Source organism: Tahibacter sp., assembly GCF_032229445.1.
Lineage (GTDB): Bacteria > Pseudomonadota > Gammaproteobacteria > Xanthomonadales > Rhodanobacteraceae > Tahibacter.
In genome coordinates this window covers 1-57,671 of sequence record NZ_JAVTWC010000051.1, presented here as the reverse complement: position 1 = coordinate 57,671, position 57,671 = coordinate 1, and the positions used below count along the sequence as shown (strand labels likewise).

The window sequence follows — 57,671 nt, the reverse complement described above, 5'->3', positions numbered from 1 at the left end:
TCCCTTGAGTACGTGCGGCAGTCCCGCGATGGTGAAGACGACGCGCTCGCAGCGTGCCGCCAGATCCTGATGCAACCGGCCGGCTTCGTCGACGAAGCGGCGCGTGAGTTCGCCCAGCGGCACCACGCCCTGGCCCACTTCATTGCTGACGAGGATGATCTCGCCCGGCAGTTCGCCGATGAGGTTGAGCAGCGCCGCGCGTTCGCGCGCGAACAGCGTCGTGTCGTGGCTGCACAGCAGGTTGCTGAGCCATAGGGTCAGGCAGTCGACCAGCACACAGCGTGCCGCATGGGTTTCGCGCTGCAGCGTTGCGGCGAGCAGCAGCGGTGTTTCACACACTGCCCAATGTGCCGGGCGGCGCCCGCGGTGATGCAGGATGCGTTGCGCCATCTCGTTGTCGCCGGCCGCGGCGGTGGCGATGTAGAGCACGGCGTCGTGGCGCGCGGCCAGGCGTTCGGCCAGCGCGCTTTTGCCCGAACGCGCGCCGCCGAGGATCAGGGTACGCACGAGGCCTCCGCGGCGGGGGCGCCGATGCCGAGCAGGCGTTCGAGTGCGGCGAGGTCCAGATGCTGCTCGATCGCATCGGCCAGCACGTCTAGGGCCTGTTCGCGCAACGCGTTGCGGTCGACCGACCGGGCGCCCGCGAGTCCGGCCCAGCGCAGCAGCGTCGCGCCGCTGTCGGGCGCGTCGAACAGGCCGTGCAGATAGCACGCAGCGATCTGGCCGTCGGCCGACTGCGCACCATCGCTGCGGCCGTCGTCCAGCTGCAGCACAGGGTGTTCCAGTGCCGCGCCGCGGCTGACGCCGCAGTGGATTTCATAACCGACGACGGCACTCGCGCGGTCGCCGAGCCGCAGCGTGCCGCTGACGTTGCGCAGCTGTTTGTGTGCTTCCAGCGTCGTTTCCAGCTCGAGCAGTCCGAAGCCGGCGCTGCTGCCGGGTGGGCCTTCGATGCCGAGCGGATCGTCGATGCGCGTGCCGAGCATCTGCAGTCCGCCGCAGATGCCGATGAGCTTGCCGCCGTAGCGCAGGTGTCTGTGCAGCGCCGCTTCCCAGCCCTGCGCGCGCAGCCAGGCCAGGTCGGCGCGCACGGACTTGGAGCCGGGCAGCACGATGAGGTCGGCCGCAGGAACCGGCTCGCCCGGGCCGACGTAGGAGAGCGCCACGTCCGGATGCAGCCGCAGCGCGTCGAAATCGGTGTGGTTGCTGATGCGCGGCAGGGCCGGCACCACGACACGCAGCGTTTCGTCGCCACCGCCGCCGTGCTCGCGCGGCAATGCATCCTCGGCGTCGAGATGCAGTCCCTGCAGGTAGGGCAGTACGCCGAGCACGGGCTTGCCGGTCTCGCGTTCGAGCCAGTCGAGGCCTGGCTGGAGCAGGGCGATGTCGCCGCGGAAGCGATTGATGACGAACCCTTTCACGCGCGCCTGTTCGCTGGCCGAGAGCAGCGCGAGCGTGCCGACGAGATGAGCGAACACGCCGCCGCGATCGATGTCGGCGATCAGGATCACCGGGCAGTCGACCGCTTCCGCATAGCCCATGTTGGCGATGTCGTTCGCGCGCAGGTTGATTTCCGCCGGACTGCCGGCTCCCTCGACGATGACGGCGCGGTACTGCGCGCACAGGCGGCGATGCGAGGCCAGCACCGCGTCCATCGCGACACGCTTGTAGTCGTGATAGGCGGCCGCCTGCAGGTTGCCGACGGCGCGGCCGTGGACGATGACCTGCGCCCCCGTGTCGCTGCAGGGCTTGAGCAGGATGGGATTGAAATCGCTATGCGGCGCGATCCCGGCCGCTTGCGCCTGCAGCGCCTGGGCGCGGCCGATCTCGCCGCCGTCGACGGTCACGGCGGAATTCAACGCCATGTTCTGCGGTTTGAACGGCGCGACCGCGATACCGCGCCGGTGTAGCCAGCGGCACAAGCCGGCGACCAGTGTGCTCTTGCCCGCATCGGAGGTCGTGCCCTGGACCATGAGCACGCCGGCGGTCGCGGCGGATCCGGCGGCTCGTGCGGGGTTCGGCGGGCTTTCGGTCGTCTGCGACGGCACCGACCGCGTCGGCGGCACGGCGTCCGGCATGGCTCGCGCGTCGGCGCGGAACGGATCGGCGTCGTCCTCGGCGCGCTCCGGCGCGGGCGCGGTGGGCACGGGTGGCGGTTCTTCCTCCCGGACCCGCCGTGCCGCGTTGCGCAGCGCCATGTCGAGCTGCTGCCAGCCGCCTTCGTCGCCCGGCAGGCCGACGCGCAGGCTGGGCGGCGACGCGAACAGGCGTGTCAATACCGCCTCGCGCGCGAGCGCCAGATGCCATTCCCTTGCATTGGGAATTTCTATCCATTGGAACAGATCGGTGCCGCCAACCGCCGTCAGCCCATGCAGCTGCAGCACCGTGCGCAGCCGTGCGGAGCGGGCGGCCAGCTGCGTGCGCGCTTGTGCCGGCCAGCCCGCATCGGCGAAGGCCTGAAGCAGCAGCCAGCGCGTGGGGGCAGCGACACACCACGGCCCCTGGCGCCGGCGCAGTTCGTCCAGCAGCGGCGGCGCGGCCAGCACGAAGCCCGCGCGCGCGCCGCCGAGACCGAAAAACTTGCCCGGGGAACGCAGCACGATCAGACCGTCGCGGTCGGTGAACGCGGCCAGGCTCTGCGCGGGCGTCAGGTCCATGAAGGCTTCGTCGACGACGAGCCAGCCGCCGCGCGCAGCGAGGCGCGCGTGCAGGGCGAGCAGCGCGGCGGCGGGCAGGCATTCGCCGGTCGGGTTGTTCGGGTTGACGAACACGACCACGTCGAATTCATCGGCGGTATCGAACAGCGCTGACGCCTCGAGTGTACGCACGTCATGGCCTGCCGCGGTCCAGGCGTGCGCATGCTCCGCATAGGACGGTGCGAGCACACCGACCCGGCCGGTTGTGCGCAAGGTCGGCAGTATCCGTATCGCTGCCTGCGTGCCCGCCACCGGCAGCGCGGCGTTGCAGCCGTAGTAGTCGCAGGCGGCCGCGTCGAGGCCGTCTTCGTCTTCGGGCAGCCGCGTCCAGGCCTCACGCGGAATGGCCGGCAGCGGCCAGCCCTCGGGGTTGATGCCGGTTGAAACATCCAGCCAGTGTTCCAGCGCGATGCCGTAGTCCTGCGCTGCGCGCCGCAGCCGGCCGCCGTGTTCGAGCATGTCAGAGCATTCCGATCAGGAGCAGCGCGACGAGCCAGATCGCGACGGCTCGGTAGAGCAAGTGTAGTGCGCGGCGGATCGCCTGCGCATCGGGCGCATCGCCCCAGCCCAGCGCGGGGCGCTCGTGCCAGTGCCCGTCATACGGCGCGCGACCGCCGAGCCGAACGCCGAGCGCACCCGCCCCGGCGGCCATGACCGGCCCGGCATTGGGACTGTCCCATGCGGCTGCCTGCTGGCGCCAGCAGGCGATAGCGCGCCGGCAGTGGCCGGCCAGCGCATAGCTCAGCGCGGTCAGGCGCGCGGGTATCCCGTTCAGCGCGTCGTCCAGGCGCGCGGCGAACCAGCCGAAGCGGCGGTAGCGCGCGTTGCGGTAGCCCCACATGGCGTCCAGCGTATTGGCGAGGCGGTACAGCACCACGCCGGCCGCACCGGCGACGACAAACCAGAACAACGCCGCAAATACCGCGTCGTTGCCATTTTCCAGCACGGATTCCGTGGCTGCCGCGGCGACCTGACTGGCATCGAGGTCGGCCGTATCGCGGCTGACGATGCGGGCAACCAGCCTGCGCGCATCGTCCATGTGCTCCTGTTCGAGTGCGGCTGCCACCGGCAGGGCGTGCTCGCGCAGGCTGCGCAGTCCGATCGCGAGGTACAGCACGACGATGCCGACCAGCGTCTGGAGAAGTTCCATGCGACTCAGCGCCCAGGCCAGCAGCAGCCACGGCGCGATCGCCGCGAACACGGCGAACGGCGCGCGCCCGAACCGGTCGGCGTACAGGTGCGTTTCGATCCACCGTGCATAGCGGCCGAACGCGACCAGCGGATGTGCGCGGCGCGGCTCGCCGAACAGATGGTCCAGCAGCAGCGCGCAGACGATGGATTCCCACACGGTCAAGGTTCCAGGGCTGGGGTTTGCTAAAGCTCTATGCCTTTCTGCGCCTTGATGCCAGCCTGATAGGCGTGCTTGACTACATTCATTTCCGTCACTGTATCCGCCACCTCGATCAATGCGGGCGGCGCGGCGCGTCCGGTGATGACGACATGCTGTAGCGGCGGCCGCGTGGTCAGCGCGGCGACGACCGCGTCCACGTCGATGTACTGGTATTTCAGCGCGATGTTGAGTTCGTCGAGCAGCACCAGGTCGAAGGCGGGATCGGCGAGCATGCTACGGGCGATGGCCCAGGCAGCACTCGCAGCGCGGATGTCGCGTTCGCGGTCCTGGGTTTCCCAGGTGAAGCCTTCGCCCATGACGTGATAGCTGACTTCGTCGGGGAAGCGCCGGAAGAAGGCTTCCTCGCCGGTGGCGAAGCTGCCTTTGATGAACTGCACGACGCCGACGCGCAGGCCGTGGCCCAGCGCGCGCGCAACCATGCCGAAGCCGGATGAGCTCTTGCCCTTGCCGTTGCCGGTCGTGACCACGATGACGCCGCGCTCGATCGTCGCGCGGGCGATGCCCGCGTCGACGACGGTCTTCTTGCGCTGCATGCGTTCGCGATGGCGCTGGGCCCGCGCATCGGCGTCATCGGCGCGGGCATCGCTCGCGCCGATGACGGTGTTTTCGCTCGGCGTGCTTTCGCGCGGGCCTTGTACCGGCGCGTCGACCTCACCGGTGCTCATCGGGCCTTGTTCATCGAACCGGCGCTCTTGTCGCCGAGGGCGATCACGCCGATCGCGTGGGCCACGCCGAATGCTGCTATGTAGGCCATGGCCACGCTGACGAAGCTCGGCATGTACTGCATGAAGCGCTGCACGAACTCGGCGAAATGCGGATCGGCGTAGCGGCCGCCCATCCAGTAGAACGAGCCGTTGGAGACGAGGAACGAGAGCAGGCAGCTCGCCAGCGCGATCAGGCCAGCTGGCAGCAGGGTGGAAAGAGTGGGCGTGTAGAACTTGTTCGCGTACAACGCGCCGCCGTACCAGAGCACGCCATAGGCGACGACGAGCATGGAATAGGCCGGCGTGACGCAGAAATCGCTGACGCCGGCCATGCTGATCGCGATGTAGTCGATGAGGCCGGCCTCGAGCATCAGGATCGGCAGCGCGACGGTGCCGGCCAGGTAGAAGCCCGCAACGAAGAAGATCGCCATCGACGCATCCGGCAGGTGCAGCGCGGCGCCGAAATGGTGGTAGCGCGTCGCCAGCATGAGCCCCATGAGGGCCAGCAGGATCAGCGATTGCTTTGCGGTGGGTAGAAACTTCATGGGCAGGAACTTCATGGACTACTCCTGGCGATCAAGGGTGAGCGATGTGTCCGGCGGGTGCCGCGGCGCCGAAGACCGGCTTCGACGCCGCGCATCGGTCTACTGCGCCGGGCGGTAGCGCAAGGTGAGGAAATAGCTGCGGCCGGCCTGGTTGTAGAACGCGGCGGTCTCGTAGTCGTGGTCGGCCACGTTGGAGACACGGCCCTGCAGCAGCCAGTCGGGCGAGAACGCGTATTCGGCACGCAGGTCGAGCGTGGCGTAGCCGCCGAGACGACGCGTGTTGCCGAGATCGTCGTAGCGTTTGCCCTGAGCATCGACGGTCGCGCCGATGCCGAAGGCGCCGAAACGGCGGTCGATGTCGATGCGGCCGGACTGGCGCGCGCGGCGCGGCAGCACATTGCCGTCGTTGCTGCCGCCGGAGGCGTTTTCCGGATCGAGCAGGGTCAGGCTGGCATTGAGCGCCCAACCGGCCAGGTCGACCGCCAAGCTGGCTTCCAGGCCCTGGATGCGCGCCTCGTCGACGTTGCCCGGGGCGAAGATCGCGGCGTCGTAGGCAATCAGGTCGTCGACACGCGTATCGAAGGCCTGCACTTCCCAGCGTCCGAGGTCGCCATGGCCGCGCAGGCCGATCTCGACGCTGCGCGATTCTTCCGGCTTGAGGCTGGCGTTGCCGAAGCCCGGGAAATACAACTCGTTGAAGGCCGGTGCCTTGAACGCGGTGCCGTAGTTGGCGATGAAGCGCAGCGTGTCGCTGAACGCATAGCCCCAGGCCAGGCCGCCGGTCGTGTGCGCGCCGAACTGTTCGTTGTCGTCGTTGCGCAGGCTGGCCTCGACGTCGTGTGCACCGGCCTTGCCCTGGTACTGGGCAAACACGCCGGTGACGCTGCGCGCGTCTTCGTCGTACGCCGTCGTGCCGTCGACTGCGTCGTTGACGTAGTCGGCACCGACGCTGAGCAGATGCTGCTCGGCGAAACCGATGTCGCCTTGCACCGAGTAGTTGTCGCGGCGTGTATTGAATTGACTCTGGAAGACGCCGCTGCCGAAGTTGTCGGAATCGTCGCGGCTCTGGCCGGCGCCGACACTCAGCACGAGGCGCTCATGCGCCTGCAGGCGCAGTCGCGTGCCGACGATCTGCTGGCGGTAGATCGATTCGTTGACGAAGCTGCCGTCATAGGCGTTGCGGCCTTCGGCGCGCAGCACGTTGGCCTGCAGGTCGCCGGCTTCGCCGAAGCGCCAGCCGCCGTTGAGTGTGACCGAGGAATTGCGGTACGGATCGTCGTCTGGCTCGTCGGTGAAGCAGCCCGCGCCCGGCGAGGCGCGGCCGCGGCAGGAGTTGAAGCCGTCGGTGTCGGCATGGGCGAGATGGGCAGCGAGCCAGCCCTGCTCGCTGTTGAGGCTCACGCCGGCAGTCGCTTCGCGTGTGTTGTCGCTGCCAACGGTGGCGCTGAAGTTCGGGCTGACGCCCTGGCCGCGGCCGCGGCGCGTGAAGATCTGGATCACGCCCCCGATTGCTTCGGAACCGTACAGGCTCGAGCGCGGGCCGCGGACCACTTCGATGCGTTCGATCTGCTCGACGGGCAGATCCTGGAAGGCGACGCTACCAGCCGTGGCCGAGCCCACGCGCACGCCGTCGACGAGCACGAGCAGGTGGTCGGATTCGGCGCCGCGCAGGAACAGCGAGGCCTGCTTGCCGGCGCCACCGTTGCTCGAGATCGATACGCCGGGCAGTCCGCGCAGAAGATCGATCAGCGAGCGCGCCTGCAGGCGCTCGATGTCCTCGCGTGTGATCACGCTGACGGGTGCGAGGCTGTCGTCGACGGTCACGGCGGTGCGCGTCGCGGTGACGATCACATCGTCGAGTGCGGGGATATGCGGGTCGGGTTCGGCGCGCAGGGGCGCGCAGGGCAGGGTCAGGAGCGCGGCAATGGCCGCGCAAAGCGTCGTACGGTGCATGAAGATTCCTCCGCGCTCACCCGCGCGGTCGAACAGCGAAAAAATTCGATGCGCGGAAGGAATGAGCAGCGGAGACTGAGCCGGGGGCACGTTCACCGCGGCGCCGCCCTCCGCAGCACCACCAGGACCGGCGCGCGAATGCGCGTCTGGACCGCTGCAGGCCGGTCTCCGGACTCACGAGTTGGAGCAAGGGCTCCGGACGCGGCGCCTTCCCGGATCGCTCCAGTGGCGTAGTGCCGCGCTTGACTCGTTTACCGTTGCGGGGGCAGTGCCGGGATACACACCGGCTTCCCGTTTAAGCGTCTGGACGGCCAACCGTCTTCGCGCCACCTGAAGCGGCGCGGATGGTAGCAGGCTGCAACGGTGGGCGCCATTTGCGCCCCAGGGGAAGCTCAGAACTAGTCCTGATACTACCGCTCCTGCACTCAGCGCCCGATCTCCACAGCGCCGCCAAACGCCTGCCGTGCAGGCATCTGGTCGCCGGAGACTCATGCGTCGGCACGCTACCGCGTTCGCGCCCGCTCCAGCATCTGCCGGGCGTGCGCCAGCGTTTCCTTCGTGATCTCGATGCCACCGAGCATGCGGGCGATTTCGTCGCGGCGGGACTTTTCGTCCAGCGCCTCGATGCGCGTGAAGGTCTGCCCGTCGGCGGTCTGCTTGCTGACGCGAAAGTGCTGGTGGCCCTGCGCGGCGACCTGTGCAAGATGTGTGACGCACAGTGCCTGGCGCGAGCCGCCGAGGCGGCGCAATTTCTGTCCGACGACTTCAGCGACGGCGCCGCCGATGCCCGAGTCGACTTCGTCGAAGACCATGGTGCCGACATCGTCGAGGCCCAGCGCGGCGACCTCGATGGCAAGTGATATGCGCGACAGTTCGCCGCCCGAGGCAACCTTGCGCAGTGCACGCGCCGGCTGGCCCGGATTCGCACTGACGAGGAATTCGCAGCGCTCGGCGCCGAGCGCATCCGGATCGTCCTTCGCCGCGGGCTCGAGCGCGATTTCGAAGCGGCCGTCGCTCATGCCGAGCTCGCCCATGAGTGCGCTGACTTCCGCGGCCAGGCGCTGCGCGGCGGCGGCGCGCGAAGCGCTCAACTGCGCGGCGGCCTTGCGGTAGTCGGCGGCCGCGGCGCCGCGTTCGCGCTCCAGGTCCTGGCGCAGCGAACCGGCATTGCGCAGTTCGTCGACCTCCAGACGCAGCTCTTCGGCGCGCGCCTTGAGCTCATCCATCGGCAGGCGGTGGCGGCGCGCGAGTTCGTGCAGCTTGGACAACTGGTTTTCGGTCTCGAGCAGGCGCTCCGGATCCAGTTCCAGCCCGTCCTGGTAGCGCGACAGTGCATCGCCGGCTTCGCCGAGCTGGATCTCGATGCTTTCGACGAGTTCGACCGTCACGGCCAGCGACGGGTCCAGCTCGGCCAGGCGGGCCAATTCCTGGCGCGCGCGCGCGAGCGAGCGGCGCACGGCGAATTCGCTGTCGCCGTCGATGAGCTCGGCGACGCTGGCACTGCCGTTGACGAGCTGGCCTGCGTTGGCCAGGCGCCTGTGCAGGTCGTTGAGTTCGGCGAGCTGCGCTTCGGTCAGGGCATGGCGGTCGAGATCCTCGAGCTGGCGCTCGAGTCGGGCGAGGTCTTCGCCGCTGTCGCCGGCGTTGCCCAGCGACGCCATGCGCTGGCCGAGCTCGCGCCAGCGCCGGGCCGGCTGGCGCACCGCCGCGAGCGCATCGGCGTGGCCGCCGAAGGCGTCGAGCAGCTGCAGCTGATGGGTGCGGTCCAGCAGGGCCTGGTGCTCGTGCTGGCCGTGGATCTCGATCAGGTGTCCGGTCAGCGCCGAGAGCTGGGACAGGGTGACAGGGCGGCCGTTGATCCAGGCGCGCGAACTGCCCTCGGTACGGATCACGCGGCGCAACCGGCAGGCGCCTTCGTCATCGAGTTCTTCGGCCGCCAGCCAGTCACGCGCGGCGGGCGAATCCGACAGGTCGAATTCGGCGGTCAGTTCGGCGCGCTCGCAGCCGCTGCGGATCACACCGGCGTCTGAGCGGCCGCCGCTGAGCAGCAGCAGTGCGTCGACCAGCAGGGACTTGCCGGCGCCGGTTTCGCCCGTCACCACGCTTAGGCCGGGCTGCAAGGCGATGTCGGCCTCGCCGACGATGGCAAAGTCCTTGACGTACAACGAGCGCAGCATCGCGTTTTCCGACGGCATGGCGGGCGCGCATGCTAGCGCGAAGCCGTCGCATCTCCCAAGACTGGGGAGGCTTTGATGGCGTCGCCTGGTTGGCGACACCGGTTCCCCGCGACCCTGGCCGGACGCGGATGCGGCTTCGTTCGTTGGGGGGTGTGATGAATAGGACGGGCGTTCGGCTATGCTGCTGACCCATGTCGCGACACTCTCCCCATCTTCCGCTGGACCCGCGCGCGCGGCAGTTGCTGCGCACGCTCGTGTCGCAGTACGTGGCGGAGGGGCAGCCGGTAGGGTCGCGGGCCCTGGCGCGGTCGTCGGGGCTGGACGTGAGTGCGGCGACCATCCGCAATGTCATGTCGGATCTCGAGGAACTGGGGCTAGTCGCCGCGCCGCATACGTCGGCCGGTCGCATACCGACCGTGCAGGGGTATCGCGTGTTCGTGGACTCGCTGCTCGAAGTGCGCCCGCTCGGCGAGCCGCAGGTGGAAGAGCTGCGGCGCGAGCTGCCGGCGACGGCGACGACGCCGGACCTGCTCAACAGTGCCTCGTCGCTGCTGTCCCAGGTCAGCCATTTCGTCGGTGTGGTGACCGTGCCGCAGCATCAGGAAGTCCCGTTCCGGCACATCGACTTCGTGCCGCTGGACCAACGCCGCACCCTGGTCATCCTGGTCTTCGTCGACGGTCAGGTGCAAAACCGGGTCATCGAGCTGGAACGCGCCTATTCCGCCAGCGAACTGGAACAGGTCGCGAATTTCCTCAATGCGCAGTTTTCCGGCCAGCGCCTGGACGAGATCCGCCTGCGCCTGCTGCGCGAGATGCAGGAAACCAGCACCCAGATGACGCGGCTGATGACCACGACGGTGGAGCTGGCCCAGGCCGCGTTCCAGAGCAGCGCGCCGCAGCCGGATATGTTTGTCGCTGGCCAGACCAACCTCATGGACGTGCACGACCTGTCCAACCTCGACCGCCTGCGCGAACTGTTCGACGCCTTCCAGCGCAAGCGCGACCTGCTCGCCGTGCTCGAGCGCTGCGCCCGGGCCGAGGGCGTACGTCTGTTCATCGGCGAGGAGTCGGGTTTCGCGGCGCTGGACAACTACAGCCTGGTCACCGCGCCTTATGGCGTGGGCGGCCGCGTACTGGGCGTGCTCGGCGTGATCGGGCCGACCCGCATGGCCTACGAGCGCGTGATCCCGCTGGTGCAGGCGACCGCTCATATCCTGTCCGGCGCCTTGAACCGCAACCAGGCGCCCCAATAGCGTCGGGACTTGTCAATCCGTATCATGCCGCGCCCTTGCGGGACGATCCGTAACGATCGGTCCTGCGTCCCGTGGGGACGGGAAGCACACTCGCTGGAGAATCCATGCAAAACAACGAATCGACCGGTACAACGGGCGCAGAAGAAGGCTTGTCGGCGGCGGAAGCCGCGCTGAACGCCGATCTGGAAGCCCTGAGCCAGCAGCTCGCCCAGGCGGAGACCGCCGCGGCCGAGATGCGCGACACCCTGCTTCGCGAGCGCGCCGAGCTGGAAAACCAACGCCGCCGCCTGCAGCGGGATCTGGAACAGGCGCGCAAATTCGCCAACGAGCGCCTGCTTTCTGACCTGCTGCCGGTCTGCGACGGCCTGGAAGGCGGGCTGGCGGTCGAAACCGCCGACGTCGCCGCGATGCGCCAGGGTCTGGACCTGACCTACAAGGCGCTGCTCAAGGTCGCCGAGTCCAACGGCCTCAAGGCCCTCAAGCCGACCAACCAGCCGTTCAATCCGGAACTGCATCAGGCAGTCAGCCTGGTCGACAGCCCGGCGCACGCGTCCGGCACCGTGGTGAACACGTTGCAGACCGGGTACGTGCTCAACGACCGGCTGCTGCGTCCGGCCATGGTCGTGGTCGCGAACTGAGATTTCCGTGAGGCGGGCAGAGTGCGCGGACGGGATCTTGAATAAGCGCCGCGCGACTACAAATACCGCCGCAGCAACGATCCGGCAGGGTCGAAGAATCAATTCGAGGAGCTAAGCAATGGGCAAAATCATCGGCATCGATCTGGGCACGACCAATTCGTGCGTGGCGATCATCGAAGGCGGTACCGCGCGCGTCATCGAGAACTCCGAAGGCGACCGCACCACCCCCTCGATCGTCGCGTTCACGAAGGACGGCGAAACGCTCGTCGGCGCGTCGGCCAAGCGCCAGGGCGTGACCAACCCCAAGAACACCTTCTACGCGGTGAAGCGCCTGATCGGCCGCAAGTTCACCGATGCGGAAGTCAAGAAAGACCTCGACCTGGTGCCTTACGGCATCGTCGCGCACGACAACGGCGACGCCTGGGTCGCGACCAGCGACGGCAAGAAACTGTCGCCACAGGAAATCTCGGCCAAGATCCTCATGAAAATGAAGAAGACGGCCGAGGATTTCCTTGGTGAACCGGTTACGGAAGCTGTGATCACCGTGCCGGCCTACTTCAACGATTCGCAGCGCCAGGCGACCAAGGACGCCGGCCGCATCGCGGGTCTGGAAGTCAAGCGCATCATCAACGAGCCGACCGCGGCGGCGCTGGCCTATGGCCTGGACAAGGCGGGCAGTGGCAAGGACAAGAAGATCGCGGTCTATGACCTCGGCGGCGGCACGTTCGACGTGTCCATCATCGAGATCGCCGAGATCGACGGCGAGAAGCAGTTCGAAGTGCTCGCGACCAACGGTGATACTTTCCTCGGCGGCGAAGACTTCGACAAGCGCGTCATCGACTATCTCGTCGAGGAATTCAAGAAGGACCAGGGCATCGATCTGCGCAACGATCCGCTCGCATTGCAGCGCCTCAAGGACGCGGCCGAGCGCGCGAAGATCGAGCTGTCGTCCTCGCACCAGACCGAAGTCAACCTGCCGTACGTGACGGCGGATGCTTCGGGCCCGAAGCATCTGAACATCAAGCTCACGCGTGCCAAGCTCGAAGCGCTGGTGGACGACCTGGTCAAGAAGACGATCGAACCGTGTCGCATCGCGCTCAACGATGCGGGTCTGCGTATGGCCGACATCACCGAAGTGATCCTGGTCGGCGGCATGACGCGCATGCCCAAGGTGCAGGAAGCGGTGAAGGACTTCTTCGGCAAGGAGCCGCGCAAGGACGTCAACCCGGATGAAGCTGTCGCTGTCGGCGCGGCGATCCAGGGCGGCGTGCTGGGCGGCACCGTGAAGGACGTGCTGCTGCTCGACGTGACCCCGCTGTCGCTGGGCATCGAGACGGCCGGTGGCGTGTTCACCAAGCTGATCGAGAAGAACACGACGATCCCGACCAAGGCCTCGCAGATCTTCTCCACGGCCGACGACAACCAGACCGCGGTCACCGTGCACGTGCTGCAGGGCGAGCGCGAACGCGCCAGCGCGAACAAGTCGCTCGGCAAGTTCGACCTGTCCGGCATCGAGCCGGCACGCCGCGGCACGCCGCAGATCGAAGTCGGCTTCGACATCGACGCGAACGGCATTCTGCACGTGCAGGCCAAGGACAAGAACACCGGCAAGGAACAGCGCATCGAGATCAAGGGCAGCTCGGGCCTGTCGGACGACGAGATCCAGCGCATGGTCCGCGACGCGGAAGCCAACAAGGAAGAAGACAAGAAGTTCCATGAGCTGATCGCCTCGCGCAACAAGGCGGACCAGCTGGTCCATGCGACGCGCGACGCGATCAAGGAGCATGGCGGCAAGGTCGCCGACCACATGGGCCGCATCGAGGAAGCGCTGAGCGATCTCGAGAAGGTCATGAAGGGCGACGATAAGGCCGCGATCGACTCACGCACGACCAAGCTTGAGGAAGTCGCGCAGCCGCTGTTTGCCGCGGCGCAGGGCCAGGGCGGCGATGCCGGTCCGCAGGCCCAGGCCGACACCAGCGGCGCGGCGCAGGACGACGTCGTCGATGCCGAGTTCACCGAAGTCAACGACAAGAAGTAAGACGCTTTCCCGCTGAAGACAAGACGGACAGTCCGAACGGCTGTCCGTTTTGTTTATTCAGGCAATGAAATCGAAACCAGGGGATTGCCGGCATCGCGGCAAACATGACTATGGCCAAGCGCGATTACTACGAAATCCTCGGCGTCGAAAAGACCGCCGGCGAGGACGACCTCAAGAAAGCCTTCCGCCGTCTGGCGATGAAGTACCACCCGGACCGCAATCCGGACGCCGACGCGCAGGAGAAATTCAAGGAGGCCAAGGAGGCCTACGAGATCCTCTGCGACAAGCAGAAGCGCGCGATGTACGACCAGTACGGGCATGCCGCGTTCGAGCAGGGCATGGGCGGCGGTCGCGGCGGCGGCTTCCACGGCGCCGATGTCGGCGACATTTTTGGCGACATTTTCGGCGACATTTTCGGCGGCGGCCGCGGTGGCGGACGTCCCCGGCGTGGCTCCGACCTGCGCTACGTGATCGAGCTGGACCTCGAAGAAGCTGTGTTCGGCGTCGAGCGGACGATCGAGGTGCCGACCCTCGTCGGCTGCAAGACCTGCAATGGTTCCGGCAGCAAGGACGGAAAGACGTCCACCTGCTCGACCTGCCGCGGCCATGGCCGCGTGCGTATGCAGCAGGGCATCTTCTCGGTGCAGCAGGTCTGCCCGCACTGCGCCGGCAGCGGCAAGGCGGTCGCCAATCCGTGCAAGGACTGCCGCGGCGAAGGCCGCGTCGAAGACGAGCGCGCCCTGCAGGTGAAGATCCCCGCCGGCGTGGATTCGGGCGACCGCATTCGTCTGGCCGGGCAGGGTGAAGCCGGTCCCGCCGGCAGCGAGCCGGGCGACCTGTACGTCGAAGTGCGCGTGCGCGAGCACGGCATCTTCCAGCGCGAAGGCGACGATCTGTACTGCGAAGTGCCGATCCGCTTTACCCAGGCGGTGCTCGGTGCCGAACTCAAGGTGCCGACGCTGGAGGGCGAAGCCACCATCACGCTGCCGCAGGAAACCCAGACCGGCAAGCTGTTCCGCTTGCGCGGCAAGGGCGTCAAGAACGTTCGCTCCGGCCGCCTCGGCGACCTGCATTGCCGCGTCGTGATCGAGACGCCGGTCAAGCTGACCAAGCGCCAGCGCGAGCTGATGGAAGAACTGGAAAGCACGTTCGAAGGTGCCGAGCCCGGCGCGCACACACCACGGGCGAACTCGTGGTTCGACGGCGTCAAGCAGTTCTGGGAACGCATGACTTCCTGAGGGTGGGAATGGGGAGTCGGGAATCGGGAATCGTAAGAGCGGAGCGGGACAACGCTCAGTGAGCGAGCGCGCATCCTGGATGGCTTCGCTTCGCCTTGAACGGTTCCCCATTCCCCATTCCCGCACCAGACACAAAAAAGCCCGTCAACCAGAAACCAGGGGGAGGGATCCTGGCGTCGTTGGTGATTGACGGGCTGAAAACGTGCGGCCGCCGTCAGGGGCGGCCGGCGTTGTTATGAAGCGGGAAGCGACGACTTATTCGGCGGCGGCCGGCTTGGCTTTCGGCTGACGCTTGGCCTTGGGTGCGGCGGCCGGCTTGCTGGCGGCGGTTGCGGTGGCGCGGGCCGGCTTGACGTTCAGTTTGCGGATATCGCGAGACAGGGCTTCGACGCGCTCGGCGATTTCGTTGAGTTCCTTTCGGCCTGGTACGCCGAGCTTGCCGAGCGCGCGCGAAACGCGCTCCTCGAAGACTTTTTCCAGTTTGTCCCAGGTTTCCTGGGTACGTTCCTTGACCTGGCTGACGCTGCTTTCGACGGCGCCGCGTACTTCGTCGGCCTTGCCCAGAGCGAGCTTGCGGGTCTTCTGCTCGAGGCTGGTGCCTTCGCGCACCAGCGTGTCGAACAGCTTGGTGCCTTCTTCCTGCGCCTTGGCGAATGCGCCGAGGCCGGCGAGCCAGATCTGCTGGGCGGATTCCATGATCGACTTGCCCAGGTGGTCCGCCGATTTCGGCGACGACTTGTCCTTGGACTTGGCTTTCAGTTTCGGTTTGCTCATACGATGCTCCTCGTGTGGGACTCCCGGTACGCCAATACGCCCAAGATTGCGAAGCAGTCTCGGGGCGGGGGCTAGAATATTCACACTATGCAAACCCCGCGTCGTGCGGCGCGCCGCGTGCGCAGCGCGGTCTGCATCGCTTGCGGCGCTGAATTTTTACTATGTTCCTTAGTGAAAATTTATGAATGTGACTGTCTTTGCGCGCCCGAGTGTCGGTGCGGCGACACCGCGACATGGCCGACCAGCCCTTCGAGCTCGTCCAGCGCCGTCCGCAGGCGCTGCGTCACGGCGCTGCGCCGCGTCGGTGCGTTGCGCAGGCCGTCATGAATATTGCGGTTCGTATCCGCGAGGATGGCCTCGTCCAGCACCAGCCCGTGGCGCGCCAGCAACGGCGCAAGGTCGTCACGCCGCGCGCGTAGGTCGGCCAGGGTGGAGCGGTAGGCATGCTCGGCGACCTGCAGCCGGTTGGCGTAGCTGAAAACGTTGGTGAAGAACATCCGCGCATCGTCCGGGTTAGGTTCGAACAGAACGACGTCGGACTTCGGATAGTGTCGCTTGTACTTGGACAGGCTGGCCTGCATGCGCGACTGCAGCAGCGTGCGGAAGGTCTGGGACAGCACTGCGGGCAGCCCCTTGTCGATCAGGCTGCCGGTTGGGTCAGTGCCGCTCGCCTGTGCGCTAACCGCGTCGAAGGGCACCATCGGGTTGATGCCGATGACGAGATCCGCACCCTGGTCGAGTGCGACCGAGGCATGCAGGGTGCGCTGCAGCGCGCCGTCGACGTAGAGCTTGCCGCCAATGCGCACCGGCGGGTAGAGGCCGGGAAGGGCAGAGCTGGCCTGGATCGCGCGCGAAATCGGCACGTCGTCGAAGCCGGGTGCGCCAAAGCGCACAGCCTTGCCGCTGTCGAGTTCCACCGCGATCACGAACAGCTTGCGCGGCAGCGTGCGGAAGTCGTTGCTGCGGCCCTCGCGCGTGAACAGAGCGCGCAGGAAGGCTTCGATCGACTCGTTGTCGAACAGTCCCGTCGGCAGCAGGCTGCCCAGACGCAGGAGGTTGTCGGTCACGCTCTGCCGCAGCGGATTGCGCGCGAAATCGGCGAGCCATTCGGCGAGCACGCGCGGCGTGCGCCCGGCGCGGCGCAGATATTCCGCCAGCGCCGGCTGCACGAACAGGTCGGGCGAGAAGCGTGCTTCATGCGAGTCGCCGGTCAGGAAGATGCGGCACATCTCGGCGGAACTGAACTGATTGGCGAGACCCGCGACGATGAAGGCGCCGGAGCTCACGCCAACGTAGGCACCGAGTCCGTTCGCGTCGAGGCCGGTGATCGCATCCTCGATCGCGCGTAATGCGCCCAGTTCGTACATGCCGCCGATCGGACCGCCGCCGGCAACGGCCAGTCCCAGGCGGGGTTCGCGACGCGGTCGGGGCGGCTGGCTGGCGGCCTGGATGACGAGCATGGCAATCCGGAGTTGAGGCAACTGACCGATTGTAGGCGCGTACCGTCGGTGCGCGCCGGTTGCGGGGTACGGGTATCGGCTGCGCTACGCCACGCCGAAATGCTGCACGAGCCGCTTCGCGATTTCCTTTTCCACGGCCGGCTTGAGCATGGACAGCAGAAACCCGAGTTCGGCGGTCACATGGACCTGCCCTTTTTCCAGCGCGATCTTGCCGTTCACGCCGGAGCGCTCGAAGTGCAGCACGTCGCCTTTCCAGCCCCAGGTGAGATCGAATTTCTTCGAGATTTCCTCGGCAACTTCGGTGACCGCGACCTTGGCTTCCTTGACGGGTTTTGCGTGCTTGTGACGGATATCGATCGAAGGCATTGCTGGATTCCGCGATAGGAGTTTGCAGGCTTGTGGCCCGGGAGCTTTGCTCTATGATGCCCGAGGCCGCGTAGACGGTGTGACGCAGTGCCGCATGCGGCCAGGATTGCGGCGTCGGCGCGCATTTCAAGCGAGAGGGTCGCGGAGCGAACGAATCCTATGGTGAAGCGAGCCGTTGTTTTCGGAGCCACCGTGAGCCAAGGGAGTGAAGTGTGGTCGCTCAGGACCGCAGGTTCTGGCCACGCTGAATGCCTACCGGGCCGGACCGGCCAAATGCCTGCAATGCCGGCATTAGCGTGGCTTGGGGAGATCGGGTGCAGATCCCAGGAGCGGCATCCCGCCGCGTTGTCCGGAACTTTCCGATGGGGTGGAACGACGTGCATCTGAGATTCCTCTTCCGGGTGGGTTTGCTGCTGGGGTCCAGTGCCGTGTCGGCGGCGACCATCGAAGGCCAGGTCACGCTGACGCTCGACGGCAAGCCGCTGCGCGCCGAGGAAGCGGCCGAGGCCGTGGTCTATTTCCGCCCCGCGGTACCGGTGCCGGTCGCAGCGGCGAAGAAGCCGGTCGAGATGATCACGCTGCGCAAGCAGTTTTCGCCGCGCATCCTGCCGGTTACCGTCGGCACCGAGGTGCGCTTTCCGAACCAGGATCCCATCCTGCACAACGCGTTCTCGACGTCGAAAGACAATGGCTTTGACATCGGTCTGTACGGACAGGGCGAGGGCAAGGCCCAGCGTTTCGACCATGCGGGCTATGTGCGCGTCTACTGCAATGTGCATCATTCCATGGTGGGGCATATCCTCGTGCTCGACACGCCGTTCTTCGCTCGACCCGATGCACAGGGCCGGTTCCGTCTGAAGGATCTGCCGGCCGGGAAGGGCGACCTCGTGGTCTGGCTCGACCGGGCCACGCCGTGGCATGTGCAGCTCGTTGCCGGCAAGACCGAGCCGCTCGCGGTGACGCTGGAACTCGCGCAGAAAAAGATTCCTCCGCACATGAACAAGTTTGGCAAGCCGTATGGCAGGAGCAGTGATGGCGGCTATTGAACGCGGCGGACGCGGAGCCGAGCGGCGTCGGAACGGCGGCTACGGCGCCGGCATGCACCAGGCCGGATTCGCCCTGCCGCTGGCGATCCGTTTCTTTCTCGCCACGGCCTTGCTGATCGTGCTCGCGGTCAGTGCCGCGATCGTCGTCACCTACGTGCAGGGCAAGCGCATCGCCGACCGCGCCATCGGCAAGACCCTGACCACGAGTGAAGCGGCCCAGCGCGAGTTCGAGCAGCATCGTCTGGAGCAGCTGGAGCTGAGCTTGCGCCTGGTCGCATCCGACGCAAGCTTCGTCAAATACATCGCCGATGCGAACAGCGCGAGCAACCTGCCGGGCCTTGGCGGCGACGCGGCACCCGACACGATGTCGATGCGCGACCTGCTCAACGACCGGCAGAAGGACATCGGCTTCAGCCTGGGCATTCTGCTCGACGGCAAGGGCGAGGTGCTGGCGCGGACCGATCAGACCGAAGCCTTCACGGAATCCCTGGCCGGCGACGCGCTGGTGGCGCCGGCCCTGGCCGAGGTGCGGCCGCTCAGCGGTTACTGGCGCCTGGATGCCAGGCTCTACCAGGCCGCCATCGTGCCGCTGGCGCAGGACCAGAACGTGGTCGGTTTTCTCTTGCTGGCGCAGGCTGTCGACGACACGCTCGCGCGCAAGGTCGCCCAGGTCAGCGGCGCGGAAATCGCGTTCTGGATGCCGCTTGGCGGCAAGCCGACGCTGGTCGCCACCTCGCTCGACGCGCCTCTCGCCAATCAGTTGCGCGAGGTCGTCGCCGCGAGCAGCAGTGTGCTCACGCCGACCGGGGCGGGTGGCGGCCAGCACGTCGATCTCGGCGGTCAGGACTGGGTCGCGCGGCTCGCGCCGACCGCGGCGAAGGACGCCGCAGATCTCGGCGATGTCATGGTGCTGGCATCCTCGGATCAGGTCATCGCGAGCTATCGCGCCATCCTCAACAGCGTGCTGCTCGGCGGACTCGTCACGCTGCTGCTCGCGCTGCCGCTGTCCTACCTGATTTCCAAGGGCATCCTGCGACCCGTGTCGGCCATGGCGAGTGCGGCCGAACAGGCGGCCGCCGGCAATTTCCAGACCCGTCTGGGCACCCAGGGCAGCGATGAACTGGCGCGCCTGTCGCGTGCGTTCGACTCGCTGCTGTCGGACCTGCGCGAGAAAAGCGACATGGAAGGCTATGTCGGCAACCTCGCGCGCTTCCTGCCCGAGCCTGGGCAGGAAGGATCGGGCGTTGCCCTGCATACGCAGCCGCTCGCGCCCGTGGTTCCGGCGCGGCGCGAGGTCGCGGTGCTGCTCGGCCTGGAATATCGCCACCTGCTGACGCAGTCGGCACAGCTGCCGCCGGATCAGATCGTCGACGACAACGCGCAGGTGCAGGCGCGGCTCGCCGCGGCCGTCGGCGCTGGACTCTGCCTGCGTGGACCGGGTGCGCGCTGGACACTGGCGTTCAGCGGCCCGCAGCGCATGGCCGATGCGCTGGCCGTTCTGCGCGACGAGTTTGCCGTCTCGCCGGCGCCTGCGGCGGCGCTGGCCGACGGTGCGGTCGTGCTGGCCGATGCGGTTGACGGCGCGCGGCTGATCGGCGCAGTGCAGGTGCAGATCGACCGGCTGCTCTGCGACGCCGCACCAGGCCAGGTGCTGGCCGGCCGTAGCAGCGGTGAAACCCTGCGCAGCGAGTTCGGTGCCGATGCGGTAGCCGTGGCCACGGGTGGTTTCAGCGGCAAGCAGTATTACGCGCCGACCGGTGCGCTGCTGCAGCGCCTGCCCGCAGCGCTGTCTCGGGCAACCGAGGACGAATCATCCGCCACCGTACCGCGCGGTACAGCCGTGACACCGCCGGCCGCATCGCGCAGTACGCCGCCGCCGCCGGCCGCGCGCAGCGTGCGCGACACCGGCGAGCTGGCGCCGGGTGCAACGCTGGGCGGTCGCTATCGTGTGCTGTCGGTGCTCGGCGCGGGTGGAATGGGCGTTGTATACAAGGCGCACGACCTCGATCTCGACGATGTCGTCGCGCTGAAGATGCTCAAGCCCGGCGCACTGCTCGACGCGGAACAGCTCGATCGCCTCAAGAGCGAGATCAAGCTGGCCCGGCGTATCACGCATCCCAACGTGTTGCGTACCTTTGATTTCGGCGAGGTCAATGGGATGCCGTACATTTCGATGGAGTACGTGCGCGGCATGACCCTGCGTTACCTGCTGCGCGAAGCCAAGCGCGTGCCGTATTCGGCTGGCCTGCGCATCGCGCGCCAGCTCGCCGCCGGTCTGGCGGCGGCGCACGAGGTCGGCGTGCTGCATCGCGACATCAAGCCGGAAAACCTGATCCTCGAAGCCAACGGCAACGCCAAGCTCATGGATTTCGGCATCGCACGGCCAGTGCGCCGCGCAACGCCCGGGCATACCCAGCCCGGGACCTTCCTCGGTACGCCGAACTACTGTGCGCCCGAGCAGCTCGCCGGCGAGGAAGTGGATGAACGTGCGGATATCTATTCCTGCGGCGTTCTCATGACCGAGATGTTCTGCGGCGCGCTGCCGTTCACCGGGTCGAACACGATGGAGATCTATATGGCACAGATGCAAGCCGAACCGGTACGGCCTTCGACGCTGTGGCCTGACATTCGCCCCGAGCTCGAGACGCTGATCCTGCGCTGCCTCAAGCGCAGCGTGGCCGAGCGTCCGGCCAGTGCGGCCGAACTGGCTGCCACGCTCGCGCAGCTGAGGGCCTGACCATGCGCATGTCGGCGGCAACGATGCGCAACGGCCTGGCCGCTCTGCTGCTGCTCACGGCGGCGTGGACCGGCGCGGCGCCGGCCCAGGACAGCATTCTCGACGCGAGTGCCGACGAAGCGGCGCAACCGCCGCAGCGTTGGAGTTGGTTCGGCGATCTGCTGCTGCGCTACGGCCACGTCGAGGGCCTGCCCAACGACCGTACGGTGAGCCGCTGGCGTGGTCGTGGCCGGCTCGGCGGCGAGTTCGCCGTGATGCCCGAATTGAGTTTCGGCGCCGCGATCGAACTGGCCCAGGGCAGCGATGACAACGCCGACAACCGCATCAACAACGACAACGAGCGCAGCGATCACGCCAACGTCGACCAGTTCTGGCTGCGCTGGCAGCCGGGTGAGCACACGCGCGTGTTGGTCGGCAAGGCAGCGCTTCCGCTGGAGCTGTCGCCGCTGACCTGGGATGCGGACCTGCGCCCGGCCGGCGTCAGTCTCGACCAGTCATTCGTCCTGGGCGACTACAGCCGCCTGCAACTGGTCGCCGGCGGTTTCGCCGCACAGCATCTTTACGACGACGACACACGCATCGCCGCGGTGCAACTGGCCTGGCGCTGGCGCGAAGGCGCGCCGACTCAGGCCGCCGTGTTGCTGAGCTATCTCGATTTCTCGGATCTCGGGCAGCTGACTCGGCAGGGACTCACGCGCACCAATCGTCGCTTGCCGGCCAACGGGCCGCTGCTCAGCGACTACCGGCTGCTCGATCTGCAACTGGTCGGCCGTACCGCGTTCGGAGACTGGCCGCTGGAAGCGCGGGTGGATCTCGTGCGCAATCTCGGTGCCGACGACCAGCGCGACGGCGCGCGCTTCAGCCTCGTGCTCGGCAGCCGCCTGCGTCCGGGAGGCTGGGAATTCGGCTATTCCAACCAGCGAATACAGCGCGACGCCGTGCTGGCCGCATTCAACGAAGATGACTGGTGGTTCCACAGTTTTACGCATGGCTTCATGCCGTGGATCGGCTATGGCATCGACGAACACTGGAACCTACGACTGGCTGGCTTTCGCGAACAGCGCAACGGGCTGCCGCGCTCCACCGACCGTATCTTGCTCGACCTGGCGGCGCGCTGGTAATTCCCAGGGGCGCTCATGCTAAATTGCCACCGCGTCAATCTACGGAGTGGGCCGGTCAGCTAATGGAAATTCGCGCGCGCTTGAGCTTCCCGAACGGCGAGCACCCCGACTTCGTGCTGGCGCCCGGCGTTTGTGGAATAGGCTCCGACCGGGACAACCAGATAGTGCTCAGCGTCAGCGGAGTCGCGGCGCACCATGCCCGGCTCGAGATCGACGGCCGAGGCCTGACCCTCAGCGTGCTCGATCCGCGCGCGCATACGCATCTGAACGCGCGGCCGGTGCGCGAGAAGGGCATCGTCCGGCTCGGCGATGTGCTCAGCGTCGAGACGGTGCAGATCGTGATCAAGCCCGAGCGAGACGAAGTCATCCGCACCTCTGTGCCGCACGACGATGCGGCCGTCGCCGACGCCGAGACGCGCGTTCGCGCCGTACCGCCGAAGGTCGTGCTGCGTGGCGTGTCCGGCGCCCAGTTCGGCCGCATCGTGCCGGTGCGCGGCCGCCTGACCATAGGCCGAGGCAGCGAATGCGACCTCGCGCTGGATGAGCCGGAGATGTCGCGCAAGCATGCGCTGATCGAGAACAACGGCGATGGCATCTATCTGCGCGACCTGGGTTCTTCCAACGGCACTTTCGTCAACGGCGTCCAGGTCCGCGACGCGGTGCTGCATCCCGGCGACCAGATCGCGTTCGACCGCAACCGCTTCCTGCTCGAAGCCCCAGGCCTGCCGCTGCGCGGGGAGTTGGTCGAGGAACGCACGCCGGGCTATGCGCCGGCGATCACGCAGACCATGCAGGCGGTGAATCTGCCGGAGCCAGGACCGCCCAAGCCCAGGCCTGTGCCAGTCGAGGAATATGCGTCCAGCCGCAACGAGATCTGGTGGCTGATCGCTGCCGCCGCCCTGATCGGCGGCGCCATCGCGCTGTTGCTGCTGTTCGGATTCTGATCGCGCCGACCTGTCACTGGGTCGGTACGGAATCCCGCCGCGCGCGCAGGGCGAGCCAGGCTCGACGCCACGGCACGCGAAACGCCATCAGCACGAGATAGATCGCGAGATAGATCAGCGGTTCGCGCACGGCGATCTTCTGTCCGGATTTCACGAGCCACAGGTAGTGCAGCACGGCCAGCAGGCCGATCGGATAGACCAGGGTGTGCAGTCGCGCCCAGTTGCGGCCGAGGCGGCGCATCATGCCCCTGGTCGAGGTGACGGCGAGTGGCAGCAGCAAAAGCCACGCGAGAAAGCCGACCGTGATGTACGGCCGCTTGACGATCTCCTCGAACACCTGGCGCCAGAAACCGCCGAGATCGACGAACAGGTAGATCGCAAAGTGGAGGCTCGCGTAGAAGAACGCGAACAGCCCGAGCATGCGGCGCAAGCGCAGCACCGCGGCCACCCCGCTGAGCAGGCGCAGCGGCGAGACGGCCAGCGTGACCAGGAGCAGCCGCAGCGCCCAGTCGCCGCTGCGGTGTTCCAGCGCGGCGACGGGATCCGGGCCGAGCGTCTCGCGATACACGTCCCAGGCCATGCCGGCCAGCGGCAGCAGGCACAGCGCGAACACGACGACCTTCGCGACCAAGATGCGCGTATCGCCAGGTCGTTTCATGAGCGAACCTCCGAGCAACGCAGAACGCGTTGTGTTTTTGTAGCCCCCTTAAGTCAAGGGGGGTGAAGAGTGATCGCTCAGAACCGCAGGTTCTGATCACTCTGAACGCCCAACGGGCCGGATGGCCGAACGCGCAGCGTTCGGCCAGGGTTGTGGAGATCTGGTGCACGGCCCGAGAGCGACACACTTCAGTAATTCAGGCGCAGGTCCATACCGTTGTACAGCGATGCGACCTCATCGCCATAGCCGTTGAAGGGCAGGGTGGCGACGCGCCGCGCGAACAGGTTGCCGCCGCTGCCGGCGATGCGGCGCTCGCTGGACTGGGTCCAGCGCGGATGATCGACAGCGGGGTTCACGTTGGAATAGAAACCGTACTCGGACGGGCCGGCCAGATTCCACGATGTCGCCGGCTGGCGCTCCCAGAACTCGATGCGCACGATCGCCTTGGCGCCTTTGAAGCCGTATTTCCATGGCACGACCAGGCGCAGCGGCGCGCCGTTCTGGTTCGGTAGCGCCCGCCCGTACAGGCCGACCGCGAGCAGACTCAGGGGATGCATGGCCTCGTCGATGCGCAGGGCTTCGCGATACGGCCAGTCGAGCACCGGATACGCCAGGCCCGGCATCTGCTCGGGCCGGTTTACCGTCGTGAACGCGACGTATTTGGCGCGCGAGGTGGGCTTGAAGCGCGCGAGGCATTCGCCGAGCGGGATGCCGACCCACGGAATGACCATGGACCAGGCTTCGACGCAGCGATGCCGGTAGATGCGCTCTTCGAGCGCATGCGGCTTGAGCAGGTCCTCCAGCGTGAAGCGTCCGGTCACGTCGGCATGTCCAGCCACCTCGACCGTCCAGGGCTGGGGCTTGAAGCGGCCCGCGTTACGAGCCGGATCGCTCTTGCCGGTGCCGAACTCGTAATAGTTGTTGTACTGGGTCGCGTCGCGCCAGCTGGTGAGTTCTTCCTTGGTGTCCCAGCGCTCGTTGCGGCGCGACTGCAGCGGCGTGCCGCTGGGTGTCTCGTCGGCGGCCGGCACGGCGGCCTGTCCTGGTTCGCTGCCGCCACAGCCCGTGGCAAGCAGCGGCGCGGCGAGCCCGAGGGTGCGCAGAAAACGCCGCCGCTGCAGGTAGACGGACTCGGGCGTGATCTCGGAACTCGCCATCGGTGCAACACGGAATCGTTTCATGTCGGGCCTCGTTTCGTGACCAGACCGGGTTGGCCGATCGGATCTTTCATACAGTGCTGGTCATGTCAACGGCCATGGCTATACTGGGCCGAAATCGGTCGATGTCGAGTGACGGTGCACGGGGAACCTCACATTGCAGCGGCGTTTCATCCGTCGACCAGTCTGATCGTCGTGCTGGATGCGGGCGATGGCTGCATTGTCGACGTCAGCCCGTCTGTCGGAACCACACTGGGCCATTCACGCGCGGAACTCATCGGCCAGCGGCCGATCGACATAGGCCTGTGGCGCAATCTCGACGAACGCGCACTGCTGTGGGCAAACCTGCGCGGTCAGGGCCGCGTGCACGATCAGACGTTCGAATTCCTGACGCGCGACGGCCGCGTGCTACTCGTCCAGTGCACCTGCGAGATGTTCGAACTGGACGGGCGCACGCGCGTGATCTGCATCGGGCACCTGCTCGACACGGCCAAAGCCGGCGCGGCGGCCGAAACGGACGTGTCGAGCTACCGCTCGCTGTTCCTCTCCGCGGCCGAAGGCATCTACCGCAGCCTGCCGGCTGGCGGGCTTATCGACGTGAATCCGGCGATGGCGCAGATGTTTGGCTTCGACGCGCCGGAACAGATGTTGCGCGAGTTCGAGCGTTCGTCGCGCCAGGTCTACGTCGACCAGGCGCACTACGACACCCTGCTACAGGAAATCGCCGAGACGGGCGTGCTGAGCAACCGGCGCTCGCGCGTATATCGCCGCGACGGGAGCATGATCTGGATCAGCGAGAATCTACGCTCGGTCCGCGACGACAATGGACGCCTGCTGTTCTACGAAGGCTCTGTCGTGGACATCACGCGGCAGGAATCCGCCGAGCGCGCGCTGCGCCAGTCCGAGGAGCTGTATCGCATCCTCGTCGACAACTGCCGCGACGGGGTATTCCTGATCCAGCGCGGCAAGGTCGTGTTCACCAACGGCGCGATGGCGGACATGCTTGGCTATGCCGTGCCGGAGCTCATCGGCAGCGAATACATGGACCTGGTCGCGCCCGAATCACGCGCGGCGCAGCAGGAACGCCGCGTGCAGCGTGAAAGCGGATCGCGCGAAGTGCAAGGCTACGAGATCAGCATGCTGTGCAAGGACGGCGCGCGCCGGCTCGTGCAGGTGCGCGCCGATCCGGTGGTCTTCGACGGCGATATCGCGAGCACCGGCACGGCGCGCGACATCACCGAGGAGCGCGCGCAGCAGCAGGCCCTGGCCGAAGCCGAACGCAAATACCGCCAGCTTTTCCGCCATTCCGTCGTCGGCCTGTTCCAGACCCGCGCGGACGGCACTGTGGTCGAGGCCAATGCCGCGCTCGCGCGCCTGCTTGGCTACGGCTCGCGTCTGGAAATGCTGCATGCCCTGCGCCATATCGACGATCTCGACGTGGACGAGGACGCGCGCGTGCGCATTCTCGACCTGGTGCAGCGCAACGGCCAGGTCAGTGACGAGGAAGTGCGCCTGCGCCGCGTCGACGGTCGCTACATCTGGATTTCGGTAAACCTGCATCTTGTGCGAAATTCCGATGGCCATGTGCTGAGCCTGGAAGGGTCGGTGCAGGACATCACGGCGCGGCGCGATGCCGAGCGCGCACTGCTCAGTTCCGAGGAGCGCTATCGCACACTGGTGGAGCACGCCCAGATCGGCGTCTACGTCATGCGTGACGATCGCTATATCTACGTCAACCAGCGCTTCGCCAACCTCACGGGCTACGACGAGCGCGAAATCATCGGCATGCACTGGACCGAACTCGCGAGCGACGCGGGCCGGCGCATCATCGATACGCGACTCGAAGCGCGGCGCAGCGGCGAACCGCTGCCGGCCGAGTACGAAACCCTGTTGCGGCGCAAGGATGGACGCGAGGTGCGCATCAGTGTCAGCGCCGGGCCGATCCGCCTCGACGATGGCGACTATTTCAGCGGTACTGTTCGCGACGTGACCGAACGCCACCGCTTCGAAAGCGAGCTCGAACACAACGCCACCCACGACGCGCTGACCGGCCTGCCCAACCGTGTGCTGTTCGAGCGCTATCTCACCGATCGCCTGCGCGCCGCGCACGAGGCGGGCGAATTCGACTATGCGATCCTGTTTCTCGACCTCGACGGTTTCAAGCTCGTCAACGACAGTCTCGGCCATGCGACCGGCGACCGCCTGCTCGTGGAGATCACCGCACGCCTGCACGCCGCGACGCCGCCGGGTTCGGTGCTCGCGCGCTACGGCGGCGACGAATTCACCGTGCTGCCGCCGGGTGCGTGCTCGGCTGCCGCAGCCGAGCAGTTGGCCAGGCATCTGCTGCAGGTGCTGGGCGAGCCGTTCGCGATCGATGGCCACAGGATCTATTCCGGCGCCAGCCTCGGCATCGTGACCGGGCGGCCAGGCTACGAAACACCGGAGCAGGTACTGCGCGATGCCGACACGGCGATGTATCGCGCGAAGGCCCGCGGCAAATCTGCCTACGTCGTGTTCGACGAAGCCATGCACCGTGCCGCGCGCGAGCGTCTGCGCCTGGAAACCGACCTGCGTGAGGCAGTCGAGCGTACCGAGTTTCGCGTGCACTACCAGCCGCTGGTCGATCTGCGCAGCGGTGCAGTAGTCGGCTGCGAGGCCTTGCTGCGCTGGGTGCATCCGCAGCGCGGCCTGCTGCAGCCACCGCAGTTCCTCGGCGTAGCCGAGGAGACCGGCCTGATCGTCGCGATCGACTGGTGGGTGCTGGAGACCGCCTGTCGTCAGCTGTATGACTGGCAGCAGCGCTATCCGGCATTCTCGCGCCTGCGTGCGAACGTGAATGTCGACGACCGCCAGTTCGCCGAGCGCGATATTGCCGCCGGCATCGGCAGCGTGCTCGCGCGCACCGGCCTCAATGCCGCCTCGCTCGCGATCGAAGTCACTGAGACAGTATTCCGCGCCGGACGCGGCCAGGCCGAGGCGATACTGGCCGAGGTCAAGCGGCTGGGCGTCAGCCTTGTCGTGGACGATTTCGGCACCGGCTATTCGTCGCTGGATTCGTTCGCGTCCTCGCCGTTCGATGCGCTCAAGATCGACCGCAGTTTCGTGCGCGACATGGAATCCAACCGCCGCCACCGCGCGATCGTGCGCACGATCTCGGGCTTCGCCGAAGACCTCGGCCTGTCGCTGACTGCCGAAGGCGTGGAGACCCAGGCCCAGGCCGAGCTGCTGATGGCCATGGGCTGCAGCACCGCGCAGGGTTTCCTGTACGCGCCGGCGCTCGCGGCCGAGGAGATGGACCAGGTGCTTGCTTCCGGCTCGGTGCTCAAGCGCCGCGCCTGAAGCCTGCGCCAGGCGCGGAACTCTGCCGTCGTGCCCGCGTTTCGCCCGTTCTTATCACGGGTTCTCCCTGGCGCAGCGCCGGGCGCGCGGCATAATGCGGGACTCGTTCTTGCGGAGCCCGCACCTTGAGCCGTGGTCACAATTTCAGCGCCGGCCCTGCCGCGCTCCCCGAAACCGTGCTGCGTCGCGCACAGGCCGAAATGCTGGAATGGGGCGCGACCGGCGCCTCGGTCATGGAAGTCAGCCATCGCGGCAAGGACTTCATCGCGATGGCCGAGCAAGCCGAGGCCGACCTGCGCGAACTCCTCGCGATTCCGCGCAACTACCAGGTCCTGTTCCTGCAGGGTGGCGCGACGCAGCAGTTCGCGCAGATCCCGATGAACCTCGCGCGGCGTGACCAGCGCGTCGACTACGTGGTCACTGGCGACTGGAGCGAGAAAGCCGTTCGCGAAGCAGGCACGCTCGCGCGCGTGCACGTCGCCGCGACCTCGGCCGACAACCGCTACACCGCCATTCCGCCGCGTGCGGGCTGGGATCTCGATCCGCATGCGGCCTACGTGCACTACACGCCGAACGAAACCATCCGCGGCGTCGAGTTCCACGACATTCCCGACGTTGGCGACGTGCCTTTGATCGCCGACATGTCCTCTACGATTCTCTCGCGTCCGCTCGACGTGTCGCGCTTCGGCCTGATCTACGCCGGCGCGCAGAAGAACATCGGTCCGTCAGGCATCGTCGTCGTGATCGTGCGCGAGGATCTGCTCGCTCGCTGCCCGGCCGACATGCCGAAGATCTTCAATTTCGCCGAACACGCGGCGCAGGGATCGATGCTCAATACGCCGAACACGTTTGGCTGGTACCTGGCCGGCCTGATCTTCCAGTGGCTCAAGGAACAGGGCGGCCTCGCCGCGATGGAGCAGCGCAACCGGCGCAAGGCCGAAACCCTGTATGGCTACATCGATGCGTCGGGCTTCTATGCAAATCCGGTCGATCGGGCTGCGCGGTCCTGGATGAACGTGCCCTTCACCCTGCCGAGCGGCGAACTCGATGCTGCATTTCTGCAGCAGTCGAAGGATGCCGGCCTGCTTGCGCTCAAGGGCCACAAGCTCGTCGGCGGCATGCGGGCGTCGTTGTACAACGCGGTGACGCAGGACAGCGTCGATGTGCTCGTCGACTTCATGCGGGATTTCGCGCGCCGCAACGGATAAAGATCAAAAATGTGACACGTCGGTTGGGGTAAGCCGCAGGCGCACCCCAACATCGCGGCGGCTCACGATCCAGGAATCCATGCCGAAGCACAGTTCGTCGCAAATCAGGCGCGGGTAGTCGCTGGTTCGAAGTTTCCTTCGACAGGGGTTTTTCGCGCGAAGGATACCTTGACGCTGGGGTGCGCCTGCGACTTACCCCAGCCTATGCGGCTTTCGCTTCGCTCGCGCGTGCGGTCGGCTTGTTGCTGCGCGAACGTAGCCACGCAGCGTATTCGTCGAGGTCGCCATTGAAGGCTTCGACCTTGCCGTCGGCCACGCGCCAGTAGGTATCGCAGACCAGGCCCGTGAGATGCCGGTCGTGCGAGACCAGCACGATGGCGCCGTCGAAATCGCTCAGGGCCTCGGCCAGCGCCTCGCGCATTTCGAGATCCAGATGGTTGGTCGGCTCATCGAGCAGCAGCACGTTGGGCCGGCGCCAGGCGATGAGCGCAAGCGCCAGGCGCGCGCGCTCGCCGCCGGAAAAATTGTCGATGACTTCGAAGGCGCGGTTGCCTGGGAAGAACCAGCGTGCGAGGAAGTCGCGGAACTCCTGCGTCGCGACGCCGGGTGCGATCTCCTTGAGGTGATCGACCGGGCTCATGCCTTCGTGCAGCGACTCGACCGTATGCTGGGCGAAGTAGCCCAACTGCATGTCCTTGTGCGCCATGCGGTCGCCGGTGAGCAGTTCCAGCTCGCCGACCAGGGTCTTCACGAGCGTCGACTTGCCCGCGCCGTTGGGACCAAGCAGGCCGATACGGTCGCCGGCCTCGAGGCCGAAGCCCACGTCACGCAGGATGCGCGTGTCGCCATAGCCCGCGTCGGTGTCGTTGAGGCGCAGCAGCGAGTGCGGCAGTTTTGCCGGTGCGTCGAAGTTGATGCGGATCTGGCGTTCGGCGCGCACGGCTTCGGTGCCGCTGAGCTTGGCCAGCCGCTTGACCCGCGACTGCGCCTGGCGCGCCTTGCTCGCCTTGGCCTTGAAGCGGTCGATGAAGGCCTGCAGGTGGGCGCGTTCGGCCTGTTCCTTCTCGAACGCGATCTGCTGCTGGCGCAGCTGTTCGGCGCGCTGGCGCTCGAAGCTCGTGTAGTCGCCGGTATAGAGCTTGGCGCGGCCTTCGTGCAGGTGCAGGGTATGGGTGCTGACGCCGTCGAGGAACTCGCGGTCGTGGGAAATCATCAGCAGCATGCCCGGATATTTCAGCAGCCATTGCTCCAGCCAGAGTACGGCGTCGAGATCCAGATGGTTGGTCGGCTCGTCGAGCAGCAGCAGGTCGCTCGGCATCATCAGCGCGCGCGCCAGATTGAGGCGGACGCGCCACCCACCGGAGAAATCCGACACCGGCATCGCATGCGTGTCCGCGTGAAAGCCCAGGCCGTGCAGCAGGCGGCCGGCGCGGGCGCCGGCGTCATAGCCGTTGATCGCGGCCAGGTCCTGGTGTGCTTTCGCTACCGCATCCCAGTCCTCGCGTTCCATCGCGTCGGCTTCGGCGCGCAGGATGGCGTGCACCTCCACGTCGCCGGACAACACGAAATCGAGAGCGGAGTCAGGCAGCGACGGGGTCTCCTGCGCCACGCTCGCGATGCGCAACCGGCTCGGCCGGTCGAGGTCGCCGCGGTCGGGCTCGACCTCGCCCTGGATGGCAGCGAACAGGCTGGACTTGCCGCAACCGTTGCGGCCGACCACACCGACGCGCGCGCCGGCGTGCAGGGTCAGGTCGACATCGGACAGCAGCAGGCGTTCGCCGCGGCGCAGGGCGAAGTTTCGGAAAGCAATCATGAGAATCAACAGTGAAGAGGAGTGAGAAACGAGTGGCAGGCCGTAACCGTCGAGGGGAGGGCCACGCCAGGCCAACCGCGAAGTTTACCGGCGGGGCCAGGCGCCTACCACTGTTTTCTCGCTGCGCCTCGACGGCCGTGGTGAGGGAAGAGCACGGGGAGCGAGTAGGACTGCAGCGTCGCCGTCACCCGTTTCTCGCTCCTCTTCCCTATTTCCCCATCAATAAAGCACGATTTCCCCATCAATAAAGCACGCGAGCACGCAGTGTCCCGGGGATCGCCGCCAAGGCGTCCTTGAGTTCGGCTGCGCGCTCCTCAGGCATGGACACGTCGATGACGACGTAGCCGACCTGCGCATCGGTCTGCAGGTACTGGCCGTCGATGTTGACGTTCTCGCGCGAGAACAGGTCGTTGATGCGCGACAGCATGCCCGGCACATTCTGGTGGATGTGCAGCAGGCGCCGGCTGTGCGGGTGTTCGGGCAGGGATGCTTCGGGGAAGTTGACCGCCGACAGGGTCGAGCCGTTATCGCTGTAGCGCACGAGCTTGGCTGCCACTTCCAGGCCGATGTTGTCCTGCGCTTCCAGGGTGCTGCCGCCGACATGCGGGGTCAGGATCACGTTGTGCATGCCGATCAGCGGCGAGACGAAAGCCTCGGCGTTGCCCTTGGGTTCGACCGGGAACACGTCGATCGCCGCACCCGACAGGTGTTCGTTGCGCAGCGCCGCAGCAAGCGCGTCGATGTCGACCACGGTGCCGCGCGAGGCGTTGATCAGGGCGCTGCCGGGACGCATGCGCGAGATCTGTTCGGCCCCCATCATGTTCTGCGTGGCTGGCGTTTCCGGCACGTGCAGCGTGACGATATCCGCGCGGCCGAGCAGATCGTTGAGGCTCAATGCGGGGCGTGCATTGCCGAGCGCGAGCTTGGTTTCGATGTCGTGGTAGATCACGCGCATGCCGAGCCCTTCGGCAAGCAGGCCGACCTGAGTGCCGATGTGGCCGTAGCCGACGATGCCGAGCACCTTGTCGCGGACCTCGAAGCTGCCGGCGGCGGACTTCGACCAGCCGCCGCGATGGCATTCGGCGTTTTTCTGCGGAATGCGCCGCATCAGCAGGATGGCCTCGGCGACGACGAGTTCGGCCACGCTGCGCGTGTTGGAATACGGCGCGTTGAACACCGGGATGCCGGCGGCCTTGGCCGCGCCGAGATCGACCTGGTTCGTACCGATGCAGAAGCAGCCGATCGCGATCAGGCGCTTGGCCTGCACGAGCACTTCGGCGGTCAGCTGGGTGCGCGAGCGGATGCCGAGCAGGTGGGCTTCGGCGATGCGCTGCTTGAGCTCGGCCTCAGGCAGCGATTTGTCGTGGATTTCGATCTGTGAATAGCCGGCGGCCTGGAACGCCTCGACCGCGCTGCGGCTGACGCCTTCGAGCAACAACACGCGGATGTCTTGTTTGGGGTAAGACGTCTTCTTCATTGTTTGATCGCGTCAGGATGTGAGGTGGCGGCCGTGGCGGCAAAGCGGCGACCGGAAGGCAACTATGCCCGGTCAGGCCAGTGTGCCGCAATGCAACACTGGACGGCCAATGACATCGCTGGCAGGCTCGCCAGACCCTCCGAGTAGAGCCTGCATGAACCCCTCGTCCCTTGCCGCGCTGCGCCATCGCCTGCCCGAACTCAAGCTGCTGACCGAGCCTGCGGACCTCGAGCACTACGGCCGCGACTGGACCCGCCGCTGGACCCCGGCCCCGCTTGCGATCGCGCAGCCGGCGAGCGTGGAGGAGGTGCAGACCATCGTGTGCTGGGCCAATGAGCATGGCGTTGCGCTGGTCCCTTCGGGTGGACGCACGGGCTTGTCGGGCGGCGCGGTGGCCGCGCACGGCGAACTCGTGGTCAGCCTCGACCGAATGAACCGTGTGCTCGGCTTCGACGCGATCGACCGGACGCTGACCGTGCAGCCGGGCCTGGCGCTCGAGGCGGTCCACAACGCGGCGCGCGAGCATGGCCTGATCTATCCGGTCGACTTCGGCGCGCGGGGTTCGTGCCAGATCGGCGGCAACATCGCGACCAACGCCGGCGGCATCCGCGTGATCCGCTACGGCAATACGCGCAACTGGATCGCGGGCATCAAGGTGATCACCGGCACGGGCGAACTGCTCGACCTCAATCGTGGCCTGATCAAGAACGCGACCGGCTACGACCTGCGTCATCTGTTCATTGGTTCGGAAGGCACGCTCGGTATTGTGGTCGAGGCGACGTTGGCCCTGACCGACACTCCGCCGCCGTCGCAGGTGATGCTGCTCGCGATCCCGCACATGGATGCGCTGATGCAGGTTTTCGGCGCCTGCCGTGCGCGGCTGTCGCTGAGCGCCTTCGAGTTCTTCACCGATCGCGCGCTGCACCATGTCGCGGCGCACGGGGCGCAGAAACCGTTTGCCGAATCGTCGCCGTACTATGTCGTCACCGAATTCGATGCCGCGGGAGAGGCGCAGCAGTCCGAGGCGCTTTCCGTGTTCGAGCATTGTCTCGAGAACGGCTGGGTCAGCGATGGCGTGATCAGCCAGAGCGAGGCGCAGGCCCGGAGTCTCTGGCGTCTGCGCGAAGGCATCACCGAAAGCCTCGCGCCGCACAAGCCGTACAAGAACGACATCTCGGTGCGGATCGCCGTGGTGCCGGCGTTCCTGCACGCCATGCAGGACCTGCTGACGCGTGAATACCCGCATTTCGATGTGGTCTGGTTCGGCCATATCGGCGATGGCAACCTGCATATCAATATCGTCAAGCCGGCCGAGGTCGACTACGCGGTGTTCATTGCCGAATGCGAGCGGGTGACGGACCTGATGTGTGAAGTGCTGGCGCGTCACGGCGGCAGCATTTCGGCGGAACACGGCATCGGCCTGGTCAAGAAACCGTATCTCGCCAGCGCGCGCAGTGCCGCGGACATCGCGCTGATGCGCGGCATCCGCGCGGTGCTGGACCCGAATGGCATCATGAATCCCGGCAAATTGTTCTGAGCGGCCGTTGCCGGCCGGCCACGCGCCATATCGCAGATCCACATATGAGCCCGCGCCGCGTTGTCGCGTATAAGCGGCGCTGTCGACTTACGAGACCGCAATGAACGCCAGTGACCACGAATCACCGCCGCTGAATCTCGCGCAGACGCGCGAACGCATCGACGCCATAGACCGCGAGATCCAGCAGCTCATCGGCGAGCGCGCGCGCTGGGCGCAACTCGTCGGCAAGGCCAAGGGCGAGCTCAAGGCCGCCGTCGACTATTACCGTCCCGAGCGGGAGGCGCAGGTGCTGCGCATGGTCGTCGACCGCAACGACGGCCCGCTGACCAACGAGGAAATGGTGCGGCTGTTCCGCGAGATCATGTCGGCCTGCCTCGCCCAGCAGGAGCCGCTCAAGATCGGCTTCCTCGGCCCCGAGGGCACCTTCAGCCAGCAGGCCGTGCTCAAGCACTTCGGCCATTCGATCAAGGGATTGCCACTCGCCACCATCGACGAGGTGTTCCAGGAAGTCGCTGCGGGCAACGCCGATTTCGGCGTGGTGCCGATCGAGAATTCGAGCGAAGGCACGGTGAATTCCTCGCTCGACCTGTTCGTGACCTCGTCACTGAAGATCTGCGGCGAGATCGAGCTGCGCGTGCACCAGCATCTGCTCTCGCGCACGACGCGCCTGGACGACATCGAGCGTGTCTATTCGCATCCGCAGTCGCTCGGCCAGTGCAAGGCGTGGCTACGCGCGAATCTGCCGAAGGCCGAGCGCATTCCGGTGTCGAGCAACGCCGAGGCCGCGCGGCGTGCGCGCAACGCCGACGACGCCGCAGCGATTGCCGGCGAGACGGCGGCGCACATCTACGGCCTCAAGGTGCTGGCGCGGCAGATCGAGGACCGGCCCGACAACACCACACGCTTCTTCGTGATCGGCCGCGAGCTGTTCCCGCCCTCGGGTCACGACAAGACCTCGCTGCTGATGTCGGTCAAGGACAAGCCCGGCGCACTGTACGAGTTGCTGACGCCGTTCGCGGACCAGGGACTGTCGATGACCAAGATCGAGTCGCGGCCGGCGCGCACGGGCAAATGGGAATACGTGTTCTTCGTCGAAGTGGAAGGCCATGTCGAAGACGTGCGCATGAGCGGCGCGATCGCCCTGGCCAGCGCCCGCGCGGCCGAAGTCAAGGTGCTGGGTTCCTACCCGGTGGCGCTGCTGTGAGCGGCGACATCATCGACCTCGCCAACGCCGCGACGCGTGCGCTGCGCGCTTACGATCCCGGCCACGACTTGCCGGCATTGCGCAGGGAATACGGCGAACGGCTGATCGAACTGGGTTCGAACGAAACCTCGCTCGGCGCCAGTCCTGCGGTCGCGGCGGCGGTCGCCGCGGCGCTGCCGGATATCTATCGCTATCCCGACCCCAAGGGTGGCTCGCTCAAGCGCGCGCTCGCTGCACAGCTGGACGTCGAGCCGGCGCAGATCGTGCTCGGCAACGGTTCGCATGAACTGCTGATGCTGATCGCGCAGTGCTTTGCCGATGCGCAGACCTCGGTCGTGTATTCGCAGTATGGATTTGCGGTGTTTGCGATTGGCACGGCGGCGGCGGGTGCCCGTCCGATTTGCGTGCCGGCGCTGCCGGCCGACCATGCGACGGCACCGCTCGGACACGATCTGGCCGCGATGGCTGCGGCCGTGCGCGCCGATACGCGGCTCGTGTATGTGGCCAATCCGAACAATCCCACGGGCACCTGGTTCGACGACGCGGCGCTGGATATGTTCCTCGCTGCGTTGCCGGAAACCGTTGTCGTCGTCGTCGACGAAGCCTATGCCGAATACGTGACGGCGCCCGGCACACAGTCTGCTGTTCGCGTGCTGCGCGGGCCGCAGGCGCGCCGCAATCTCATCGTCACGCGCACGTTCTCCAAGGCCTACGCGCTGGCCGGGCTGCGCGTCGGCTATGCGGTCGGATCGGCCGAGGCGATTGCGGTGCTCGAGCGACTGCGCGAATCGTTCAATGTGAATCATCTTGGTCTCGTCGCGGCCGAGGCGGCGCTGGCCGACGCGGCCCATGCCGCGCGCATCCGCGAGCACACGGCCAGCGAGCGCGAATGGCTGGCCGCACGCCTGCGCGAGCGCGGCCTGCGCGTTCTGCCGTCTCAGACCAATTTCGTACTCGTGGATTTTGGCCGGCCGGCCAGCGAGATCGAGGCCCAACTGTTCAGGCACGCCGTCGTCGTGCGGCCCATGGCCGGTTACGGCCTGCCGCAGTGCCTGCGCATCAGCGTCGGCACGCGCGCGGAAAGCGAACGCCTGCTGGAGGCACTCGCATGAGTGGCGGCGGTGAAACCTGGACCAGCACGCGATCGGGCGCGCTAGTCGGGGAGCTGCGTGTTCCCGGCGACAAATCGATCTCGCATCGTGCGGTGATGTTCGCCTCGCTGGCCGACGGCGTGTCGCGGATCAGCGGATTTCTGGAAGGGGAGGATACGCGCGCGACCGCCCGCGCTTTCGCGGCGATGGGCGTGACGATAGAGCAGTCCTCCGACAGCGAGCGCATCGTGCATGGCGTCGGCCTGCACGGTCTGAGCGCGCCGTCTGCCGCGATCGACTGCGGCAATGCCGGCACTGGCATGCGTCTACTGACCGGGATCCTCGCCGGGCAGGCCTTCGATTCGACGCTGACCGGCGACGAATCGCTGTCGCGCCGGCCAATGCGCCGCGTGATCGATCCGCTGAGCCGCATGGGCGCGTGCATCGACGCCGAGGACGGCGGCCTGCCGCCGCTGCGGATTCACGGCGGACGATCGCTGACCGGCATCGACTACGCCCTGCCGGTCGCCAGCGCGCAGGTCAAGTCGGCGCTGCTGCTGGCCGGGTTGTACGCAAACGGCGAGACAACGGTGCGCGAACCGCATCCGACGCGCGACTACACCGAGCGCATGCTCGCCGCATTCGGCTGGCCCGTCGCGTTTTCGGCCGGCATCGCGAAAGTGAGCGGTGGAGGCCATTTGCGCGCGACGAACGTGGTCGTGCCGGCGGATTTCTCCTCGGCCGCGTTCTTCCTCGTCGCCGCGAGCATCGTGCCGGGCTCGGATCTGCTGCTGCGCGAAGTCGGCATCAATCCACGGCGTACAGGTCTGCTCGACGCGTTGAAACTCATGGGTGCCGACATCGTGGCCGAGCGGCCGCGCGAACTCGGCGGCGAAGCGGTCGCCGACCTGCGGGTGCGTCATGCGCCACTGCGCGGCATCGCCGTGCCCGAGGCGCTGGTGCCCGACATGATCGACGAGTTCCCGATCCTGTTCGTGGCCGCCGCGGCCGCGACGGGCACGACCCTGGTCACCGGCGCAGCCGAGCTGCGGGTCAAGGAATCCGATCGCATCGCCGTCATGGCGCAGGGCCTGCGCACGCTCGGCGTGGCGATCCAGGAAACACCTGACGGCGCCGTCATCGAAGGCGGTGCATTGGGCGGGGGCGCGGTCGACAGCGTCGGCGACCACCGCTGCGCGATGGGCTTCGCAGTGGCCGGCCTGATCGCCGACGGCGAGGTGCGTATCCGGGACTGCGCCAACGTCGCTACCTCGTTTCCCGGTTTCGTCGAGCTGGCCAACGGCTGCGGCTTCGCGCTGCGCCGCTGAGTCCGATACGGCGCGAACGCTCTGTTCGCGCGGAACACTTGGCGCCGGACCAAGCTGCTAGACTCGCAAAGTTTGTTCCGCGAGCCAGAGTACCCATGAGCCGATCCGACAAGCCCGTACCCGTGTTGACCATCGACGGGCCGTCGGGCTCAGGCAAAGGAACCATTGCGCGGATCGTCGCAGAGAGGCTGGGCTGGCATCTGCTGGACTCCGGCGCGCTGTACCGGGCGGTCGGCTATGCCGCCTCGATGGCGGGGCTGGATCTGTCCGACACGGAAGCCATGACGCGTTGCGCGGAAACCACGAAGATTACCTTTCGCGATCCCAAAGATGGCCGCGAAACAAGGGTTTACGTCAATTCCCACGATTCCACCGACGATCTGCGCACCGAAACCGTCGGCGCCGTCGCGTCCGCGATCGCGGCGATTCCATCGGTGCGTGCGGCGCTGGTCGACAAGCAGCTGAGCTTCCGCCGCCTGCCGGGCCTGGTCGCCGACGGCCGCGACATGGGCACGGTCATTTTCCCCGACGCCGGGGTCAAGGTGTTCCTGACCGCCAGTGCCGAGGAACGCGCGAAGCGGCGCTATAAGCAGTTGAAGGACAAGGGCCTTGCCGTTACACTTGCGTCCCTTTTGCGCGAGATCGAAGCGCGCGACGCCCGCGATGCGGCGCGTCCCGTGGCTCCGCTGAAGCCGGCACTGGATGCCGTCTTGATCGACTCGACCGGGATGCCCGTGGATGTCGTGGTGGACAAGGTGCTGAGCCTTATCCAACCGGCCTGAACGTCGCCTTCTTCGCTTTTGCACAAAGGGAAATATAGGTCCCGCGTTTGCGGGGAACTCCATGGCGTCCCGGAAAGGCGCCCCAACAGGCAAGCCGGCGGCTACGACGCTTCACCGCGTGCGTGCTGCGGCTTTTTTCCATTATGGAATCAACATGACTGAAAGTTTTGCCGAACTGTTTGAACAGAGCGAAGCCCTGATCAAATTCAAGCCGGGCACCATCGTTACCGGCATCGTGGTCGACATCAAGTCGGACGTGGTTGTCGTCAACGCCGGACTCAAGTCCGAAGGCATCGTGCCGATCGAGCAATTCCGCAATGAACGCGGCGAGCTCGAAGTTGCCATCGGTGACGAGGTCAAGGTAGCTCTCGATTCGCTCGAAAACGGATTTGGCGAGACCATGCTCTCGCGCGAGAAGGCCAAGCGCTCGCTCGTGTGGGACGAACTCGAAGAGGCCCAGAAGGCCAATGCCACCGTCACCGGCCGCATCAGCGGCAAGGTCAAGGGTGGTTTCACCGTCGATATCAAGGACGTCCGCGCATTCCTGCCGGGTTCCCTCGTCGACGTGCGCCCGGTGCGCGATCCGGTCTACCTCGAGGGCAAGGAACTCGAGTTCAAGATCATCAAGCTCGACCGCAAGCGCAACAACGTCGTGGTTTCGCGCCGCGCGGTGGTCGAGAGCGAATTCAGCGCCGAGCGCGAATCGCTGCTGGAAAAGCTGCAGGAAGGCGCCGTCATCAAGGGCGTCGTCAAGAACCTCACCGACTACGGCGCGTTCGTGGATCTGGGTGGTATCGACGGCCTGCTGCACATCACCGACATGGCGTGGAAGCGCGTGCGTCATCCGTCCGAAGTGGTCAACGTCGGCGATGAACTCGATGTCCGCGTGCTGAAGTTCGATCGCGAGCGCAACCGCGTTTCGCTCGGCCTCAAGCAGATGGGCGAGGATCCGTGGGTCAACATCGCCCGCCGCTATCCGTCCAATACCCGCCTGTTCGGCAAGGTTTCCAACGTCACCGACTACGGCTGCTTCGTCGAGCTGGAACCGGGCGTGGAAGGCCTGGTGCACGTGTCCGAGATGGACTGGACCAACAAGAACGTCAACCCGGGCAAGCTGGTCCAGGTCGGCGATGAAGTCCAGGTCATGGTGCTCGACGTCGATGAAGAGCGTCGCCGCATCTCGCTGGGTATCAAGCAGACCCAGTCCAATCCGTGGGAAACCTTCGCGGCCATCCACAAGAAGAACGACAAGGTGCGCGGCCAGATCAAGTCGATCACCGACTTCGGCATCTTCGTCGGCCTGGACGGCGGCATCGATGGCCTGGTCCATCTGTCCGACATCTCCTGGCAGGCTACCGGTGAAGACCTCGTCCGCCAGTTCAAGAAGGGCGACGAAGTCGAAGCCGTGGTGCTGGCCGTGGATCCGGAGCGCGAACGCATCTCGCTCGGCATCAAGCAGCTGGAGCAGGATCCGTTCGGCCAGTTCATGGCCGGCTCGCCGAAGGGCAGCATCGTCAATGGCGTGGTCAGGGAAGTGGACGCGCGCGGCGCAACCATCGACCTCGGCGACGGCGTCGAAGGCTACCTGCGTGCGAACGACATCGCCAAGGAGCGCATCGAAGACGCGACCCAGCATCTGAAGGTCGGCGACAAGGTCGAAGCCAAGTTCATCGGCATGGACCGCAAGGGCCGCACGCTGCAGCTGTCGATCCGCGCCAAGGACGAGGAAGAACTGGCCTCGGTGCTCGAGGAGTACCAGTCCAGCACCCTGGGCACCGCCAAGCTTGGCGCGCTGCTCAAGGAACAGCTGAAGAAGTAAGCACCACGCTGGCCGGGACAGGTTTTCCCGTCCCGGCCGGCAGCTACACCAGAATGGCGGCCCCGGCCGCCATTCTTTTTGGCCGATCGAGGCAACCTCAACAAAAGCACGCCACGCCTCCGCTTTTGGAGCCCCCTTTAGTAAAGGGGGCGGCCAACGCTTCGCGTTGGTCAGGGTTGTGGAGATCTGGTGCCCATCAAAAAAAGCACCGCGCCAGTCACTTGCCCCGAACTTCCTAATGATCGGATTCGCGGAATGCGCTAAGCTCGCGTTCCGTAACGGAACTCTACCCGGCGGAGCCGAACCCACATGACCAAGTCCGAGCTGATCGAGGCCCTGGCCGACCGGCAGAAGCATCTTGCGTTCAACGATGTCGAGTTAGCCGTGAAGAATCTGCTCGAGCAGATGAGCCAGGCGCTGTCCGGCGGCGAACGTATCGAGATACGCGGCTTCGGCAGCTTTTCCCTGCATTTCCGCCCACCGCGCATGGGCCGCAATCCCAAGACCGGCGCCGCGGTTGCCCTGCCGGGCAAGCATGTGCCGCATTTCAAGCCGGGCAAGGAATTGCGCGAACGCGTCAACCAGTCCGAGGAACCCATCCGCTGAGCCTTCGCCCGCGACCGGCGCTGCCGCGCCTCCACCCGGATTCCCCATGCGCGTCGTCTGGATAGTTGCTGCGTTGTTGTTCGCTGCCGTTGGCGCCGTGTTCGGCGCGCTCAACGGCGAAAGCGTTGGGCTCGATTTCTACGCTTTTCAGCTGCAGATGCCCAAGGCTGCCGCTCTGCTGGGCGCGTTGCTGGCTGGCTGGCTGGCCGGCGGCCTGATCCTGTGGCTGGCGGTCGTCATGCCATTGCGTCGCCGCCTGACGCGGCAGCGCCGCGAACTGGTCCGCCGCGACGACGTCGCGACGGTGAGAACGGCGGAATGACAGCCACGGCATGAACCCGCTCTACCTGTTGTTCCTGCTCTTGCCCGTCGCCGCTTTCTCCGGTTGGTGGATAGCCCGCCGGTCCAGTGCGCGTACCTCGGGCGAACGCGTCAACGCGCTATCCAGCACCTACTTCCGCGGCCTGAACTACTTGCTCAACGAGCAGCAGGACAAGGCCATCGAGGTCTTCGTCAAGCTGGCCGAGGTCAATCGCGACACGGTCGAGACACATCTTGCGCTGGGCAACCTGTTCCGCCGGCGCGGTGAGGTCGACCGCGCCATCCGCGTGCACCAGAACCTGATCGCGCGTGAAGACCTCAGCGATGCGATGAAGACCGTGGCGCTGCTGGAACTCGGCGAGGACTACATGCGCGCAGGCCTGCTCGATCGCGCCGAGACCCTGTTTTCCGACCTCGTCGCGATGCGCGCGCATGCGCCCTCGGCGCTCAAGCATCTGATCGCGATCTACCAGCACGAGCGTGACTGGGACAAGGCCATCGCGCATGCGCGCCGGCTCGAGGAAATGACCGGCGAATCGCAGTGCGCCGTCGTCGCCCAGTTCCATTGCGAAATCGCGACCGAGGCGCGCGCTCAGAAGCGTTTCGACGACGCGGCCGAACACATCCAGGCCGCGTTCGATTGCGCGCCGCGCAACGTGCGCGCGAGCATGCTGCAGGGCCAGGTGCTGGCCGACCAGGGACGCTATGCGGAAGCCGTGACTGCTTTCGAGCAGGTCGCCGAGCACGACGTGGACTTCGTGCCGGAGATCCTGCCGCTGCTGCTCGACGCCTACGCCAAGAGCCAGCAGATGCAGCGTGCCGAGGAATTCCTGCGCCGTATCATCGAGCGCTACCACGGCATTTCGCCGGTGCTCGCGCTGACCAAGCTGTATGCGCGCAACCAGGGCGAACAGGTCGCGGTCGACTTCCTGACGCGCCAGTTACGCCAGCGACCTTCCGTGCGCGGCCTGACGGCACTGATCAATGCGACCCTGCACAGCGCCACCGGCGAAGCACGCGAAAACCTGCTGATCCTGCAGGACCTCGCGCGCAAGCTCGTCGAAGGGCAGGCCATGTATCGCTGCAATCGCTGCGGTTTTGGCGCCAAGGCGCACCATTGGCAGTGTCCGAGTTGCAAGAGCTGGGGCTCGGTGCGTCCGATCCACGGCGTGGCGAACGAGTAGCGCCCGTGGATTTCGCCCTTGTACTGCATGCCGCCAGCGCGTTGCTGATCTCGTCGTCGGCAACCGTGCTCGCTCTGCGCTATGCCCAGCGTCGGCGCCTGCTGGATGGACCAGGCCGGCGCCGCGCCCATTCCGTACCGACGCCGCGCGGCGGCGGCATCGCGATCGTCGTCTCGGCGCTGTGCTGCGTCGGACCGGTGCTCGCGCCGGTATGGGCGGCCGCACTGCTGGGCCTGGCCCTGGTCGCGGTGGCCGGCGTGGGCTGGTGGGACGATCACGCCTCGCTGGGCCCCTTGCCGCGCGTCGTGGTGCATCTGCTGGCCGGCGTGGCGCTGGCGGTCGTCGTACTGCGCATCGCGCCGCTTCCGGCCTGGGCAAATGGCCTGGTGGTGGTGCTGGGCTTAGCTGTCGTGCTGAGCACGGCCTGGTCGATCAACCTGCACAACTTCATGGACGGCATCAATGGCTTCCTGACCCTGCAGGCGTTGTGGATCTTTTCCATGGTCGCGGTGCTTGGCGAGCTGGGCCTGCCGCATGGTCTCGGTGCGATACCGGCGCTGCTCGCGGCCGCCTGCCTGGGCTTCCTGCCATTCAATTTTCCGCGCGCGCGGATCTTTCTGGGTGACGTCGGCAGTGGCGCGCTCGGTTTCCTGATCATCGCGGTGCTGTGGCTCGCGGCGATGCGGGAACCGCGCTGGTTCGCCGTCGGTCTGCTGCTGCTGAGCAGTTTCCTGATCGACGCGACGGCGACCCTGAGCTTTCGTTTCTGGCGCGGACGCCGCTGGTATAGTGCGCACCGCGAACATCTCTATCAGTGGCTGGTGCGGCGCGGCTGGTCACATTCCCGAATCGTGGCTCGCTACATGGCCTGGAATCTTCTCCTGATCGCACCCTTTGCCCTGTTCGCGGGCTTGTTCGACGACGAAAACGACATGGCTCCGGTCATTGCGGTGGTCACGGCCTATACGGCCGGGCTGCTGATCTGGCGCCGGTCGCGCCGGGCCATCCTGCGCGAGGTGCGCGCACATGCGTGATTGCTACGCGAGGCGCGTTCCCGCGACTGATTTCCTCGGAAAGGCACGCCTCCATGCCTGACCTCCTGCGCCGAAGCATCGGTCTGATCCATCCGCGCCTGGCCGTGGTCGGGCATGACGTTGGCATGGTCTGGCTGGCCTGGATCGCGACCTACGCGGCACGCAATGCCGTGTTGCCCGAACCGCAGCCGGTGATCTGGTTCGGCCCCGAAGTCGTCGTGCTGCTCGCGGTACAGGCCGCCGTGTTCTGGTGGACCGGGCTCTACCGGGGACTCTGGCGCTTTGCGAGCCTGCCGGACCTCTGGAACATCGTGCGCGCCGGCGCGATCGGCGCGGCGCTCGTGGCGATCACGCTGTTTCTCTACAACCGTCTGGCCACCGTGCCGCGCGGTGTGCTGCTGATCTATCCGGCCGCGCTCGTGGTGTTTCTCGGCGCGCCACGCCTGGGCTATCGCTTCTGGAAGGATTCGCGCCTGGACCTGTTCAACGACAGTCCGAGCCAGCGTGTGCTGATCCTCGGTGCCGGCCGCGCCGGCGAGGCGCTCGCGCGCGACCTCAAGCGCGAGAACCGCTATCGCGTCGTCGGTTTCGTCGATGACAACGCGCAGCTGCGCGGCGCCAAGCTGCATGGCGTGCCGGTGCTCGGCACGCTGGAAAAACTGCCGCAGATCGCCGCCGAAGTCGCCGCGCAGATGCTGCTGATCGCGATGCCCTCGTCGAGCAATGCGCAGATGCGCCGCGTCGTGGAACTGTGCGAATCGACCGGTCTGGCGTTCCGCACCGTGCCGCGCCTCGATGACGTGGTCTCTGGCCGCTCGCAGTTCAACGAGCTCAAGGAGGTCGCGATCGAGGATCTGCTCGGGCGCGACCCGGTGCAGCTCGACTGGACCGCGATCCGCAGCGGGCTGACCGGCAAGCGCGTGCTCGTGACCGGCGGCGGCGGTTCTATCGGTTCCGAGCTGTGCCGCCAGGTCGCGCGCCTGGGCGCGAGTTCGCTGACCGTGCTCGAACTGTCGGAATACAACCTCTACCGCATCGAGCAGGAACTGCGCGCGGCCTGGCCCGACCTGATCTTCGACGCGCGCATCGGCAACGCCGGCGACGCGGCAACCTGCGAACGCCTCTTCGCCGCGACGCGGCCGCAAGTCGTCTTCCATGCGGCGGCCTACAAGCATGTGCCCTTGCTGCAGGGCCAACTGCGCGAAGCCGTGCGCAACAACGCGCTCGCGACACGCTGCGTGGCGGATGCCAGCGATCGCCATGGCGTGGAATGCATGGTGCTGATCTCCACCGACAAGGCGGTCAACCCGACCAGCATCATGGGCGCGTCCAAGCGCGTCGCCGAGATCTATTGCCAGAACCTCGCCGGACGCTCGTGCACGCGCTTCATCACAGTGCGGTTCGGCAACGTGCTGGACTCGGCCGGTTCGGTGGTGCCGCTGTTTCGCGAGCAGATCCGCGCCGGCGGCCCGGTCACCGTCACGCATCCGGAAATCACGCGCTATTTCATGACCATTCCGGAAGCCTGCCAGCTGATCCTGCAGGCCGAAGTGCTGGGCAAGGGTGGCGAGATCTTCGCGCTCGACATGGGCGAACCGATCCGCATCCGCGACCTGGCCGAGCAGATGATCCGGCTCACGGGCAAGGTGCCCGGTCGTGAGATCCAGATCGCGTATACCGGCCTGCGCCCCGGCGAGAAACTGTTCGAGGAACTGTTCCATCCGCTGGAGAACTACCGCAGTACTTCGCACGTCAAGATTTTCCTCGCGCAGCCGCGCAGCATGAGCTGGGAGATTCTCAACGCCCAGCTCGCGCGCGCCGCCCAGGCCGTGCAGGAGTTCGACGAGGACCAGCTGCGCCGCTGCATCGCCACGCTGCTGCCGGATTTCGCGTTCCGCGGCGGCGACGAGGCCGCGGTCGTTCCGTTCGATCGGGCGCAGGGACACCAATAGATTTTCGCCGCATACCGGTTTCAGAGGAGCGTCGGCGCGCGGCAGCGACTGTCGATGCCGATACCACGAGAGCACAACGGCGAGGCGTCCGCCTCACGCGACGCCGACACCGTTCGGCGCATTACGCCATACCGCATCAGCCAGGAGTTCGCATGTCGCAACGTCTACGCAAGGTCGTCTTTCCGGTTGCCGGTTTGGGCACGCGCTTCCTGCCGGCCACCAAGGTCGTGGCCAAGGAAATGCTGCCGGTACTGGACCGTCCGCTGATCCAGTACGCCGTCGACGAAGCCGTCGACGCGGGCGCCGACACGCTGATCTTCGTGACCAACCGCTACAAGCACGCGATCGCCGACTATTTCGACAAGGCCTACGAGCTCGAAACCAAGCTTGAGCAAGCCGGCAAGAAGGAATTGCTGTCGCTGGTGCAGAACGTGCTGCCCAAGCATGTGCGCTGCGTCTTCGTGACCCAACCCGAGGCGCTGGGCCTCGGCCATGCCGTGCTGTGCGCCAAGCCGGTCGTCGGCAACGAGCCTTTCGGCGTGATCCTGCCCGATGATCTGATCTGGAACAGCGGTCCCGGCGCGCTGCGCCAGATGGCCGAACTGGCCGCGTTCGAGAATTCCGGCGTCATTGCGGTCGAAGAAGTGCCGCATGAGCAGACCAGCAAGTACGGCATCGTCGATGCGCGTCCGATCAACGACCGCGCTGCACTGATCAAGCTCATGGTGGAGAAGCCCAAGCCCGAAGACGCGCCGTCGAACCTCGCCGTCGTCGGTCGCTACGTGCTGCCGGGCCGCATCTTCTCGCTGCTCGAAGCGACCAAGCCCGGCGCCGGCGGCGAGATCCAGCTGACCGACGCGATCGACGCGCTGCTCAAGCAGGAGCGCGTACTGGCCTATCGCTTCGAAGGCGAGCGCTTCGACTGCGGCAACAAGCTGGGACTGGTTCAGGCGACCCTGCATTTCGCGCTGCAGGACCCGATGCTGGCCGCGGCGACGCGGGAATTCGCGGCGCGCAAGTAGTCGTCAGCGCGCAGCAGGGAAGGCCGGCGATGCAGCAACACGACCTGAGCTACATCCTCAATCACCTCGGTGAGGAGGACCGCGCGCGCCATCGCGGCGCGGTCGCGCCGCCGATCTATCAGAGTTCGATCTTCGCGTTCGAATCGGTGGCGCGCATGCGCGCGGCGTTCGGCGACGAACTCGACACCACGCTGTATACGCGCGGCAACAACCCCACCGTCGAGATCCTGCGCAAGAAGCTGGCCGCGCTCGAAGGCGCCGAGGACGCGCTGCTGTTCGGTTCCGGCGCGGCGGCGATCGCCGCCGGCGTGATCGCAGGGCTCGGCGCGGGCGACCACGTGATCTGCGTGCAGAAGCCGTATTCATGGACGCGTACGCTGGTGCGCGATCTGCTCGGCCGCTTCGGCGTGAACCACAGCTTCGTCGACGCGCGTGACACGGCGCAGATCGAAGCCGCGCTGACGCCGCGGACGCGCCTGATCGTGCTCGAAAGCCCGAACACCATGACCTACGAGCAGCAGGACCTCGCCGCTGTCGCCGCACTGGCGCGCGCGCGGCATCCGCACGCTGCTCGACAACAGCTATGCCACGCCGCTGCACCAGCGCGCGATCGCGCTCGGCATCGATCTCGTCGCGCATTCGGCGACCAAATACCTCAACGGACATAGCGACGTCGTCGCTGGCGTGCTCTGCGGCAGCAAGGCACTCATTCGCGAGGTATTCCAGGGGCCGTACATGACGCTGGGCGCGATGCTGTCGCCGCATGACGCATGGCTGCTGATCCGCGGGCTGCGCACCTTGCCGCTGCGCATGCATCAGATCGCCGCCACGACCGCGCGTGTCATCGGGTTCCTTCGATCGCACGCGAAGGTCGAACGTCTCTGGTATCCGCACGATGCGGGCGATGCCCAGTTCGAGCTGAGCCAGCGCCAGACCTCCGGCGCGAGCGGCCTGCTGTCGTTCACGGTCCGCTGCGATTCGACGCTCGCGGTCGAGCGCTTCTGCGACGCGCTGCAGCGCTTCCTCATGACGGTGTCCTGGGGCGGCTATGAATCGCTGCTGTTTCCGGTCGCCGCGGTCTATCCGAGCGATACGCGCGTCGGTGCCGAACGTGCGGGCCAGGTGCCGGTCAATCTGGTACGCCTGTCCATAGGGCTGGAAGAACCCGAGGTGCTGATCGCCGATCTCGCCCAGGCCCTGGATCGCGTGTAGGGTTGCATCAACGGTCCCGGAGGAAACATGCGCCATTCGTCCTGTCTGCTCGCTGCATCTGCGTTTCTCCTCTCCGCCTGCGGCAGCCTGCCGCTGCGCTCGTCCGGCGCTGACGTCGCCGTCGCCGTGCCGCAGGAACTGGCCGGCGAATACGACAATCACGCGGAGCGCTGGAACGCGTCCGGCGGCGGCAAGCAGGCCCCGTCCGGCAATGCGGCACCCGCAATCCATCACTGGCTGAGCCATCCGGGCGGTGACAGGAACCAGCTGCTCTGGCGCGTGGTGCTTCCGGACACCACGCCGGTACAGGAAGCCCGCTGGCTGCTGGTCAATGAGAAAAATGGATTTGTTCCGTATCGTCCGCTGAGTGCGGAAGCCGAAGCGGTATTCCAGAACAGCGCCAGAAGCGTGCGCCTCGACGAAAAGTCCTGGGCACCGCTGAACGCCTGCACGCTCAAGGCCGCAGCCTCGCGCAACGGCCTTGCGTTCGCCGCCGATCCGGCGGCCTGCAGCGCCTTGCTGCCGGGCATTGGTGCGACGGCCGCGTTGCTGCCGCTGCGGTTCGAGCTCGTCGACGATCGCCTGCGTGTCGTGCTCGTGACCGACCAGGCCCGTGGCGTCGACGCGGCCACGCTGTCGCAGCGCGTGCGCTGGTTCACCGGCTGGGATGCGCTCAACGGCGGTGGCGCCAAGGCCGCCGCCGACAACAACGACTGGCACCTGCGTCGCGACCTGCGCCTGCACAGCGAAGGCGGTCGCGTCGCGCTCAAGTATCGCGACGGCGCGGCGTCGGGCTATTCGCTCGAGCTGGCGCGGCTGACCTATCGTGAAAGCAATACCGAAGTGCTGCGGCTGGCCGTGATCGAGGATGCCAGCGGCAAGACCCTGAGCTATGTCTGGGGCGATCCCGGTGCGACGCGCATCGGCCTGAGCCTGGGCTGGTTGCAGGTCGGTCTCGAAGCCGAAGGCATGACGCGCGATACGCGCACGCGATGACTGGACTGCCCGCCAGCTACTACCGCGCCACGGCCACGGCCTACGGCGGATTCGCTCCGCTGACGGGCCGGCAGGCGAGGCGTGTCGTGGTGATCGGCGGCGGTTACGCGGGCCTCAACACGGTCCTGGGGCTGGCCGAGCGCGGTGTGACCGATGTCGCGCTGCTGGAAAGCGACGACGTCGGCTTCGGCGCCTCGGGGCGCAACGGCGGTTTCGTCTTCGCCGGTTATTCACGTGGCGAGGAAGCGCTGGTCCGGCAGCTCGGTCCTGAACATGCCAAGGCGCTGTTCCTCAGTACGCTGGGCGGCGTGCAGCTGATTCGCGCGCGCGTCGGCAAATACCGCATACCGTGCGCGATGGTCGACGAGGGTGTGATCTGGGCCAACTGGTTCCGCAATTCGCGCGTGCTGCGCGAGCGCCAGCAATTTCTCGCCGAACAGTTCGGCGTGCACTGGGACTTCGTGCCGCGCGCCACGCTGCGCGAACTGTTGCGCAGCGAGCGCTATGGCGATGCGCTGTGGGAGCGCAGCGCGGTGCATCTGCATCCGCTGAACTATGCGATCGGACTGGCCCAGGCGGCCGCGGCCAAGGGAGTCGCGATCCACGAGCATTCCGCCGTGCGCGAACTGACGCGGCAGGGACAGGGCTGGCGCGTGCGCACGGCCGAGGGCGAAATCGAAGCTCAGCACGTCGTGCTCTGCTGCGGCGGCTATCTGGCCGGACTCGATGCGCAGGTCGATCGCGGCATTCTGCCGATCGCGACCTACGTCATGGTCACAGAACCGCTGGGCCCGCGCCTGCGCGAGTGCATCAACACGCGCGCGGCGGTCTACGACACGCGCTTTGCGTTCGACTACTACCGCCCGCTGCCCGATTCGCGCCTGCTCTGGGGCGGGCGCATCTCGGTCCGTGATCGCTCGCCCGAACGCGTGCGCGACCTGCTTTACCGCGACCTGCTCAAGGTCTATCCGCAGCTCGCCGGTACCCATGTGGATTTCGCGTGGTCCGGCCTCATGAGCTATGCGCGCCACCAGATGCCGCAGATCGGGCGCAAGCCCAACGGTCTGTGGTACGCCCAGGCCTTCGGCGGCCACGGGGTCGCGCCGACGACGGTCGCCGGCGAACTGCTCGCCGCGGCCATCGCGCAGGACGACACCGCGTGGCAGCGCTTCGCGCCGTTTGGCCTCACCTCCGCGATGCGCCCGTTCGGCTTCCTGGGCGCGCAGGCGAGCTACTGGTGGTATCAGGCCAAGGACTGGATGGCCGATTTCCGGGATACGTGAGCGGATCGTTGAGGCAGCGACACGGGCTCGGAGATAAGGTCTGCTGTTGCCTGGTCGCTTCACTCAGGTCGCGCGACGATTGTCGATGGTGACATCGTCGGCTCCTGTCGTCGTCGCACGAAAGGGCATGTCGGCGCAGCGGGCCTCAGTCCGGCGTCACGCTCGAACGCACGCGATACCCATCCCGCCCCGCGCTCTTGGCGTCGTAGAGCGCCGCATCGGCGATCTGCAGCAGTTCGGCGGCGCTCAGGGCGGCATCGCTCTGGCTGATCGCGACGCCGACGCTGGTGCTGATGCTCAATGTCACGTGGTGGTCGTCGAGCACGAACGGCTTGCGCATCGCCGCGACGATCTTTGCGGCAGCGGCGGACGCGTACTGCGAGCGGCGCATGCCTTCGATGATGACGGTGAATTCGTCGCCGCCGAGACGCCCGATCACGTCGGATGGACGCAGCACGCCGGCCAGACGCTGGGCGAACATCTTGAGCACGGCATCGCCGACCGCGTGGCCGTGGGTGTCGTTGACCTGCTTGAAGTGATCGATGTCGAGGTACATGACTACGAGCATCGAGCGCTGGTCGCGGCTGCGTGTGAGTGCACGTTCCAGGCGCACGAGGAAGCCGGCGCGGTTGGCCAGGCCGGTGAGGCTGTCCATTTCCGCGGCCTGTATCCAGCGCTGCTCCTCGACTTTCTTGCGCGTGACGTCCTGCGCCATGACGTGGATGCCGAGCACCTGGCGCCGCTCGTCGTCCCACTGCGGAATGTAGATCAGCTCCGTGCAGGAATAGCCGTCGTCGCGGCGGTCCTCGTCTTCGAACTCCACGCGCTGGCCGCGCAGCGCCTGCTCGATGTAGGGCAGGCGGCGCTGGTAGGTGGTGTCGCCGAGCACGCTGCGCGCGTGCCGGCCGATGATGCGGCCGCGCTCGCCGCCGAGGCTTTGCTCGTAGGCCGCATTGGCGAACTGGAAGCGCAGCGACGCATCGACGTAGGCGATCATGGCCGGCATGGCGTCGGTGATGGTGCGCAGGCGCTGCTCGTTGCGGCGCAGCTGCTCTTCGGCCAGGTGGCGCGCGGTGATGTCCTCGACGCTGCCGGCGTAGCCGATGATCTCGCCTTCGATGACGAGCGGTGCGGCCTGTATCGACACCCACACCGTCTGGCCGCTGTCCTGGCGCAGTCGCAGGCGTGACTGGAAGCGCGCGCGCGCCGCGGTGGCCGCGAGCCAGTCGCGCGCGACGCGGTCGCGATCCTCGGGATGCACGGCCTGCAGCCAGCCGCTGCCGCGCGCTTCGTCGCTGCGCAGGCCGGACATGCGTTCGAACGCGCGGTTGACGTAGCTGCAGGCGCCATCGAGACCGGCGCGGAACAGGCCCAGCGGCAAACCGTCGTTGACCGCCTCGAGTTCGGCCTGCTGTTCGCGCAGGCGGTGCTCGTAGAGGAGCCGCTCGGTGATGTCGAGCGCGTAACCGGTGACGAACGGCGCGCCGTTCTCGTCGTGCATCACGCGATTGTTGTACTCCCAGACGCGCTGGCCGCCGTCGCGGTGCAGCACGTAGAGCAGGCCCGAGTCCGCCTCGTCGCGCGCGATGCGGCGCAGATAGTCCTGGTAGCGCGCATGCAGCGCCGGCGGGACTATCTCGAACATCGAGCGGCCGACGAGTTCGGCGACGCGGTAGCCCAGCGCGCTCGCCGCGGCGGGGTTGATCGACTGCACCACGCCGTCGAAGTCGTGCGTGCAGATCAGGCCAAGGCTCTGCTCGAACAGGTCGCGGAAGCGGCGTTCGCTGGTCTCGATCGAACGGATCGCCTGGCGCTGCGCGGTCACGTCGCGGGCCATGACCAGACGCGCCTGGCGCCCGCCGTAACGCAGTGCGCACGTCGTGGTCTCGACCAGGAATACGCGGCCGTCGGCACTGCGATGACGCCACAGCTCGGCGTCGGCACGCTCGTTGTCGGGCAGGGCCAGGGCGGCGCGCAACTTGGCGTGATCTTCTGGCGGGCGGATGTCGAACAGGGTCATGCCGAGGAACTGTTCGCGCGACCAGCCGTAGGCGCGCAGCGCCGCATCGTTGACGGTCAGAAAGCGCAGGCTGATGCGGTCGAATACCCACATCGGCAGCGGTGCGAAGTCGAACACCGCCTGCAGGTCGTCGCGTTGCAGGCGCATGGCGTTGACGCCGTCGCGCAGGGACAGGGTCTGCGTGACCACCCGCCGCAGCGTGGCCGCATCCAGCGTAGGCAGCGCGAGCCAGGCGGACGCGCCGGCTTCGATCCAGCGCCGGCCGCGTGTCACGTCCTCGTCGCTGTCGAGCGCGACCCAGGCCGTCGAGGGCGCAAGCTGGGCAAGCTGCGCATAGGTTGGCGTAGCAGGATCGAGCGCTTCGACGAGCAGGATGTCGCAGGCCACGGCCGGCAGGGCGCGCACCGCATCGTCGAGCTCGCCCAGCGCAGTGACGTGGTCGCCGCCATTGCGCAGCAGGCCCGTCAGCGCGCGGATCACCGCTGCGCTGCCGATCAGGCCGATGTCTACACCCGCATTCATGTCCTCGTTTTGCCTGCAGCCGGAATCTGTCCCCGGAGGACGAACCGATTCTAGCAACGCAGCCGGTGTGTGATGCGCAGGCGATGTGACGAGCGCTGTGCAGGGAACTGCAAGCACGGGCTTGTCACTCACGCGGCGACGGATCGTGCAGCACGGCAGCGCGTGGCGCGGCGCGAGTGTACGATCTGCGCACTTTGCGATTTTTCGCCTCTGCGGCAAGCGCGCTGGCACGGGGAGCCGTCGTCGGCGGGCTAGTCGAACCCGTCGGCGAAAATGCCATCGGCTACGGCCGTCGCGGGCAGGCGCACGATGTCGTAGTCGAGCGGGCTTCCGGGTACCTCACGGCCCCAGTACAGCTGCACATGGCTTGCCGACGTGCCGACCAGCGGATGCGGTTCGACGTCGCTCGCAGCGGCGCTTTCGTGCTGGGTCAGCGCCGGTTCGAACAAGGCGCCGTCGAGGGATCGCTGCGAGTAGATGTCGTATTGGCTGGCGTTGGCATGGATGTAGAACACGACGAAAGCGTCGTCGGGCATCACGACGGGCAGCGAATCGTGATTGTCGCCGCTGGCGGTCAGGCTGGTCGGCGGTGCGCTCCAGTCGCGGACATCGGTGGTCGTCTTGGCGAGGATCTGGAGCACCGACGCGCCGGATTGATAGGTTGCCAGGTAGCGGCCGTCGCTCGCGCGATAGGTGATACGCGGCAGCTGGCTGCCGGTCGAGATCGTCGTCTGCAGTTGATCCCAGGTCACGCCGTTGTCGCTGGACTGGGCCACGTAGCTGCCGCTGCCCAGGCGCTGGTAGCTCATCGTCAGCGTACCGTCGGGATGGCGGATCACATGCGGATTGAGCTGGCCACCGGTGCCGCCGAGGGCCAGCTCGCCCTGTTCAGTGAAACTCACGCCGTCGCTGGAAGTGGCGCGGAACAGGCGGTAGCTCGTGAGCGCGCCGCTGCCCTTCAGATAGAACAGCACGAAGGATCCGTCGCCGAGCTGCAGCAGCGCCGGATGGCGTTCGTTGGCGTTCGTGGCGATCACGCTCGTGGGCGTAGACCAGGTGGCGCCATCGTCGGCGGAGCGTGTGATCCACAGATCGCCGATGAGGTTGGTGTCGAGGCGCTCGAACGCCAGCAGCAGCTCGCCGTTGGCGGCGCGCAGGATGGACGGCTGATAGTCGGTGCCGCTGCCGCCGCTGACGATCTGCTGCGCCGGGGCCAGCGCCGGCGTGAGCAAGGCCAAGGCGACCGCCATTGCCCGACGCCGTGTGGGTGCTGGATTCGTCATCGCGGCTTCCGGTTCGTGGATGCGCGTTTGTGCACCACGCGCCGAGGTGTGGTCAATGGCCGCTCAGACAAATCGCTGCCGACCGGTTCGAGGGGCCAGTCTCGCGGTCAGCTCGCCGGGCAGGGGCCACCGGCATCCGCCCACAGCTTGAATCTGGCGACGAATTCCGCATGCGGCACCGGCACCGGCGCGCGTTCGCCGCCGGGATTCCAGCCCCACAGCACGAGCTTGTCTTCGCTGACGTGCTTGAGCAGGGCGGCGAAATCACGGCCACCGTTTTCGTTCTTGTCCTGGATCATGCGGCACAGCGCCGGTGCGCTCAGGCCTATCGTGACCATGCGGCGCTGCGGCGGCGGCAGCGCCCAGTGCGGCGCACCCGGTGGCGCGTGCGGGCCATAGCTGGCCGGCAGATTGGCATCGCCGTGGCAGGTCGAGCAGGGCAGGCCCTCGGCGCCGTGGCCGGTGGGACCGCGCACTACGCCCATGCTGTGCGGCAGGCCGGCATCGAACTGCAGCGGCGCGTCGCCGGGGATATGGCAGTTCTGGCAGCGCGGGTGCTGGAACACCTGCTTGACCGTGTCGAATGCGGCGAGCGCGGCTTTTTGCTGCGCGGGATCGGGGCCGGTATTGCATCCAGCCAGCAGCAGTCCGGCGAACGAGGCGAGGGCGATGCGGGTGAGGGCAGGCATGGCGGTCGTCTCCTCAGCTCGTCGCGCGCAGCGGCAGCTCGCGCTGGCGCTGGCCGGTCAGGGCGAACAGGGCATTGGCCAGTGCCGCGGCAATCGGCGGCACGCCGACCTCGCCGATGCCACCGGGCTTGTCGGTGCTTGGCACGATGTGCACGTCGATCTGCGGCATCTGGTTCATGCGCAGCACGCGGTAGTCGTGGTAGTTCGATTCCTGCACGCGGCCCTGCTTGAATTCGATCCTGCCGAACAGCGCCGCGCTGAGGCCGAACACCACGCCGGATTCCATCTGCGCGGCGATGCCGGCCGGATTCACCGCGATGCCGCAGTCGATCGCGCAGGTCACGCGATGGACGCGGATCGCGCCATTCTCGACCGAGATCTCGGCGACCTGGGCCGCATAGCTCGCGAACGATTCGTGCACGGCGATGCCGCGCGCGCGTCCGGCCGGCAGCGGTGTGCCCCAGCCGGCCTTTTCCGCGGCGAGATTGAGCACGCCCAGGTGCCGCGCGTGCTTGCGCAGCAGGCCCTGGCGGAACGCGACCGGATCCTTGCCGGCCGCGTGGGCGAGCTCGTCGATGAGGCTTTCCATGACGAAGCCGGTATGGCTGTGCCCGACCGATCGCAGCCACAGCACGGGAACACCGGTTTCCGGGGAATGCAGGTCGACGCGATGGTCGGCGATGTCCTTGACGTAGGGCGAATCGGCCACGCCTTCGACCGATGTCGCGTCGACGCCGTTCTTGATCATCATCGCGAAGGGCGTGCCGCCGAGTATCGACTGGCCGACGATGCGGTGCTGCCAGGCGACCGGTTGGCCCGCCTCGTCGAGGCCGACCTCGACCTTGTGCACAAATGCAGGACGGTAATAGCCGCCGCGGATGTCGTCCTCGCGCGTCCACACGGTCTTGACCGGCTTGCCAGCGGCCTTGGCCACCTCGACGGCTTCGGAGACGAAGTCGCTGGTCGGCGTGGCGCGCCGGCCGAAGCCGCCGCCGAGGAACATCGTGTGAATCCTGACCTGCTCGGGCTTGAGCCCGGTGATGCGCGCCGCAGTGGCCTGTTCGAGGGTCTGGAACTGCGTACCGGTCCAGACCTCGCAGAGATCCTTGCCGATCTTCACCGTGCAGTTCAGCGGTTCCATCGGCGCATGTGCGAGATAGGGCACGGCATACTCGGCCTCGACACGTCTGGCTGCCTTGGACAAGGCCGCCGTCGCATCGCCGGCCTGGCTGGCCACGGTCCCTTCGCTGCCGGCGTATTTGGCGTATTCCTCACGCAGACTGGCGCTATCCAGGCTTGCATTGGGTCCGAGGTTCCATTCGATCCGCAGCGCGTCGCGGCCGCGCTTGGCGGCCCAGAAATGATCGGCGACGACGGCGATGCCGCTAGGCACCTGCACGACGTCGCGCACACCGGGAACCTGTTTCGCGGCGCTCGCGTCGAAGCTCGTGACGCTGCCGCCGAACACCGGCGAGCGTGCCACGACGGCGGTCAGCAGACCCTCGAATTGCACGTCCATGCCGAACTTGGCACGGCCATCGATCTTCTCGGGCGTGTCGAGGCGCCTGGTCGGCTTGCCGATGAGCTTCCAGTCTCTTGGATCCTTGAGCGCTACCGTCTTGGGCGCGGTCAGCTTCGCCGCGGTACCCACGAGTTCACCGTAGCGCGCGTGTTTGTCGCCGGCGATGACGCTGCCATTTTCAGTGCGGCAGGCGGCGGCCTTGACCCCGAATTGCTTCGCGGCCGCCTGGATCAGCAGCGCGCGCGCCGTCGCTCCTGCCTGACGATAGCGTTCGAACTCGGTCCAGGTACTCATGGAGCCGCCGGTGAACTGCATCGGCATGCCCATGGCGAAATAGTCCGGCGCGGCCGGCGCATGCTCGACGCTGATGCGGCTCCAGTCCGCATCGAGTTCCTCGGCGATCAGCATCGGCAGCGCGGTCCAGATGCCCTGGCCCATCTCCGAATGCGCCAGCAGCACGGTGATGCGGTCGTCCGCACCAATGCGCAGGAATGCGTTCGGCGCGAGGCTGGCCGCCGCTGGTTCGGCCGCGGCCTGGGCCAGGCGATGGGCGCCGGGCACGAAGAACGACACGACGAGCGCGCCGCCGCCGAGCGCGGTGGTCCTGAGGAAATCGCGTCGCGAAGAATCGGTGCTGGTTTTCATGCGCGCCTCGCTGGCAAAGAGGGAGCGTTCCCGGTGAATCGCCGGTTTTCGCGTCAGGTCTGGCCTGAGCCTCAGGTCTGGCCTGAGTCTTTGACCAACTCGGCCGCGCGGTGCACGGCGGCCCTGACGCGCTGGTAGGTGCCGCAGCGGCAGATGTTGCCGCTGAGTGCGGCGTCGATGTCGGCGTCGGTCGGCGCGGGCTTGACCTTGAGCAGGGCCACGGCCGACATGATCTGGCCGGACTGGCAATAGCCGCACTGGACCACATCGAGTTCGGCCCAGGCACGCTGTACCGGATGGCTCGCATCGGCCGAGAGACCTTCGATCGTCGTGATCGACTTGCCCGCCGCCGCGCCGACCGGCATCACGCACGCGCGTAACGGCGCGCCGTCGACATGCACGGTACAGGCGCCGCATTGCGCCATGCCGCAACCGAATTTGGTGCCGGTGAGCCCGGCGATGTCGCGAATGACCCAGAGCAGGGGCATGTCATCGGGAACGTCGAACTGCTGCGTCTTGCCGTTGATCGTGAGGCTGACCATGAGGACTCCCGATGCTGCCGATGGGTGGCTCGGTTTGCGCGTTGGCGTGGCGCGCGGGTATTGCGCGGGCACGCGGTTCGACGCGGGAGAGCATGGAGTTCTGCGGGTGGGGGCGTCAACCGTTGATTTGGGACGCTGCTGGTCTGGCATCAGTTGATGGTCTGGCACCAACGGATTTCGATCGCTTGCAGCGCTCGACCGCTTGTGGTTTGGCACCAACGGATTTCAATCGCCCGCGGCGCTCGACCGCTTGTGGCTGGGCAAGAAGGGCTTTCGATCGCCTGCGGCGCTCGACCTACTCTTTCTTTGCGGTGTGCAAAGAAA

The 57,671-nt window shown here is 66.7% G+C and carries 45 protein-coding genes, 2 pseudogenes and 1 riboswitch (1 of these 48 running past the window's edge); of the genes and pseudogenes, 27 read left to right on the top strand and 20 right to left on the bottom strand.

Features of this window, described 5'->3' with window-relative positions; genetic code table 11:
• From cobU to recN, 8 genes and pseudogenes are all read right to left on the bottom strand, one after another.
• Positions 1 to 507: the 5' portion of a bifunctional adenosylcobinamide kinase/adenosylcobinamide-phosphate guanylyltransferase gene (gene cobU / locus RUU78_RS10030; RefSeq protein ID WP_313916152.1), read on the bottom strand. The gene continues 9 nt to the left of window position 1, outside the view; the window shows 507 of its 516 coding nt (coding positions 1-507); the start codon lies at positions 505 to 507; its stop codon lies beyond the left edge, outside the window.
• A complete protein-coding gene (locus RUU78_RS10025; protein ID WP_313916174.1) occupies positions 495 to 1,973 on the bottom strand; it encodes a cobyric acid synthase in 1,479 nt (492 codons plus the stop codon). The genes cobU and RUU78_RS10025 overlap by 13 nt, the downstream gene beginning before the upstream one ends.
• A 213-nt stretch (positions 1,974 to 2,186) precedes the next feature.
• Positions 2,187 to 3,155, bottom strand: a pseudogene (cobD, locus tag RUU78_RS10020) (threonine-phosphate decarboxylase CobD); the annotation flags it as partial.
• 1 nt (position 3,156) lies between these two features.
• Entirely contained in the window at positions 3,157 to 4,044 is an 888-nt protein-coding gene (gene cbiB / locus RUU78_RS10015) for an adenosylcobinamide-phosphate synthase CbiB (RefSeq protein ID WP_313916150.1), read from the bottom strand.
• A gap of 26 nt (positions 4,045 to 4,070) precedes the next feature.
• A complete protein-coding gene (cobO, locus tag RUU78_RS10010) occupies positions 4,071 to 4,772 on the bottom strand; it encodes a cob(I)yrinic acid a,c-diamide adenosyltransferase (RefSeq protein ID WP_313916149.1) in 702 nt (233 codons plus the stop codon).
• Positions 4,769 to 5,371, bottom strand: a complete 603-nt coding sequence (locus tag RUU78_RS10005; protein ID WP_313916147.1) for a hypothetical protein — start codon at positions 5,369 to 5,371, stop codon at positions 4,769 to 4,771. Before RUU78_RS10005 ends, cobO begins: the two co-directional genes overlap by 4 nt.
• Before the next feature lie 84 nt (positions 5,372 to 5,455).
• Entirely contained in the window at positions 5,456 to 7,309 is a 1,854-nt protein-coding gene (btuB, locus tag RUU78_RS10000) for a TonB-dependent vitamin B12 receptor (protein WP_313916146.1), read from the bottom strand.
• Positions 7,310 to 7,450: 141 nt separating this feature from the next.
• Positions 7,451 to 7,658: riboswitch (cobalamin riboswitch) on the bottom strand.
• A gap of 154 nt (positions 7,659 to 7,812) precedes the next feature.
• Positions 7,813 to 9,486 (bottom strand): DNA repair protein RecN, encoded by a 1,674-nt coding sequence (gene recN, locus RUU78_RS09995; protein WP_313916144.1) that lies wholly within the window; start codon positions 9,484 to 9,486, stop codon positions 7,813 to 7,815.
• 191 nt (positions 9,487 to 9,677) lie between these two features.
• Between recN and hrcA the strand changes: the two genes are divergently transcribed.
• From hrcA to dnaJ, 4 genes are all read left to right on the top strand, one after another.
• Positions 9,678 to 10,739: a heat-inducible transcriptional repressor HrcA gene (gene hrcA / locus RUU78_RS09990; RefSeq protein ID WP_313916142.1), complete on the top strand. Its 1,062-nt coding sequence runs from the start codon at positions 9,678 to 9,680 to the stop codon at positions 10,737 to 10,739.
• Between the two features lie 104 nt (positions 10,740 to 10,843).
• Complete coding sequence (grpE, locus tag RUU78_RS09985; RefSeq protein WP_313916140.1) at positions 10,844 to 11,377, top strand: nucleotide exchange factor GrpE; 534 nt, start codon at positions 10,844 to 10,846, stop codon at positions 11,375 to 11,377.
• A gap of 118 nt (positions 11,378 to 11,495) precedes the next feature.
• Positions 11,496 to 13,415: a molecular chaperone DnaK gene (dnaK, locus tag RUU78_RS09980; protein ID WP_313916138.1), complete on the top strand. Its 1,920-nt coding sequence runs from the start codon at positions 11,496 to 11,498 to the stop codon at positions 13,413 to 13,415.
• A gap of 110 nt (positions 13,416 to 13,525) precedes the next feature.
• Positions 13,526 to 14,653, top strand: coding sequence for a molecular chaperone DnaJ (gene dnaJ, locus RUU78_RS09975; protein ID WP_313916173.1), 1,128 nt, complete (start codon positions 13,526 to 13,528; stop codon positions 14,651 to 14,653).
• A 255-nt stretch (positions 14,654 to 14,908) separates the two neighbouring features.
• Here the strand turns inward: dnaJ and RUU78_RS09970 are convergent, their stop codons facing one another.
• The 3 genes from RUU78_RS09970 to RUU78_RS09960 all read right to left on the bottom strand — a co-directional run bounded on the left by RUU78_RS09970 (position 14,909) and on the right by RUU78_RS09960 (position 17,253).
• Positions 14,909 to 15,427 (bottom strand): phasin family protein, encoded by a 519-nt coding sequence (locus RUU78_RS09970; RefSeq protein ID WP_313916137.1) that lies wholly within the window; start codon positions 15,425 to 15,427, stop codon positions 14,909 to 14,911.
• 179 nt (positions 15,428 to 15,606) lie between these two features.
• Positions 15,607 to 16,887: a patatin-like phospholipase family protein gene (locus RUU78_RS09965; protein WP_313916134.1), complete on the bottom strand. Its 1,281-nt coding sequence runs from the start codon at positions 16,885 to 16,887 to the stop codon at positions 15,607 to 15,609.
• 84 nt (positions 16,888 to 16,971) lie between these two features.
• Positions 16,972 to 17,253 (bottom strand): polyhydroxyalkanoic acid system family protein, encoded by a 282-nt coding sequence (locus RUU78_RS09960; RefSeq protein ID WP_313916133.1) that lies wholly within the window; start codon positions 17,251 to 17,253, stop codon positions 16,972 to 16,974.
• A gap of 248 nt (positions 17,254 to 17,501) precedes the next feature.
• Between RUU78_RS09960 and RUU78_RS09955 the strand changes: the two genes are divergently transcribed.
• The 4 genes from RUU78_RS09955 (at position 17,502) to RUU78_RS09940 (ending at position 23,101) form a co-directional block, all read left to right on the top strand.
• On the top strand, positions 17,502 to 18,299 hold the full coding sequence (locus RUU78_RS09955; RefSeq protein ID WP_313916131.1) for a hypothetical protein: 798 nt from the start codon (positions 17,502 to 17,504) through the stop codon (positions 18,297 to 18,299).
• The gene (locus RUU78_RS09950; RefSeq protein ID WP_313916129.1) at positions 18,286 to 21,036 is read left to right on the top strand and encodes a protein kinase; all 2,751 of its coding nucleotides are present in this window, start codon (positions 18,286 to 18,288) and stop codon (positions 21,034 to 21,036) included. Before RUU78_RS09955 ends, RUU78_RS09950 begins: the two co-directional genes overlap by 14 nt.
• Positions 21,037 to 21,038: 2 nt before the next feature.
• Positions 21,039 to 22,157, top strand: a complete 1,119-nt coding sequence (locus RUU78_RS09945; RefSeq protein WP_313916128.1) for a putative porin — start codon at positions 21,039 to 21,041, stop codon at positions 22,155 to 22,157.
• Positions 22,158 to 22,237: 80 nt separating this feature from the next.
• Positions 22,238 to 23,101, top strand: coding sequence for an FHA domain-containing protein (locus RUU78_RS09940; RefSeq protein ID WP_313916126.1), 864 nt, complete (start codon positions 22,238 to 22,240; stop codon positions 23,099 to 23,101).
• Positions 23,102 to 23,114: 13 nt separating this feature from the next.
• On the opposite strand, the gene RUU78_RS09935 is transcribed toward RUU78_RS09940, so the two are convergent.
• Positions 23,115 to 23,759 (bottom strand): protein-methionine-sulfoxide reductase heme-binding subunit MsrQ, encoded by a 645-nt coding sequence (locus RUU78_RS09935; protein WP_313916124.1) that lies wholly within the window; start codon positions 23,757 to 23,759, stop codon positions 23,115 to 23,117.
• A gap of 188 nt (positions 23,760 to 23,947) precedes the next feature.
• Positions 23,948 to 24,940, bottom strand: coding sequence for a protein-methionine-sulfoxide reductase catalytic subunit MsrP (msrP, locus tag RUU78_RS09930; RefSeq protein ID WP_313916122.1), 993 nt, complete (start codon positions 24,938 to 24,940; stop codon positions 23,948 to 23,950).
• 114 nt (positions 24,941 to 25,054) lie between these two features.
• Between msrP and RUU78_RS09925 the strand changes: the two genes are divergently transcribed.
• Positions 25,055 to 28,255: a PAS domain S-box protein gene (locus RUU78_RS09925; RefSeq protein WP_313916120.1), complete on the top strand. Its 3,201-nt coding sequence runs from the start codon at positions 25,055 to 25,057 to the stop codon at positions 28,253 to 28,255.
• A gap of 125 nt (positions 28,256 to 28,380) precedes the next feature.
• Complete coding sequence (gene serC, locus RUU78_RS09920; RefSeq protein WP_313916118.1) at positions 28,381 to 29,463, top strand: 3-phosphoserine/phosphohydroxythreonine transaminase; 1,083 nt, start codon at positions 28,381 to 28,383, stop codon at positions 29,461 to 29,463.
• Between the two features lie 214 nt (positions 29,464 to 29,677).
• Here serC and RUU78_RS09915 read toward each other — a convergent pair.
• Together RUU78_RS09915 and serA are read right to left on the bottom strand one after the other, a co-directional pair.
• Positions 29,678 to 31,276: pseudogene (locus RUU78_RS09915) on the bottom strand (ATP-binding cassette domain-containing protein); the annotation flags it as partial.
• Between the two features lie 241 nt (positions 31,277 to 31,517).
• On the bottom strand, positions 31,518 to 32,753 hold the full coding sequence (gene serA, locus RUU78_RS09910) for a phosphoglycerate dehydrogenase (RefSeq protein ID WP_313916117.1): 1,236 nt from the start codon (positions 32,751 to 32,753) through the stop codon (positions 31,518 to 31,520).
• Positions 32,754 to 32,907: 154 nt separating this feature from the next.
• Here serA and RUU78_RS09905 point away from each other — a divergent pair, with 154 nt between their 5' ends.
• From RUU78_RS09905 to RUU78_RS09830, 16 genes are all read left to right on the top strand, one after another.
• Positions 32,908 to 34,290: an FAD-binding oxidoreductase gene (locus RUU78_RS09905; RefSeq protein WP_313916115.1), complete on the top strand. Its 1,383-nt coding sequence runs from the start codon at positions 32,908 to 32,910 to the stop codon at positions 34,288 to 34,290.
• 100 nt (positions 34,291 to 34,390) lie between these two features.
• Positions 34,391 to 35,494 (top strand): prephenate dehydratase, encoded by a 1,104-nt coding sequence (gene pheA / locus RUU78_RS09900; protein ID WP_313916114.1) that lies wholly within the window; start codon positions 34,391 to 34,393, stop codon positions 35,492 to 35,494.
• Positions 35,491 to 36,606, top strand: a complete 1,116-nt coding sequence (hisC, locus tag RUU78_RS09895) for a histidinol-phosphate transaminase (protein ID WP_313916112.1) — start codon at positions 35,491 to 35,493, stop codon at positions 36,604 to 36,606. The genes pheA and hisC overlap by 4 nt, the downstream gene beginning before the upstream one ends.
• Positions 36,603 to 37,913, top strand: a complete 1,311-nt coding sequence (gene aroA / locus RUU78_RS09890; RefSeq protein WP_313916110.1) for a 3-phosphoshikimate 1-carboxyvinyltransferase — start codon at positions 36,603 to 36,605, stop codon at positions 37,911 to 37,913. The genes hisC and aroA overlap by 4 nt, the downstream gene beginning before the upstream one ends.
• 95 nt (positions 37,914 to 38,008) lie before the next feature.
• Positions 38,009 to 38,695: a (d)CMP kinase gene (gene cmk, locus RUU78_RS09885; protein ID WP_313916109.1), complete on the top strand. Its 687-nt coding sequence runs from the start codon at positions 38,009 to 38,011 to the stop codon at positions 38,693 to 38,695.
• 154 nt (positions 38,696 to 38,849) lie between these two features.
• Positions 38,850 to 40,514 carry a 30S ribosomal protein S1 gene (rpsA, locus tag RUU78_RS09880; RefSeq protein WP_313916107.1) on the top strand — a complete coding sequence of 555 codons (1,665 nt, stop codon included), beginning with the start codon at positions 38,850 to 38,852 and terminating at the stop codon, positions 40,512 to 40,514.
• Between the two features lie 309 nt (positions 40,515 to 40,823).
• On the top strand, positions 40,824 to 41,120 hold the full coding sequence (locus RUU78_RS09875) for an integration host factor subunit beta (RefSeq protein ID WP_257386073.1): 297 nt from the start codon (positions 40,824 to 40,826) through the stop codon (positions 41,118 to 41,120).
• 46 nt (positions 41,121 to 41,166) lie between these two features.
• On the top strand, positions 41,167 to 41,442 hold the full coding sequence (locus RUU78_RS09870) for a lipopolysaccharide assembly protein LapA domain-containing protein (RefSeq protein WP_313916102.1): 276 nt from the start codon (positions 41,167 to 41,169) through the stop codon (positions 41,440 to 41,442).
• A gap of 10 nt (positions 41,443 to 41,452) precedes the next feature.
• Positions 41,453 to 42,625, top strand: coding sequence for a lipopolysaccharide assembly protein LapB (lapB, locus tag RUU78_RS09865; protein WP_313916100.1), 1,173 nt, complete (start codon positions 41,453 to 41,455; stop codon positions 42,623 to 42,625).
• 5 nt (positions 42,626 to 42,630) lie between these two features.
• On the top strand, positions 42,631 to 43,659 hold the full coding sequence (locus tag RUU78_RS09860; RefSeq protein WP_313916097.1) for a glycosyltransferase family 4 protein: 1,029 nt from the start codon (positions 42,631 to 42,633) through the stop codon (positions 43,657 to 43,659).
• Between the two features lie 53 nt (positions 43,660 to 43,712).
• Entirely contained in the window at positions 43,713 to 45,611 is a 1,899-nt protein-coding gene (locus RUU78_RS09855) for a nucleoside-diphosphate sugar epimerase/dehydratase (protein WP_313916095.1), read from the top strand.
• Positions 45,612 to 45,763: 152 nt separating this feature from the next.
• Positions 45,764 to 46,633, top strand: a complete 870-nt coding sequence (galU, locus tag RUU78_RS09850) for a UTP--glucose-1-phosphate uridylyltransferase GalU (protein WP_313916094.1) — start codon at positions 45,764 to 45,766, stop codon at positions 46,631 to 46,633.
• 29 nt (positions 46,634 to 46,662) lie between these two features.
• A complete protein-coding gene (locus RUU78_RS09845) occupies positions 46,663 to 47,301 on the top strand; it encodes a PLP-dependent transferase (RefSeq protein ID WP_313916092.1) in 639 nt (212 codons plus the stop codon).
• Positions 47,192 to 47,845 carry a PLP-dependent transferase gene (locus tag RUU78_RS09840; RefSeq protein WP_313916171.1) on the top strand — a complete coding sequence of 218 codons (654 nt, stop codon included), beginning with the start codon at positions 47,192 to 47,194 and terminating at the stop codon, positions 47,843 to 47,845. The genes RUU78_RS09845 and RUU78_RS09840 overlap by 110 nt, the downstream gene beginning before the upstream one ends.
• 27 nt (positions 47,846 to 47,872) lie before the next feature.
• Positions 47,873 to 48,841 (top strand): hypothetical protein, encoded by a 969-nt coding sequence (locus RUU78_RS09835; protein ID WP_313916090.1) that lies wholly within the window; start codon positions 47,873 to 47,875, stop codon positions 48,839 to 48,841.
• Positions 48,838 to 50,124, top strand: coding sequence for an FAD-binding oxidoreductase (locus RUU78_RS09830; protein WP_313916088.1), 1,287 nt, complete (start codon positions 48,838 to 48,840; stop codon positions 50,122 to 50,124). The genes RUU78_RS09835 and RUU78_RS09830 overlap by 4 nt, the downstream gene beginning before the upstream one ends.
• Positions 50,125 to 50,269: 145 nt before the next feature.
• Here RUU78_RS09830 and RUU78_RS09825 read toward each other — a convergent pair whose 3' ends face one another.
• The 5 genes from RUU78_RS09825 to RUU78_RS09805 form a co-directional block, all read right to left on the bottom strand.
• Entirely contained in the window at positions 50,270 to 52,666 is a 2,397-nt protein-coding gene (locus tag RUU78_RS09825; RefSeq protein ID WP_313916086.1) for a PAS domain S-box protein, read from the bottom strand.
• Positions 52,667 to 52,917: 251 nt separating this feature from the next.
• Positions 52,918 to 53,916, bottom strand: coding sequence for a sialidase family protein (locus RUU78_RS09820; protein ID WP_313916084.1), 999 nt, complete (start codon positions 53,914 to 53,916; stop codon positions 52,918 to 52,920).
• 140 nt (positions 53,917 to 54,056) lie between these two features.
• Entirely contained in the window at positions 54,057 to 54,638 is a 582-nt protein-coding gene (locus RUU78_RS09815; protein WP_313916083.1) for a hypothetical protein, read from the bottom strand.
• Between the two features lie 13 nt (positions 54,639 to 54,651).
• Positions 54,652 to 56,805 carry a xanthine dehydrogenase family protein molybdopterin-binding subunit gene (locus RUU78_RS09810; protein ID WP_313916081.1) on the bottom strand — a complete coding sequence of 718 codons (2,154 nt, stop codon included), beginning with the start codon at positions 56,803 to 56,805 and terminating at the stop codon, positions 54,652 to 54,654.
• A gap of 71 nt (positions 56,806 to 56,876) precedes the next feature.
• Positions 56,877 to 57,347, bottom strand: coding sequence for a 2Fe-2S iron-sulfur cluster-binding protein (locus tag RUU78_RS09805; RefSeq protein WP_313916079.1), 471 nt, complete (start codon positions 57,345 to 57,347; stop codon positions 56,877 to 56,879).
• Between the two features lie 11 nt (positions 57,348 to 57,358).
• Here RUU78_RS09805 and RUU78_RS09800 point away from each other — a divergent pair.
• A partial coding sequence (locus tag RUU78_RS09800; RefSeq protein WP_313916077.1) for a hypothetical protein occupies positions 57,359 to 57,671 on the top strand: 313 nt, incomplete at its 3' end.

Coding starts and splice junctions, on each gene's coding strand:
- RUU78_RS10025 (WP_313916174.1), bottom strand. CDS start 1,973: ATGGTCCAGGGCACGACCTCCGATGCGGGCAAGAGCACACTGGTCGCC.
- cobO (WP_313916149.1), bottom strand. CDS start 4,772: ATGAGCACCGGTGAGGTCGACGCGCCGGTACAAGGCCCGCGCGAAAGC.
- RUU78_RS10005 (WP_313916147.1), bottom strand. CDS start 5,371: ATGAAGTTCCTGCCCATGAAGTTTCTACCCACCGCAAAGCAATCGCTG.
- btuB (WP_313916146.1), bottom strand. CDS start 7,309: ATGCACCGTACGACGCTTTGCGCGGCCATTGCCGCGCTCCTGACCCTG.
- recN (WP_313916144.1), bottom strand. CDS start 9,486: ATGCTGCGCTCGTTGTACGTCAAGGACTTTGCCATCGTCGGCGAGGCC.
- hrcA (WP_313916142.1), top strand. CDS start 9,678: ATGTCGCGACACTCTCCCCATCTTCCGCTGGACCCGCGCGCGCGGCAG.
- grpE (WP_313916140.1), top strand. CDS start 10,844: ATGCAAAACAACGAATCGACCGGTACAACGGGCGCAGAAGAAGGCTTG.
- dnaK (WP_313916138.1), top strand. CDS start 11,496: ATGGGCAAAATCATCGGCATCGATCTGGGCACGACCAATTCGTGCGTG.
- dnaJ (WP_313916173.1), top strand. CDS start 13,526: ATGGCCAAGCGCGATTACTACGAAATCCTCGGCGTCGAAAAGACCGCC.
- RUU78_RS09970 (WP_313916137.1), bottom strand. CDS start 15,427: ATGAGCAAACCGAAACTGAAAGCCAAGTCCAAGGACAAGTCGTCGCCG.
- RUU78_RS09965 (WP_313916134.1), bottom strand. CDS start 16,887: ATGCTCGTCATCCAGGCCGCCAGCCAGCCGCCCCGACCGCGTCGCGAA.
- RUU78_RS09960 (WP_313916133.1), bottom strand. CDS start 17,253: ATGCCTTCGATCGATATCCGTCACAAGCACGCAAAACCCGTCAAGGAA.
- RUU78_RS09955 (WP_313916131.1), top strand. CDS start 17,502: ATGCCTACCGGGCCGGACCGGCCAAATGCCTGCAATGCCGGCATTAGC.
- RUU78_RS09950 (WP_313916129.1), top strand. CDS start 18,286: ATGGCGGCTATTGAACGCGGCGGACGCGGAGCCGAGCGGCGTCGGAAC.
- RUU78_RS09945 (WP_313916128.1), top strand. CDS start 21,039: ATGCGCATGTCGGCGGCAACGATGCGCAACGGCCTGGCCGCTCTGCTG.
- RUU78_RS09935 (WP_313916124.1), bottom strand. CDS start 23,759: ATGAAACGACCTGGCGATACGCGCATCTTGGTCGCGAAGGTCGTCGTG.
- msrP (WP_313916122.1), bottom strand. CDS start 24,940: ATGAAACGATTCCGTGTTGCACCGATGGCGAGTTCCGAGATCACGCCC.
- serA (WP_313916117.1), bottom strand. CDS start 32,753: ATGAAGAAGACGTCTTACCCCAAACAAGACATCCGCGTGTTGTTGCTC.
- RUU78_RS09905 (WP_313916115.1), top strand. CDS start 32,908: ATGAACCCCTCGTCCCTTGCCGCGCTGCGCCATCGCCTGCCCGAACTC.
- pheA (WP_313916114.1), top strand. CDS start 34,391: ATGAACGCCAGTGACCACGAATCACCGCCGCTGAATCTCGCGCAGACG.
- aroA (WP_313916110.1), top strand. CDS start 36,603: ATGAGTGGCGGCGGTGAAACCTGGACCAGCACGCGATCGGGCGCGCTA.
- cmk (WP_313916109.1), top strand. CDS start 38,009: ATGAGCCGATCCGACAAGCCCGTACCCGTGTTGACCATCGACGGGCCG.
- rpsA (WP_313916107.1), top strand. CDS start 38,850: ATGACTGAAAGTTTTGCCGAACTGTTTGAACAGAGCGAAGCCCTGATC.
- RUU78_RS09875 (WP_257386073.1), top strand. CDS start 40,824: ATGACCAAGTCCGAGCTGATCGAGGCCCTGGCCGACCGGCAGAAGCAT.
- RUU78_RS09870 (WP_313916102.1), top strand. CDS start 41,167: ATGCGCGTCGTCTGGATAGTTGCTGCGTTGTTGTTCGCTGCCGTTGGC.
- lapB (WP_313916100.1), top strand. CDS start 41,453: ATGAACCCGCTCTACCTGTTGTTCCTGCTCTTGCCCGTCGCCGCTTTC.
- RUU78_RS09855 (WP_313916095.1), top strand. CDS start 43,713: ATGCCTGACCTCCTGCGCCGAAGCATCGGTCTGATCCATCCGCGCCTG.
- galU (WP_313916094.1), top strand. CDS start 45,764: ATGTCGCAACGTCTACGCAAGGTCGTCTTTCCGGTTGCCGGTTTGGGC.
- RUU78_RS09845 (WP_313916092.1), top strand. CDS start 46,663: ATGCAGCAACACGACCTGAGCTACATCCTCAATCACCTCGGTGAGGAG.
- RUU78_RS09835 (WP_313916090.1), top strand. CDS start 47,873: ATGCGCCATTCGTCCTGTCTGCTCGCTGCATCTGCGTTTCTCCTCTCC.
- RUU78_RS09830 (WP_313916088.1), top strand. CDS start 48,838: ATGACTGGACTGCCCGCCAGCTACTACCGCGCCACGGCCACGGCCTAC.
- RUU78_RS09825 (WP_313916086.1), bottom strand. CDS start 52,666: ATGAATGCGGGTGTAGACATCGGCCTGATCGGCAGCGCAGCGGTGATC.
- RUU78_RS09820 (WP_313916084.1), bottom strand. CDS start 53,916: ATGGCGGTCGCCTTGGCCTTGCTCACGCCGGCGCTGGCCCCGGCGCAG.
- RUU78_RS09815 (WP_313916083.1), bottom strand. CDS start 54,638: ATGCCTGCCCTCACCCGCATCGCCCTCGCCTCGTTCGCCGGACTGCTG.
- RUU78_RS09810 (WP_313916081.1), bottom strand. CDS start 56,805: ATGAAAACCAGCACCGATTCTTCGCGACGCGATTTCCTCAGGACCACC.
- RUU78_RS09805 (WP_313916079.1), bottom strand. CDS start 57,347: ATGGTCAGCCTCACGATCAACGGCAAGACGCAGCAGTTCGACGTTCCC.